Source organism: Salipiger sp. IMCC34102 (genome assembly GCF_004145405.1).
Lineage (GTDB): Bacteria > Pseudomonadota > Alphaproteobacteria > Rhodobacterales > Rhodobacteraceae > Loktanella.
The window spans coordinates 1-57,671 of record NZ_SELQ01000003.1; the positions used below are offsets into that span (position 1 = coordinate 1).

The 57,671-nt window shown below is 66.1% G+C and carries 49 protein-coding genes, 1 pseudogene and 1 riboswitch; of the genes and pseudogenes, 23 read left to right on the plus strand and 27 right to left on the minus strand.

The annotated features are described in order from the left end of the window. The 9 genes from EU805_RS17575 to EU805_RS07775 form a co-directional block, all read left to right on the plus strand. Positions 1-289 (plus strand): hypothetical protein (locus tag EU805_RS17575; RefSeq protein ID WP_207208087.1); only part of this gene is annotated, 289 nt, incomplete at its 5' end. 269 nt (positions 290-558) lie between these two features. Continuing rightward, complete coding sequence (locus tag EU805_RS07740) at positions 559-1,797, plus strand: ROK family protein (protein ID WP_129763405.1); 1,239 nt, start codon at positions 559-561, stop codon at positions 1,795-1,797. Positions 1,798-1,882: 85 nt separating this feature from the next. Beyond that, positions 1,883-3,442, plus strand: a complete 1,560-nt coding sequence (locus tag EU805_RS07745; RefSeq protein ID WP_165351910.1) for an ABC transporter substrate-binding protein — start codon at positions 1,883-1,885, stop codon at positions 3,440-3,442. Next, the gene (locus EU805_RS07750) at positions 3,442-4,389 is read left to right on the plus strand and encodes an ABC transporter permease (protein ID WP_129763407.1); all 948 of its coding nucleotides are present in this window, start codon (positions 3,442-3,444) and stop codon (positions 4,387-4,389) included. The genes EU805_RS07745 and EU805_RS07750 overlap by 1 nt, the downstream gene beginning before the upstream one ends. After that, positions 4,389-5,264, plus strand: coding sequence for an ABC transporter permease (locus tag EU805_RS07755; protein ID WP_129763408.1), 876 nt, complete (start codon positions 4,389-4,391; stop codon positions 5,262-5,264). Before EU805_RS07750 ends, EU805_RS07755 begins: the two co-directional genes overlap by 1 nt. Next, positions 5,264-7,333: an ABC transporter ATP-binding protein gene (locus tag EU805_RS07760; RefSeq protein ID WP_129763409.1), complete on the plus strand. Its 2,070-nt coding sequence runs from the start codon at positions 5,264-5,266 to the stop codon at positions 7,331-7,333. Before EU805_RS07755 ends, EU805_RS07760 begins: the two co-directional genes overlap by 1 nt. Next, a complete protein-coding gene (locus EU805_RS07765; protein WP_129763410.1) occupies positions 7,330-9,171 on the plus strand; it encodes a sulfatase-like hydrolase/transferase in 1,842 nt (613 codons plus the stop codon). Before EU805_RS07760 ends, EU805_RS07765 begins: the two co-directional genes overlap by 4 nt. A 47-nt stretch (positions 9,172-9,218) precedes the next feature. Then, on the plus strand, positions 9,219-10,889 hold the full coding sequence (locus tag EU805_RS07770) for a glycoside hydrolase family 3 protein (RefSeq protein ID WP_129763411.1): 1,671 nt from the start codon (positions 9,219-9,221) through the stop codon (positions 10,887-10,889). Next, positions 10,886-11,887: a formylglycine-generating enzyme family protein gene (locus tag EU805_RS07775; RefSeq protein ID WP_165351911.1), complete on the plus strand. Its 1,002-nt coding sequence runs from the start codon at positions 10,886-10,888 to the stop codon at positions 11,885-11,887. The genes EU805_RS07770 and EU805_RS07775 overlap by 4 nt, the downstream gene beginning before the upstream one ends. A gap of 35 nt (positions 11,888-11,922) precedes the next feature. Here EU805_RS07775 and EU805_RS17650 read toward each other — a convergent pair. The 5 genes and pseudogenes from EU805_RS17650 to EU805_RS07800 all read right to left on the minus strand — a co-directional run. Beyond that, positions 11,923-12,377: pseudogene (locus EU805_RS17650) on the minus strand (integrase core domain-containing protein); the annotation flags it as partial. 50 nt (positions 12,378-12,427) lie between these two features. Then, positions 12,428-13,471, minus strand: coding sequence for a TAXI family TRAP transporter solute-binding subunit (locus EU805_RS07785; RefSeq protein ID WP_242494091.1), 1,044 nt, complete (start codon positions 13,469-13,471; stop codon positions 12,428-12,430). A 22-nt stretch (positions 13,472-13,493) separates the two neighbouring features. Then, entirely contained in the window at positions 13,494-15,167 is a 1,674-nt protein-coding gene (locus EU805_RS07790) for a hypothetical protein (protein ID WP_129763413.1), read from the minus strand. 385 nt (positions 15,168-15,552) lie between these two features. After that, entirely contained in the window at positions 15,553-16,890 is a 1,338-nt protein-coding gene (locus EU805_RS07795; protein ID WP_129763414.1) for an HlyD family type I secretion periplasmic adaptor subunit, read from the minus strand. Beyond that, entirely contained in the window at positions 16,887-18,740 is a 1,854-nt protein-coding gene (locus EU805_RS07800) for a type I secretion system permease/ATPase (protein ID WP_255465879.1), read from the minus strand. The genes EU805_RS07795 and EU805_RS07800 overlap by 4 nt, the downstream gene beginning before the upstream one ends. Between EU805_RS07800 and EU805_RS17655 the strand changes: the two genes are divergently transcribed. After that, positions 18,673-18,951, plus strand: coding sequence for a hypothetical protein (locus EU805_RS17655; RefSeq protein ID WP_242494093.1), 279 nt, complete (start codon positions 18,673-18,675; stop codon positions 18,949-18,951). The two genes, EU805_RS07800 and EU805_RS17655, sit on opposite strands and share 68 nt — an antisense overlap. Before the next feature lie 404 nt (positions 18,952-19,355). On the opposite strand, the gene EU805_RS07805 is transcribed toward EU805_RS17655, so the two are convergent. Then, entirely contained in the window at positions 19,356-21,683 is a 2,328-nt protein-coding gene (locus EU805_RS07805; RefSeq protein WP_129763415.1) for a hypothetical protein, read from the minus strand. Between the two features lie 120 nt (positions 21,684-21,803). Next, positions 21,804-26,105 carry a hypothetical protein gene (locus tag EU805_RS07810; RefSeq protein ID WP_129763416.1) on the minus strand — a complete coding sequence of 1,434 codons (4,302 nt, stop codon included), beginning with the start codon at positions 26,103-26,105 and terminating at the stop codon, positions 21,804-21,806. Between the two features lie 462 nt (positions 26,106-26,567). On the opposite strand from EU805_RS07810, the gene EU805_RS17660 reads away from it, so the two are divergent. Beyond that, on the plus strand, positions 26,568-27,305 hold the full coding sequence (locus EU805_RS17660; protein WP_242494094.1) for a response regulator transcription factor: 738 nt from the start codon (positions 26,568-26,570) through the stop codon (positions 27,303-27,305). Further along, positions 27,298-27,798: a hypothetical protein gene (locus EU805_RS07820; protein ID WP_129763417.1), complete on the plus strand. Its 501-nt coding sequence runs from the start codon at positions 27,298-27,300 to the stop codon at positions 27,796-27,798. The genes EU805_RS17660 and EU805_RS07820 overlap by 8 nt, the downstream gene beginning before the upstream one ends. A gap of 458 nt (positions 27,799-28,256) precedes the next feature. On the opposite strand, the gene EU805_RS07825 is transcribed toward EU805_RS07820, so the two are convergent. The 15 genes from EU805_RS07825 to EU805_RS07895 all read right to left on the minus strand — a co-directional run bounded on the left by EU805_RS07825 (position 28,257) and on the right by EU805_RS07895 (position 40,336). Further along, complete coding sequence (locus tag EU805_RS07825) at positions 28,257-30,392, minus strand: TonB-dependent siderophore receptor (protein ID WP_129763418.1); 2,136 nt, start codon at positions 30,390-30,392, stop codon at positions 28,257-28,259. Positions 30,393-30,464: 72 nt separating this feature from the next. Further along, the gene (locus EU805_RS07830; RefSeq protein ID WP_129763419.1) at positions 30,465-31,364 is read right to left on the minus strand and encodes an AraC family transcriptional regulator; all 900 of its coding nucleotides are present in this window, start codon (positions 31,362-31,364) and stop codon (positions 30,465-30,467) included. Positions 31,365-31,371: 7 nt separating this feature from the next. Beyond that, complete coding sequence (locus tag EU805_RS07835; protein WP_129763420.1) at positions 31,372-32,418, minus strand: energy transducer TonB; 1,047 nt, start codon at positions 32,416-32,418, stop codon at positions 31,372-31,374. Next, positions 32,415-32,801, minus strand: a complete 387-nt coding sequence (locus EU805_RS07840) for a biopolymer transporter ExbD (RefSeq protein ID WP_129763421.1) — start codon at positions 32,799-32,801, stop codon at positions 32,415-32,417. The genes EU805_RS07835 and EU805_RS07840 overlap by 4 nt, the downstream gene beginning before the upstream one ends. A gap of 2 nt (positions 32,802-32,803) precedes the next feature. Beyond that, complete coding sequence (locus EU805_RS07845) at positions 32,804-33,184, minus strand: biopolymer transporter ExbD (protein WP_255465873.1); 381 nt, start codon at positions 33,182-33,184, stop codon at positions 32,804-32,806. Next, positions 33,177-33,851 carry a MotA/TolQ/ExbB proton channel family protein gene (locus tag EU805_RS07850; protein WP_129763423.1) on the minus strand — a complete coding sequence of 225 codons (675 nt, stop codon included), beginning with the start codon at positions 33,849-33,851 and terminating at the stop codon, positions 33,177-33,179. Before EU805_RS07850 ends, EU805_RS07845 begins: the two co-directional genes overlap by 8 nt. Further along, positions 33,848-34,273, minus strand: coding sequence for a hypothetical protein (locus EU805_RS07855; protein ID WP_129763424.1), 426 nt, complete (start codon positions 34,271-34,273; stop codon positions 33,848-33,850). The genes EU805_RS07850 and EU805_RS07855 overlap by 4 nt, the downstream gene beginning before the upstream one ends. Positions 34,274-34,751: 478 nt before the next feature. Then, positions 34,752-35,732, minus strand: coding sequence for a HesA/MoeB/ThiF family protein (locus EU805_RS07860; RefSeq protein ID WP_129763425.1), 981 nt, complete (start codon positions 35,730-35,732; stop codon positions 34,752-34,754). Next, positions 35,729-36,325, minus strand: coding sequence for a thiamine phosphate synthase (locus tag EU805_RS07865; RefSeq protein WP_129763426.1), 597 nt, complete (start codon positions 36,323-36,325; stop codon positions 35,729-35,731). Before EU805_RS07865 ends, EU805_RS07860 begins: the two co-directional genes overlap by 4 nt. Next, complete coding sequence (locus tag EU805_RS07870) at positions 36,322-37,092, minus strand: thiazole synthase (RefSeq protein ID WP_129763427.1); 771 nt, start codon at positions 37,090-37,092, stop codon at positions 36,322-36,324. Before EU805_RS07870 ends, EU805_RS07865 begins: the two co-directional genes overlap by 4 nt. A 1-nt stretch (position 37,093) precedes the next feature. Next, positions 37,094-37,291, minus strand: a complete 198-nt coding sequence (thiS, locus tag EU805_RS07875) for a sulfur carrier protein ThiS (RefSeq protein ID WP_129763428.1) — start codon at positions 37,289-37,291, stop codon at positions 37,094-37,096. Next, positions 37,281-38,252 (minus strand): FAD-dependent oxidoreductase, encoded by a 972-nt coding sequence (locus EU805_RS07880; RefSeq protein ID WP_129763429.1) that lies wholly within the window; start codon positions 38,250-38,252, stop codon positions 37,281-37,283. Before EU805_RS07880 ends, thiS begins: the two co-directional genes overlap by 11 nt. Next, entirely contained in the window at positions 38,249-39,052 is an 804-nt protein-coding gene (thiD, locus tag EU805_RS07885; protein ID WP_129763430.1) for a bifunctional hydroxymethylpyrimidine kinase/phosphomethylpyrimidine kinase, read from the minus strand. The genes EU805_RS07880 and thiD overlap by 4 nt, the downstream gene beginning before the upstream one ends. A 57-nt stretch (positions 39,053-39,109) precedes the next feature. Then, a riboswitch (TPP riboswitch) is annotated at positions 39,110-39,210 on the minus strand. Between the two features lie 183 nt (positions 39,211-39,393). After that, a complete protein-coding gene (locus EU805_RS07890) occupies positions 39,394-39,663 on the minus strand; it encodes a helix-turn-helix domain-containing protein (RefSeq protein WP_129763431.1) in 270 nt (89 codons plus the stop codon). A gap of 4 nt (positions 39,664-39,667) precedes the next feature. Beyond that, the gene (locus tag EU805_RS07895; RefSeq protein ID WP_370318185.1) at positions 39,668-40,336 is read right to left on the minus strand and encodes a cation transporter; all 669 of its coding nucleotides are present in this window, start codon (positions 40,334-40,336) and stop codon (positions 39,668-39,670) included. Positions 40,337-40,388: 52 nt separating this feature from the next. Between EU805_RS07895 and EU805_RS07900 the strand changes: the two genes are divergently transcribed. Continuing rightward, positions 40,389-40,811 carry a helix-turn-helix domain-containing protein gene (locus EU805_RS07900; protein WP_129763432.1) on the plus strand — a complete coding sequence of 141 codons (423 nt, stop codon included), beginning with the start codon at positions 40,389-40,391 and terminating at the stop codon, positions 40,809-40,811. A 253-nt stretch (positions 40,812-41,064) separates the two neighbouring features. On the opposite strand, the gene EU805_RS07905 is transcribed toward EU805_RS07900, so the two are convergent. The 4 genes from EU805_RS07905 to EU805_RS07920 all read right to left on the minus strand — a co-directional run bounded on the left by EU805_RS07905 (position 41,065) and on the right by EU805_RS07920 (position 45,190). Continuing rightward, the gene (locus EU805_RS07905; protein WP_242494095.1) at positions 41,065-42,102 is read right to left on the minus strand and encodes a LacI family DNA-binding transcriptional regulator; all 1,038 of its coding nucleotides are present in this window, start codon (positions 42,100-42,102) and stop codon (positions 41,065-41,067) included. A gap of 32 nt (positions 42,103-42,134) precedes the next feature. Further along, a complete protein-coding gene (locus EU805_RS07910; protein ID WP_129763433.1) occupies positions 42,135-43,640 on the minus strand; it encodes a tripartite tricarboxylate transporter permease in 1,506 nt (501 codons plus the stop codon). An 11-nt stretch (positions 43,641-43,651) separates the two neighbouring features. Next, positions 43,652-44,071, minus strand: a complete 420-nt coding sequence (locus tag EU805_RS07915) for a tripartite tricarboxylate transporter TctB family protein (RefSeq protein WP_129763434.1) — start codon at positions 44,069-44,071, stop codon at positions 43,652-43,654. A 72-nt stretch (positions 44,072-44,143) separates the two neighbouring features. Then, positions 44,144-45,190, minus strand: a complete 1,047-nt coding sequence (locus EU805_RS07920) for an ABC transporter substrate-binding protein (protein WP_129763435.1) — start codon at positions 45,188-45,190, stop codon at positions 44,144-44,146. A gap of 189 nt (positions 45,191-45,379) precedes the next feature. On the opposite strand from EU805_RS07920, the gene araD reads away from it, so the two are divergent. The 7 genes from araD to EU805_RS07955 all read left to right on the plus strand — a co-directional run bounded on the left by araD (position 45,380) and on the right by EU805_RS07955 (position 52,131). Next, complete coding sequence (gene araD / locus EU805_RS07925) at positions 45,380-47,119, plus strand: L-arabinonate dehydratase (RefSeq protein WP_129763436.1); 1,740 nt, start codon at positions 45,380-45,382, stop codon at positions 47,117-47,119. Then, on the plus strand, positions 47,119-48,018 hold the full coding sequence (locus tag EU805_RS07930) for a dihydrodipicolinate synthase family protein (RefSeq protein WP_129763437.1): 900 nt from the start codon (positions 47,119-47,121) through the stop codon (positions 48,016-48,018). The genes araD and EU805_RS07930 overlap by 1 nt, the downstream gene beginning before the upstream one ends. A gap of 1 nt (position 48,019) precedes the next feature. Further along, a complete protein-coding gene (locus EU805_RS07935; protein WP_129763438.1) occupies positions 48,020-48,409 on the plus strand; it encodes a hypothetical protein in 390 nt (129 codons plus the stop codon). 19 nt (positions 48,410-48,428) lie between these two features. Next, positions 48,429-49,946, plus strand: coding sequence for an aldehyde dehydrogenase (NADP(+)) (locus tag EU805_RS07940; protein WP_129763439.1), 1,518 nt, complete (start codon positions 48,429-48,431; stop codon positions 49,944-49,946). Between the two features lie 14 nt (positions 49,947-49,960). Further along, positions 49,961-50,671: a ribonuclease activity regulator RraA gene (locus EU805_RS07945; protein WP_129763440.1), complete on the plus strand. Its 711-nt coding sequence runs from the start codon at positions 49,961-49,963 to the stop codon at positions 50,669-50,671. A 327-nt stretch (positions 50,672-50,998) separates the two neighbouring features. Continuing rightward, positions 50,999-51,184: a hypothetical protein gene (locus EU805_RS07950; protein ID WP_207208088.1), complete on the plus strand. Its 186-nt coding sequence runs from the start codon at positions 50,999-51,001 to the stop codon at positions 51,182-51,184. Then, positions 51,181-52,131, plus strand: a complete 951-nt coding sequence (locus EU805_RS07955; protein ID WP_129763441.1) for a 2-hydroxyacid dehydrogenase — start codon at positions 51,181-51,183, stop codon at positions 52,129-52,131. The genes EU805_RS07950 and EU805_RS07955 overlap by 4 nt, the downstream gene beginning before the upstream one ends. A 109-nt stretch (positions 52,132-52,240) precedes the next feature. Here EU805_RS07955 and EU805_RS07960 read toward each other — a convergent pair whose 3' ends face one another. Beyond that, positions 52,241-52,882, minus strand: a complete 642-nt coding sequence (locus EU805_RS07960) for a TetR/AcrR family transcriptional regulator (protein ID WP_129763729.1) — start codon at positions 52,880-52,882, stop codon at positions 52,241-52,243. Between the two features lie 117 nt (positions 52,883-52,999). Here EU805_RS07960 and EU805_RS07965 point away from each other — a divergent pair, with 117 nt between their 5' ends. The 3 genes from EU805_RS07965 to EU805_RS07975 all read left to right on the plus strand — a co-directional run bounded on the left by EU805_RS07965 (position 53,000) and on the right by EU805_RS07975 (position 57,587). After that, positions 53,000-55,045, plus strand: a complete 2,046-nt coding sequence (locus tag EU805_RS07965; RefSeq protein WP_129763442.1) for an NADH:flavin oxidoreductase — start codon at positions 53,000-53,002, stop codon at positions 55,043-55,045. A 216-nt stretch (positions 55,046-55,261) separates the two neighbouring features. Next, positions 55,262-56,497, plus strand: coding sequence for an aromatic ring-hydroxylating dioxygenase subunit alpha (locus tag EU805_RS07970; protein WP_129763443.1), 1,236 nt, complete (start codon positions 55,262-55,264; stop codon positions 56,495-56,497). A gap of 4 nt (positions 56,498-56,501) precedes the next feature. Further along, positions 56,502-57,587: a hybrid-cluster NAD(P)-dependent oxidoreductase gene (locus EU805_RS07975; RefSeq protein WP_129763444.1), complete on the plus strand. Its 1,086-nt coding sequence runs from the start codon at positions 56,502-56,504 to the stop codon at positions 57,585-57,587. The last annotated feature ends 84 nt before the right edge of the window (positions 57,588-57,671 follow it).

The following is a 57,671-nucleotide window of genomic DNA, read 5'->3' on the forward strand; positions in this document are numbered from 1 at the left end:
AACCCCGTTCGGTGATCTGCGCGACCGCGTCCCGCTTGAAATCGTCACTGTAAATGTTGCTGCCCATCATGGCCTCCTTGCTTCAGATTTAGCTAAGAAGGCGTCCACGATACACGGGGCTATTCAGATAATGGAGCGATCAAGGTTCACGAAAAATCAGACTGTTGGGATACCGAAGGAACCGACAGCCGGCCTGCCGACGGCCGAAGTGTTTCGGAGGGATCAGTTCAGCAAGTCGGCGTGCTCCAACTACACGTGCGGTTTTTCGGTCGATACTGTCGGGCGATGACCGTGAACCGGATGTCGCGATCCCATGTTCGGAGAATTGGCGGCGCGCCGGGCGCAATACCTTCCCAAAAAGGGTCCGCCCAGACCGCCGCTTCCGATGTGTACGCTGGACGTGAAGTCGCGTCCTGGGGCGGGGTGGCGACAGCCTTTGATTCGCGGTACACCGTTCTTTCGAGGCGCGCTCCTGCGGCGACGAACGAGTAGAGGGTTTTGGATTGCGGCGCTTTGATAAACTATGTTGATACGCGTTCTCCACGGAAAGACGTTCATGTGAATTCGACCCTGACCCGCTTGCCGCATATCGCAGGCACGACAACCCACGACGCGCGGCACCGGAATCTGGCGGCCGTTTTCGAGGCCATACGCGATCAGGCCGGGCGGTCGCGCAAGGAAATCGGCAAGGACATGCCGTTCAGCCTGCAGACGATGACCAACATCGTGACCGAGCTGCTGGACATGGGGCTGGTGACGGAGGTGGATCGAGCGTCGGCACGCGCGCGGGGCAATCCGCATCGCGGACTGTCGATCGTCGCGGACCGCGGTTTCGCCGTGGGTGTCCAGTTTCGCTGGAACGCCTGCATCCTGTCGCTGGTAGATCTTTCGCTGACCGAGGTCGACCGAACCATCGTCCCGATCACCACGCTTGAGCGGGACGCCGACGGCTATGTCGAGAGCCTGCTTGCCGCGATCGGGGCGTTCCTGGAGAAGCACCAGGCGCGGGATATCTGGGGGATCGGGCTTTCGGGGCCGATCCCGCTGGAAGTGCCGAACATTCCGCAGCACGCGCGGTCCCTGATAGCGACCGCCGGGGGGCGGTGGTTCAATTCCTTCTTCGCGCGTCAGAGTGCCGAGGCGCTTCGGGACCGGATTGCGAGGCAATTCCGCTGTCCGGTTAGCCTGTTGAACAACCCTCAATCGGCGGGATTGGCAGAGGCAATGCGGCAGTCCACCCAAGCGCGCTTTGCCTATGTACAGCTTGGCCTCGGGCTGGGGGCCTCGGTCGTGAGCGGACGTTCGGTCAGCCAGGATATCTGGCGCCACGGGGGCGAGCTAGGCCACGTGCTCTACGATGGGCAGACGCTCAGCACGATCCTGTCCGCCTCGGGGTTGCGCGAGTCGCTGGCGCTCGACGTCGAGCAGGGCGAGCTGGAGCTTGAACTGGGTCAGCTTCTGGACCAGCAGCCGGACCGGTTCGATCCCTGGCTGGCGGAGGCTGCGCCGATCCTCAAGTTCCTGGTGAACTTCGTGGAAGCGGCGATATGGCCGGACGGTATCGCCTTGGGCGGGTTCATTCCCAAACCCCTGTTGGATCTTCTGATCGCGCGGTCGCTGCCACTGTCCGATTCCGTGGTGATGCGAGAAGGTGACCCGCGGCGGAGCATGTCGCGTCTGTTTTCTGCCGGGGACGGGGCCGACGCCATTCCCTACGGCGCCGCCGTCAGCGTCTTGAGCTACCGCGCAAACCAGGCTTTTCCCGAACTGATCGCCCGTCGCAGAAGCGCTGCCTGACGCGGGGCATAAAAATTGTTGACCAAAAATTCTCGCCTGCCTACGATCAAGAAACTTTATCACTGATCGGTGGGAGGAGACAGCCGTGACCCAGATTTGCAAGAAGGGCCCCCGGTTCGGGGTTGCCAGCAGACGTTCCATTTTGAAAAGCGGGGCCGCCATCCTGAGTGCCGCAGTTCTGGCCACGACCTCCGTGCAGGCGCAGGAGGGGACCCCCAAGGACGGCGGCACGCTTCGGATCGCCCAGACGGCGGACATCCAACCCAACAACATCCTGGCGGGCCGCGGCGGCAACAACCCCTTCCGTCACAACGTGTTCGATTCCCTGACCGTGCTCGATTCCGAGACCGGCCAGCCCCGGGGGGTCCTGGCGACGGACTGGTCCAGCAGCGACGACGGCCTGACCTTCACCGTCCAGATCCGCGACGACGTGACCTTCCACAGCGGACGTCCGATGACGGCCGAGGACGTGGTCTACACCCTCGAACAGGTCGCCGTTCCGACGAACTCGTCCCAGATGAAGCCGCTGGTCGACGAATGGATCTCGATCGAGGCGACGGGCGATTACGAGGTCACGATCACCTCGGAGACGCCGATCGCGCCGCGGGTCTTCGACGTCTTCCAGCTTGCGGTGATCGTCGACCGCGAGACCTTCGGCGGGTTGCAGGATGGCAGCGAGGTCATCGGCACCGGTCCGTTCGAATTCGACAGCTGGTCGCCCGGTGCCTCCGTCAGGATGACGCGCAACGAGGACTACTGGGACGATCCGGCCCATCTCGAGGCCGTCGAAATCAACGTCATCAACGATTCCACCGCGATGGCGAACGCCTTGCGCGGGCGCGTCGACATGGTGCTGGACCTGACCCCGCGCGATCAGGTGATGTTCCAGGGCGATCCCAACATCGAGATCTTCAACAGCCCCGGCGGCCAATTCTTCCCCCTCGGCATCGACGTCACGGCGGAGCCCTTCGACAACAAGGCGCTGCGCCAGGCGATCGGTTATGCCATCGACCGCGAGCGGATCATCGACCAGGTGATGAGCGGCGCAGGGGAGGCGGCCAGCGTCTGGTGGCGGTCGAACGAAACCGGTTCCACCGACGAGATCAACAGCTACTACAGCTACGATCCCGACCGCGCACGCGCCCTGATCGCCGAAGCCGGGGCCGAGGGGACCACGGTCCCGATCAACGTGATCGGCTACGGCTCTGTCCCCGCGATCTACGAGATCGTGCAGAACAACCTGCGCGACGTGGGTCTGGTGCCGCAGGGCCAGATCCTTGAGACGGCGGCCTTCGACCAGCGCCAGACCGCCGGCGACCTGGGGGCGAGCTTCATGCAGATCCACGGGCTTCAGGGCTTCTCGGCGGCGACGCTCGTCGATGCGCTGCCCGCGCTGCGCACCAACAACCCCTCGAAGTTCGATCCGCCCCGCTATGAAGAGCTGAAACTGGCGCTGCAATCCGCGCAAGGCGAAGAGGCCTATGCCGCGGCCCTGCAGGAGTTGGCGAACTTCATGCTGGACGAGGCCTTCAGCCACGTCCTGATCAAGGCGCAGCCGATCGGGGCCAAGCGCGTCGAAGTCCAGGACCTGGAGTTCGACAACACGGGCTTTCTGCATCTGGCCGATACCTGGCTCGACGACTGATGCTGACCTTTCTGGCAAGGCGCCTGCCGTCGGTGGCGCTTATGCTGGTCGTGACCGCGCTGATCGCCTTCCTCCTGCCCCGGCTGGGGGGAGGCGATCCGGCGCAGGTCGTGGCCGGACCCGATGCGACCCTGGCGCAGGTGGAGGCCGTGCGTGAGCAGCTGGGCCTCGACCGGCCGGTCCTCGTGCAGTTCGGCGACTGGGCCGGGCGGATCGTGACGGGGGATTTCGGTACCTCGCTGATCTCCAATCGGCCCGTCGCCCAGCTTATCGCGAGCCGGCTCAGCAGCACGATGGAACTGGCGATTGCGGCGACGCTCCTGATGATCGTGATGGGACTGGGACTCGGCATCCTCGCCGGATCGGTCCGCAAGGGCGGCAGCCGGGCCGCGATCGACGGGACGCTCAGCGTCCTGCTGGCGACACCGCCCCACGTGACGGGTCTGATCCTCATCCTGATCCTCGGCATCTCCTGGCGGCTGCTGCCGATCAGCGGCGAAGTGTCGGTGTTCGACGATCCGGTGACCGGCCTGACCTACCTGATCCTGCCGGCCTTCGCGCTGGCTCTGCCGCAGGCCGCGATGATCGCCCGCCTGATCCAGGCCCGCATGTCGCAGGTGCGCGAGGAGGATTTCGTCGATCTGGCGAAGGCGAAGGGCGTACCTCCGCGCCGGATCGCGATCAGTCACGTGCTGCGCAATTCCCTCGGCACCGCCGTGATCGTCACCGGCGTCCGCGTGGGCGAGATCCTGGCCGGTGCGGTCGTGATCGAGGCGATCTTCGCCCGGCAGGGCCTGGGGACGCTCGCCGTCAGCGCGATCCAGTCCCGCGACTACGAGGTCGTCCAGATCATTGTGCTCTTTGCCGTGGTGATCGCGGTGGTCGTCCATTTCCTGTCCGAGATCCTGCTGGCCGCCCTCGACCCACGCATCCGATTGGACAGCTGATGACGATCCAGGACACCGACATCCCCCGCCGCCGCGCATTCCTGAGCGAGGGCCTCCGCCGCTACCTCGCGGCCTTCAGGACGCCGCGCGGCCTGATCGGGGGCGGGCTGCTGGCGATCATGTGCCTCGCCGCGCTGCTGGCGCCGGTCGTGTTTCCAGGCGCGGTCGACGCGCAGTCGCGCGACAGCTTCCTCGGCCCCTCCCTGACGCATCCCTTCGGGACCGACGAGCTGGGCCGCGACATCTTCATCCGGTGCATCTACGCGTTGCGCATCTCGATCAGCCTGGTGATCGTCGCGGTGCCCATCGCCATGGTGATCGGCACGCTGATGGGGCTGGCCGGGGCGATCTCGCCCGCGCTCGGGGATGCGTTCCAGCGATTGTTCGACATCATCCTGGGCTTTCCCAGCCTGATCCTGGGGATCTGCATCGTCGTGGCGATCGGGCCGGGCTGGATCGCGCTGGCGGTGACGATCGCGATCTTCTCGTTGCCGCAGTTCGGGCGGCTGGCCCGCGGCGCGCTTCTGACCGAGGAGGGGCGCGAATACGTCCTCGCGGCCCGCGTGCTGGGAGTCGGCAAACGCAAGATCATGACGCGCCACATTCTGCCTAACGCGATGGATCCGATCCTGGTGCAGGCGTCGCTGGCGATGATCGGCGGCATCTTCGCGGAGGCGGCCCTGTCGATCGTGGGACTCGGCATCCAGCCCCCCACGCCATCGCTGGGGACCTTGCTGAACGTGGGCATTCGCTACGTCTACGTGCAGCCGATGTATACCGCGGGACCGATCATCCTGCTTTTGCTGCTGGCGCTGGCCTTCAACCTGATCTCCGACGCGCTCAACGCCGCCGTGATGAAGACGAGGAACGATTGATGACCGACGCACCCATGCTCGAGGTGAACGATCTCGCCGTCCAGTTCGATTTCGGCGGCGTGGCGATCCAGGCGCTGCACGACGTCTCCTTCAGCGTCGGCAAGGGGCGCATCCTGGGGATCGTGGGCGAATCCGGGTCGGGCAAGTCCCTGACGGCGAAATCCATCATGGGGATGCTGCCCGAGGCGGGACGGGTCTCGAACGGATCGATCCGGCTGGACGGGCGCGACCTGGTCGAGGTGCCCGAGACGGAGCTGCGGCAGATGCGCGGTCGCGATCTGGCCATGGTGTTCCAGGATCCGCAGGCAGCGCTGAACCCGGTCAAGACCATCGGCTGGCAGATCGTCGAGGCGCTGGTCGTCCACGGCATGCCGAAGGCCAAGGCCCGCGCCCGCGCGCTGGAGCTGTTGCGCCAAGTCGGCATCCCGGACCCCGAAACGCGCATCGACGAGTTTCCGCACCAGTTCTCGGGCGGGATGCGGCAGCGGGCGGTGATCGCCATCGCGATCGCCAATTCCTCGCCGCTGATCATCGCGGACGAGCCGACAACGGCGCTCGACGTGACGATCCAGGCGCAGGTTTTGCGGCTTCTGGCGAAACTGCGGGCGGACCTGGGCGTCACCGTGATCTTGATCACCCACGACATGGGCGTGGTCGCCGAACTCTGCGACGACGTGGTCGTCATGTACGGGGGGCGCGTGGTGGAGCGCGGCACGGTCGAGGCGATCTTCGACGCGCCGCAGCACCCTTATACGCGCGCGCTTTTGGCCTCGATGCCGCGGATCGAGGGGGCGCGCGGGCGCGAGCTGGCGGCGATCCCGGGGTCGACGCCGGATCTGTCGCGACTGCCGTCGGGCTGCGCCTACCACCCGCGCTGCGCGCTGGCCGAGGACATGTGCGCGCGCAAGGTGCCTCCGCTGGAGCCGATCCCCGAGCGCCCCGAGAACACCTCCGCCTGCCTGGTGGCGCAGCGTGACGGACGTTTGCCGCCGGAGGGGGAGGGGGCCTCCGCGGCCTCTGCCCGGCCAGACCGGCCGGAGACCGAGGCCGCCCCGATCTTGCAGGTCGAGGACCTGCGGGTGGATTTCGGCTCGAAACGCCGGTTCTTCAGCAGAACCGCGCCGTTCTACGCCGTGGACGGGGTCAGCCTGACCGTCCGTCCTGGCGAAACCGTGGGTTTGGTCGGTGAATCGGGCTGCGGCAAGACCACGGTGTCGCGCGCCATCGTCGGGGTGAACCCGATCGCTTCGGGGCGGGTGTCGGTCGACGGTCGGGACGTGACCTCTTTCGACGGGCCGGCCACGGCGCTGGTGCGCGACCAGGTGCAATACGTCTTCCAGGATCCCTATGCCTCTCTCAATCCGCGGCTGACGATCCGCCAGATCCTCAACGAGGCGTTGGAACGCCGCCGCCTGTCCGCGGAGGCGCGCGAAGAGGAATGCGCGCGGTTGATGAAACTCGTGGGACTCGATCGCCATTACCTCGACCGTTATCCCAAGGCGTTCTCGGGTGGGCAGCGCCAGCGTATCGGGATCGCCCGCGCGCTGGCGGTGCAGCCGAAGGTGCTGATCTGCGACGAGCCGGTCTCGGCGCTGGACGTGTCGATCCAGGCGCAGGTCATCAACATCTTGGCGGACCTGCGCGACCGGCTGGGGCTTGCGGTCCTGTTCATCGCGCACGACCTTGCGGTGGTCCGGCACCTGTCGGACCGGGTCGCGGTGATGTACCTGGGTCGGATCGTCGAGGAAGGTCCCGCCGAAGAGATCTACGCGGCGCCCCGGCATCCCTATACCGCGGTCTTGATGGCCTCGACCCCGAAGCCCGTTCCGCAGCCGGGTGCGATGGCCTCCAAGACGATCCTGGAGGGCGATCCGCCCGATCCGCGCAATCCGCCCTCGGGCTGCCGGTTCAGGACCCGATGCCCGATCGGACCCCTGGTGCATCCCGACCGCACCATCTGCGAACGCGAGGATCCGGCGCTGTCGGGAGACAGATCGCACAAGGCCGCCTGTCACTTCCCGCAGGACACCACGCAGACGACCGAAATGCGCGAAAGGATGCCGTCATGAGCCGCACCCTCCCCAACATCCTGTGCCTCGTCAGCGAGGATTGCCCGCCCTGGTCGGGACCCTACGGCGATCCGCTGGCCCGCACGCCGCACCTCGACCGGCTGGCGGCCGAGGGGGTGACCTATGAGGCCGCGTGCTGCACCTCTCCGGTCTGCGCGCCCTCGCGGTTCGCGATCCTGACGGGCCGTCACGCGGAAAGCGCGCCGCCCGCGCAGCAGATGACCGGCTTCGGGCCGACACCGCCGGGCATTCACACGACGCCGCAGGTGTTGCGCGACGCGGGGTACTACTGCACCAACTCTGAGAAGACGCATTACAACTGCGATCTGGACCCCGAGACCCTGTGGGACGAGACCAGCGCAACCGCCCATTGGCGCAACCGGCCCGAGGGCGCGCCCTTCTACGCGATCTTCAACACCATGGTGACCCACGAATCCTGCGTCTTCGAGCCCAAGCCCGGCCCCGTCGGCCCCGGTGACGTGACCGTTCCGCCCTATCTGCCCGACACCCAAGGCATCCGTCAGGCAAAGGCCAGCTACTACAACGAGATGGAACGGATGGACGCCTTCATGGGCGCGCGGTTGGCGGAGCTGGAGGAGGACGGCCTCTCCGACGACACGATCGTGTTATATTACTCGGACCACGGGTCGCCTTTGCCGCGCTCGAAGCGGTTCTGCTACGACGAAGGCCTGCGGGTGCCGCTGATCGTGCGGGTCCCGCCGAAGTGGCGGCATCTGTTGCCGCTGGACCCCGGCAGCCGGCAGGCGGGGCCGGTGTCCCTCGTGGATCTGTTCCCGAGCCTGGCCGCCGTCGCGGGGGGCGCGGCGCCGGAGGGGTTGCACGGCGTCCCGTTCCTTGGCCCGGACCGCAGGGGGCGGGATTTCGCCTTCTCGGGGCGGGACCGGATGGACGAGCATTACGACATGACCCGCACCCTGCGCGGGCCGCGCTTCCGCTATATCCGCAACTACGCGCCCCACCGGATCTGGGGGCAGCACTACGCCTTCGCCTGGCTGGGGCAGGCCTATCAGGACGCGGAGCGCGCGCACCTGGAAGGGCGGCTCGATCCCGTTCAGGACCGGTTCTGGCAGCGCAAGCCCGCCGAAGAGCTTTACGACATGGCAGAGGATCCCGATGCGATCCACAACCTCGCGGACGATCCCGCCCATGCCGACACCCTGCGAAAGATGCGCGCCGCCCTCGATGCGCAAATGGTGGCGATCCACGATTGCGGGTTCATCCCCGAAGGCAGCGCGGCGCAGGACTGGACGCCCAGCCGCGACGCGAAGGTCTATCCGCTGACGGAGGTCATGGCGCTTGCAGCCCGCGCGATCAGGCGCGATCCGGCCGAGGCCGAAGGGTTCATGGCGGCCCTGGATCACGCGTCCCCGGTGATGCGGTTCTGGGCAGCGCAGGGGCTTTTGATGCTGGCGGTCGAGGGGCACGCGCTGCCCCGTGGGCTGGCCGATCGCATGGCGCGGGAGGCCGATCCTTGCGTCCGCGTGCCCTTGGCCGAGGCGCTGGGACATGCCGGCGACGCCCCGGCCCAGGTGACGTATCTGACGAAGCTCGCGGGCGGGGAGGGCCACCCGCGTCTGCGGTTGCAGGCGCTCGACGCCCTGCACTGGCTGCCCCTGATGCCCGAGGTATCGCTGCCGGTCGTGGCCGGACTGGCCGAGGATACGGACGAATACCTGCGCGGTTCCGCGGGCTACTTGAAACTGCGGCTGGAAGGGACCTACGATCCGTCGTCCACCGTGTTCCGCTTCGATCTGTTCAAGCCCACGGGCCATGCCGGAACCAAGGGGCCGGCCGACAGCGATGCCGCAACGGGCTGATGACCGGCCACGTGCACCACCCTGCGGCTACGAAAGGACGCAATTTCATGCAGATCGATGACCTCAGAGCCGCGCCCTTCGGGTTGGACGACGTGGCCATCGCTTGGGTGCTTGACACCGCCGCCGCGCTGGAGCCCGCCGCGCGGATCGCGCAGCTGTTCAACATCGGCCTGCACGGCCCGGCCGAGGGGCTGGCCCACCGGATCGGGGCCTTGCAGCCCGGCGGCATCACGCGCTTCTTCTCGGAGGACGGCGCGGCGGAGGCGGGCCTTCTGGACGATCTGCAGGAGCGGTCCGCGGTGCCGTTGCTGGTGTCCGCCGACCTCGAAGGATCGCGGATGAGCCTGGCTTTCGGGACCGGCGTGCCGAACCCGTTGGCGCTGGCGGCGGGCGACGATCCGGACACGACCCGCAAGATCAGCCGGATCATGGCCGACGAGGCCACGGCCATCGGCGTGAACTGGTCCTTCACGCCCGTGCTCGACATCAACGCGGCCTTCCGTTCGCCCATCGTGGCGACGCGCGGCTACGGCTCGGACCCTGCGACGATCCGCCGGCACGCGCTGGCGCAGCTCGAGGTGTTCCAGGCCAACGGCATTGCCGCCTGCGTCAAGCACTGGCCCGGCGAAGGCTACGACGACCGCGACCAGCACCTCGTCACCACGATCAACCCGCTGGACATGGAAGCCTGGGAGGCTAGCTTCGGGGTGCTCTACCGCGCGGCCATCGACGCAGGTGTCCTCAGCGTGATGTCCGCGCATATCGCGCTGCCCGCCTTCGTGCGCGAACTGGACCCCGATGCCGGGATCGAGGCGGCGCGGCCTGCCTCGCTGTCGCGCGTGTTGAACGAGGGTCTGCTGCGCGACCGGCTGGGATTCAACGGGCTGATCGTCTCCGACGCCTCGGAGATGGCGGGGGTGACCTCCTGGATGGAGGCCGCCGCCGCCAAGGTCGAGATCCTGCGCGCGGGCTGCGACATGGTGCTCTTCACCGATGATCTGGCGCGCGACGTGGCCAACGTGCAGGCGGCGGTGGCGGATGGGACGCTGTCGCAGGCGCGGCTGGAAGCGGCGCTGCTGCGCGTGCTGGGCCTGAAGGCCGCGCTGGGGCTGCACCGTCGCACAAAGGCGGCCCCGATCGCGGACAGGCTGGCACGATTGAACGCGCCGGAGGCGTGCGAGACGGCGCAGGCCGCCTATGCCGCGGCGCCGACGCTGGTGAAGGATGTGAACGGTCTGTTCCCGATCACGCCCGAGCGGCAGCGGCGCGTGCTTTTCGCCTCGACCGGGATCGTCTCGCCGCTTCACGGGGCGCCGACGCCCTTCGCGCTTCCGGACATGATGCGCGCGCGCGGATTCGAGGTGACCGAGTTCGCAGCCGGCACGCCCTTCGATCCCACTGGCTTTGACCTGGTGCTCTACGCTTTCGGGGAGGAGACGCTGCTGACACGCGGCCGCATCTTCCTTGACTGGTTGGGGCTGACCGGCGATTTCCGCTACGCGATGAAACGCCCGTGGCACCAGGTGCCGACGGCGATGGTGTCCTTCGGCTATCCCTACTACCTTTACGACGCGCCGCGCGTGCCGGCGTATGTCAACGCCTACGCCACCACCGAGGAGATGCAGGCCGCGACGCTCGACTGCATGACGGGGGCCGCACCATTCCGGGGCAGATCGCCCGTCGATCCGTTCTGCGGGCTGGAGGATGCACGATTTTGACCGACGGGCGCGATGGGAAAGGCCCCTCCGGCGCGACCTGTTGCGCGCCCGGCAAGACGGGCAAACCCGGTCCCGACGCCTTCGACGCGACGCGTCTGGCGGCGGCCCGTGGGGTGGACCCCGCACCGGTGGAGGTTCGGGCGGAGCTGCTGGCGCAGCTGCGGGACATCCCGGGGGGATTTTTCGACATGGGCGCGCGCCAGTCAAGCTTTCCCGGCGATCACTGCGCGCCGCGGCGCAAGGTCCAGGTCTCGCCCTTCCGGATCGCGCCCTGTGCCGTGACGAATACCGAATTCGCGCGCTTCGTGGCGGCCACGGGCTACCGCACGGTGGCAGAGGTCGAAGGCTGGTCCTACGTCTTCCACCTGCTGTTGGACCAGCCCGACGCCTGGCCGGTCTCACCGCCCGGGCTGCCCTGGTGGCGCATGGTCGAAGGCGCCTACTGGGCCGCTCCGGAAGGGCAGGGGTCGGACTGGCGGGACCGCGCGGCGCATCCGGCGGTCCATATCGCTTGGTACGATGCGCTGGCCTATTGCACCTGGGCGGGTCTGCGCCTGCCGCACGAGGCGGAGTGGGAACGCGCCGCCCGCGGGGGTCACGCGCGGCGGAAGTTTCCCTGGGGCAACGCGCTGAACCCCGGTGGCGCCTTCGCGATGAACACTTGGCAAGGCCGTTTCCCCGATCAGAACACCGCCGAGGATGGCTACGTCTCGACCGCCCCCGTCACGGCCTTTGCGCCCAACGATTACGGGCTCTTCAACATGACCGGGAACGTCTGGGAATGGGTCGGCGATCGTTTCGGCCCCCGCCCGGCCCCCGGCAAACGGCCCGAGCGCGATCCCCGGGGCCCGGCCGAGGGCCATGCCCGGATCCAGCGTGGCGGGTCCTACCTGTGCCACGAAAGCTACTGCGACCGCTATCACGTCCACTCGCGCACCCGAAACGATCCCGATAGCTCTACCGGAAACTGCGGTTTCCGCGTCTCTGCCGACGCCTGATCGCCGGAGCGTTTCCGTGTGGCATCCAAGTGTCGTCAGGCGGCAATCGCTTGGTGATCCTGACCTGCTCCCCTGAGAGGCCGCATTTGGGTCAGCTCCGTTAGGGTTTGGTCCTCCGCTGACCGTTGGTGAGACTCCCACGGGGCGAGCCCGTCGAGGCGCGCGTGGGGGCGGTGATGGTTGCAGTCGCGGCGCCAAGCCTCGATCAGATGTCGAGCGTGGGGCAACTTGGCAATCAGGTGCTCGTTGAGGTACTCGTTGCTCAGGCTGCCGTCGAGCTTTCGACGAAGCCGTTCTGCATCGGTTTTCCCGGCGCAATCTAGTGCCATTCGACCTCGTGCTCTTCCTGCCATGTCAGGATCGCATTCGAGGTCAGCTCCGTCCCATTGTCTGACACCACCATGCAGGGTTGACCCTGCAACTTCGCAATCCGGTCCAATTCCCCGGCGACAGGGATGCCTGACAAAGCCGTGTCGACCACCGGGGCCAGGCGCCATCGTCTCTCGGACCAATGGTAGGCAGGCGCGGTACTAGACCGCATCAACACCCAATCACGGCGCAGATTCTTTGGCGGTAGATCGCGTTGGTGCCGTTCTCGGTGGGGCTAGGGTTCGACGTGCAGGTGGGCACGTAGTCGGGGGCAAGGCCCGCGTTGACGCATTGGCCGATGTCCCAGCCGGGAGGAATGTCGTTCAGGTCGACCTTGCTCCATTTCGGATGGCCGCCGTCCTGCAGCGTTTCGAATCCGGCCACCACCAGGTTCGAAACGTCCGACACCGCCCGGCAGCTTTCGGCGTGATAGGCATTGCGGGCGGGGTTGTATTCGTAGGTCATCAGCACCGCCTTGACGGCGACCACGTCGACCGGCTCCGCCTGGAAGGGATAGGTCTCCGCCGGGAGAGTGGTCGGCGTATATACCGACTGAAGAACCGGGTCATCGATCTCGACGAAATGGAATGCCTCGGCGTCGATCTGCGCCCCGGAGAAGAGCGCAGTGGGAGCGCCCGCCACGTAGAAGAATGCATCGATGTCGCCGCTTTGCAGGGCCGCAAGCGCCGCGTCGGGGCCGATGGTGACACGTTCGGCGGGCTCTGCGCCGACGAGATCTAGCAAGAGTGAGGCTGTCAAGAATGTCCCGCTGTCTTCGACCCCGATCGCCACCCGGGCCCCATCGAGATCCCCGACGGTTTCGATCTGCCGAGATGCAAGGATATGGACCTCTTCGTTGTAGAGCGGGAAGGCGATCCGGACACCACGCACGGCTTCCTGGATCGCGGGATCCTGTGCGGAATAGGTCCGCAGATATTCCAGCACGTCGCTTTGAACGATGCCGAACTGGGTGGCCGGCCGCTGACGCACGCCGAGGAAGTTTTCCAGCGATCCGGCACTTTCCCGGACGGTCAGCGTCTGACCGCAGGCGCCGACGAGATCCGCGATGTCCCGACCGATCTGGATGTAAGTTCCCGTCGGCCCCCCGGTAAGTATGTTCTTGGCGAACTCATGCTGCTCCGCGCTGGCCGCGGTGCTCAGGCAGAGCAAGGCGGTCGCAAGGCTCGGCATCGGATTAAAAAATGGTTTCATCATGAAAGGACCTCATCGTTATCGATCAACACCGGCCAAGGCTTCGAATGAGGGAAACGAGCGTCTGACGGTTCACCTCTCCAAAAACTCGCGTTAGCGCATCGACAGGACAGATCTGATCGCTCAACGCATCATTTAGTCTTCGCCGTTGGATCGCGGTGGCGGTTTCCAGCCCCGGTGCCAGAGCGAGGGCGCCGGACACCTGTGCTACAGTCACCGGCTCGGCGCGTCGGCGCAGATCCTCGGCCAGCGAAGCCTGTGCCGCCGGTTCGACCGTGGTCACGGTAATGCGGGCCGTCGGTGCCAGGCCAACCACCGCCGTGGCGGGCGTCTGAGCATCCAGGGGAAGAAGGGTGGGGGCGGCAAGGGCTTGCCGGGCGCTGTCAAGTTCCGCGCGAAGGGCCGTCAACTCGCCGTTCAGGCGGTCCCGTTCGGCTTGCGCCCTGGTGCTTTGATCGACCGCGGTCCTCTCGACATCCTGGGCCGCCGCGATCCGTTCGAGAACCTGGTCCAGTTCCGCCTCCTCGGCCGCGCGTTGCGCGGCGAGCTCGTCGAGTGCAGCGCGGGCCTGTGAGGTTTCCTCCCGCGCGGCGTTCAGACCGGCCTGTATTCTGCTCTCGGCCTCTTCTGCTGCGTCGCGAGCGTTTTGCGATGTTGCGAGGCTTTCGGCCAGCGCGTTCTTGCGCCCGCGGAGCTCTTCGACCTCCGTGGCGAGCCGGTCGCGGGTCACGGTCGCGTCGCGCATCTGGGCGAGCACCGCATCTCGTTGCTCGGCGATCGTCTGCCGGTCAGCGGCCAACCGCTCGGACTCCAGTCGCATGGTCAGGCGATCGCGCCCGGCGGCTTCAAGATCCGTGGCGGCGCGCCGAGACTGCGCGGCAAGCGAGGCCAACTGGTCCTGCGCGGTTGCGATACTCGTCTCGACGGACGTCAAGCGTTCCTCTGCGATCTTCATGTCGGCTTGCGTTTCTGCCGACAGGGTCTCGCGCTGCGTTTCGAGGACCGCCAATTCCGCGCGGAGCGTCTCGAGAGCGGTTTGCGCGGTCTGCAGGTCCGCCTGCGCTTCAGTCCGCGCCATGGAAGCTTCCCGCGCTTCGACGCGGGCCATCTCCGCCGCCTCCGCCAGGGAATCGCGTTCGGATTTCAGGGCGCGCGCCTCTGCGGCCAGGTCTTCATGGGCGTCCCTGAGCTCTTCGTGTTCTCGTCGCGCCGCCGCCAGCGATCTGCTTGCTTCTGCAAGATCGCTGCGCGCGGCCTCCGCCTCCGCCTGCGCGCCGTTGCGGGCAAGCACGAGGTCTTCAAGGGCCGTCTGCGTTTCGGCAAGAGTGTCTTGCGTTTGCTCCAGTTCGGCGCGTGTGGCTTCCGTGTCCGAGCGCAGAGCGTTGCGGTCCGCAGTGACGGCCCGCATCTCCTCGGTCATCTGATCGCGGATGTTCTCGGCCCGTGCAGTTTCGAGGGTCAAGGACGCAAGCTCCGACTGCGCCTCCGCGAGGTCGTCGCGCACGCGTTCGAAGGCCGCGCGCAACTGCTCTATCCCCGTCGTCAGGGCTTCGGTTTCGGCACCGCCGCGGGCCGATGCCAGTGCGGTTCCAGCCGCGGTCGCCTCGTCGAGCCGCGCGCGGGTCTGGTCGAGTTCATCACGAAGGTCCTGCAGGGCCGTCTCGGCGTTGGCCTTTTCGGATTCCAGCGAAGACAGCACGCGCCGGTATGCCTGCATCTGCTGCGACAGCCGGTCAACGGTTTCGCATTGTTCGCCTTCGCAAACGGTTTGAGCCATCGCGGGCAAGGCGGGGGACAGAAGGCCCAGGCATATTCCGATGACGGCCAAGGCGAACGCCGGTCTCGAGCGGAGCGCCGCGCGTGCATTGCGGGGTGTCGGACAGGTCCGAGATACCATTGCAGCCGTTTCGGACAGGACGCTGACAGGACAATCCGGCGGCCCACCGATCCAAGAAGCGGCAGACACCCGAACGGACGATCCGGGCCCTGCGATCGTGAGGCCGAAACCGAAGCGCAGTTGGGATTGGCGGCGTTTCTGCGAGGTCGGGCCCGGGCGAAGCGGCGTCATTGGTCCGGTTCCCCCCTCATTGCTCTCGAAACGCCCGCGACATGCTGTCGACGATGGGCCGTGCAAGGTATTGCGCGAAGGTCCGCTCGGCGGTCTGGATCATGATCTCCGCGGGCATGCCCGGGGTCGGGGTGAATTCCGGAACCCGCAGGATCTCTTCCGGCGCGATGGAGATCCTTGCAACATAGACTTCCGTCGAGATTCCGGCGGAGGAATCCGTCACCGAGTCCGCCGAGACGTAGAACACCTCGCCGTCGAGTATCGGCGTCGTGCGCTGGTTCAGCGCCGTGAGCCGCACCTTGGCGGTCTGGCCACGCCGGACGCTGTCGATGTCAACGCGCGGTACCTGGACCTCGATGATGAGGGGTTCGTCGTCAGGAAGCACCTCCAGGATCGGACGCCCGCTTTCGATGACCCCACCGGGAGTATGATAGTAAAGTCGGACGATCGTGCCGGACACGGGTGCCGTGATCGTCGATCGTTCTCTTATGTCCGCTGCCGTGCGGGACTGTTCCTTTACCGAGTCGAGCTCAGCCTGGATCGGTTGCAGGCTATCGAGCGCGTTCTCGGCATAGCGGTCGTTGGCTTGTTCGATCTGCTGCTCGTATTTTTGCCGGACCTGCGCACTCTCCTCGATTTCCGCGCGAAGCCGCGAGATCTGGCCCTCGGCCTCGAGCACGAGGCGTTCGGCGGCGTTGACTTCAAAGCGGCGGATGAGACCGCGCTCCAGAAGCTGCGTCTTGACCTCCAAATCCTCCTGCAGGAGAGCCTGTTGACCTTCGTGGGAGGCCAGTTGGATCTCGTAGCCGGCGACCCGCACCGCCAGCGCGTCAAGATTTCGTTCGAGGAGCGCGATATCCGTCTGCAGCGTGGTCTCGGCGACCTGAAATGCAAGCCGCTGGCCATCGAGAATGGCCGCGACCTCCGGATCGTCGCGCAGCGTCGCCAGATGCTCGGGAAAGACGAGGTCCGATAGGTGTTCGTTCTGAGCCTTCAGTCGCGCTTCGGTCGCCTCCAGCCGGACCTGCCGCAGGTTCAGCTCTCGTTCGTTGGCCTTTGCGACGGTCGGATCGAGCAGGATCATTGCCTCGCCTTGCGTGACCTTGTCCCCTTCGCGCACGTTGATCTGCTCGATGATGCCGCCTTCCAGGTGCTGAATGATCTTGTTCTGGCCGGTGGCCACGAAACTGCCTTGCGCGATGACCGCTGCGGCCAAGGGCGCGCGGAACGCCCAGACGCCAAAGCCGCCGAAGGTGAACGTCATCAACAAGATGCCGAAGATCACGTGCTTTTTGATCGAACGGGGCACTTCGGCGTACCATTCGGCCCCTGGAGTTGCGGTGATGTCGCTCATTTCGTCACCTGCTGTGCTTTGCGGCCGGCCAGCTTTTCCAGCACGGCCTGTCGTTCTCCGAACATCTGAATGGTGCCGTCCGCCAGCAGCATGACCTTGTCGACCGAGCTGAGAAGCGACGGCTTCTGCGTTATGACCACGACGGTGATCTTGTTGGCTTGAGCGTGCTTGATCGCGCGGGCCAGCGCCTTGTCGCCGCTGGTATCGAGGTTGGAGTTCGGCTCGTCCAGGACGACGAAACGCGGCCCGCCGAAGAACGCCCGCGCCAGTGCGATGCGCTGCTTCTGCCCGCCCGAAAGGGGCGATCCATCGGCGGCGACCACCGTCTCGTAGCCCTGCGGCAGGATTGCGATCATCTCATGCACGTCCGCCAGCCGCGCAGCCTCGAAGATTTCCTCGTCCGTCGCCTCGTCGCGCATGCGTGCAATGTTGGCCTTGATGGTGCCGGGAAACAGCTGCACGTCTTGCGGCAGGTAACCGATGTTCTCGCCGAACTGGCGCGGATCCCAGTTGCGCAGGTCCATCAGATCCAGCCGCACGTTGCCGGAGGTCGGCAGGATCGATCCCACCAGCATCTTGCCCAGCGTCGTCTTGCCGGCCCCCGAGTTTCCGATGACCGCCAGCGTCTCGCCCGCGTTGAGTGAGAAGCTGATCCCGTTGAGAATGACCTGCTTCGTGCCGCCCGGGACGTAGAGCAGGCGCTCGACGTCCAGCCGGCCCTGCGGTTTCGGCAGCCAGAGTTTCTCGAATTGGTGCTTCGGCCCCGACAGCAGGGCCTTGATCCGCCCGAAGGCCATCCGGGACAGCGAAAAGCCATTCCAGCCTTCGATGGCCCCTTCGATGGGCGCCAGCGCGCGGCCCGCGATGATCGAAGCCGCGATGACCATGCCGCCGGTGATCTCTCCGAGAATGGCCAGGTAAGCGCCCCAGCCCAGCATTCCGACCTGCGTCAGCATCCGCACGATCCGAGACACCGCGGCAGAGGTGATGTTGCGGTCCTGCGCATGGACTTGCGCGGTCAGGGACGCGGCGGTGTCGCGGCCCCAGATCGTCACGGCTTCGGGGATCATCGCCAGCGCGTTGATGATCTGTGAATTGCGCGACATGGAATCGAGGTGCAGGTTCGCCCGCGACTGAGCCGCGTTGGCGGTCATGAAAGGCTTTGCCGTGATCTTCTGGTTGATCAGCGCGACCCCCAACAGCAGCAGCGAGCTGACCACGACGATCGATCCCAGATGCGGGTGCACCAGATAGATCGCCAGCACGAAGATCGGCGCGAAGGGCACATCGAGAAACGAGATCAGCGTGCCGGAGACGAGAAAGCCCCGTAGCGTCTGCAAGTCGCCCAGTGTCTGGTATTCGCGCCCGTTGCTGTGCAGCGACGAATGAGCCGCCGCGCTGAGGATCGGTGCGCCCAGCTGGGCCGCCAGTTCGACCGCCGTACGCATCAGAACGTAGCGCCGGACCGCATCGAAGATGGCCTGCAGGATCACCGCGCCCACGATGATGACCGTCAGCATCACCAAGGTGTCGACCGAGCGGCTTGTCAGGACCCGGTCGGAAATCTGGAACAGGTAAATCGGAATGGCGAGGATCAGGATGTTCGTCGCACAGGTCAGCAACAAGACGAACAGCATGTTCTTCTTGACCGCCGCCACTCCGATCCGAAGGGCCGCGTTGAAATCCTCGGACCCCAGTCGCTTGTGAAATTTCGGAGGTTTGTCCTGACCGCCGCCCGCGCCGCCGACGGCACCGCCGCCATCGCCCTTGGAGATCGGGCCGGTGCTGCCATCGATCGTGGCTTTGACCTTGGCATCCGTGTCGGTGGCACGGGCCTGCGTCGGAGCGATCGGGCCTTTCGGCTTGGCCGGTTCGGACGCGGCCGGCGTAGCGGACCTGACCGGTTCGGATGGCGCCGGCGTGGCGGACCTGACCGGTTCAAACGAGGCCGACGTAGCGGACCTGACCGGTTGGGATGAGGCGGACGTCGCGGACCTGGCCGGTTTGGACTGGGCCGAGACTTCGGGTTTCGGGGCGGACGCCGCTGCCGACGGTGCCTGAGTGTCTGCACGCGACGGCACGGGCTCTGCCACCGCAGCCTTGGCCATGTTTTCGGTCACGGATCGGGGGGGGCTTTCAGCCTTTGCCTGCACGGAGGGCATGCCGCGCCCGGTCTTCAGGCCGACATTTGCGCTGGCGGTGCGCAGTTTGCTCGGCAGCACGAAGGTATCTTCGGGTCCACATGTGGCGGCACAGGGAACCGGCGGAAACCAGCTTTGCCTCGCTTCGGCACGGCCACGCGTCTCTCCGCCAGCCCTGTTGATCCGGCTGTCGGCGCTCAGGAACATGGGCAGATCTCGGTTTCCGGCAGGCCGGCCCGGGCGTGGGGAGGATTTCACCTTGCCGTCAGGATGATCTTTCACGGTTTCTCCAGTTCTCGAAGGTCGGCGGTCGGGTGTTCCTGGTCATGCCAGTACCGACTGCATGATATCCGCGGACCCCGGCATGTCGGCCATGTGGCCCTCGGTGGGTAGCGAAAGAGTGTCTGCAAGCTCTTCGCCCAGAAGATCGTCGGCAAGGAAGGCCACGGCCTCGTTCGCGAGTTGCGAGATCTTCGCCCCCGACGGGACCGCTTCGGTGTCGAGAAGCTCGGCCTGGTGGATCAACGCATCGGAGTAGGTCTCTCCCTGGGCCATGATCGTGCTGTCGACCCCGATATCGCGGATCGCAGCCACGTTCGCGAGCATGTTCGACCCGGTGACGATCTCGGCCTGCGCCTGCAGGGCATCGGCGAATTCGTCGCGCGCCAGATGGACCTGATCGGCGTCACCCAGGATATTGACCTGGTCCACGACGTTGACGGTCGTGAAGTCACCATCGATATAAAGCACCCGCAAAAGCTCTGTCCCGTGAAAGAGCTCGTCCTGCGCGATCGCATCGGACATGGCCGCGTCCGCTTCTGCGAGACCGGCCAGCGCGTCCCGAAACGCCTGGGTCATCTCGGCGTCGGTGACGGCTCCGATGCGTTCGATAATGGCCTCGTTGTAGAGCAGGTTGTCCGAGGTCGAGAATGCCGGTGTCGCGGCATCCGTCTCAGCAATGTTCGCCGCCTCGGCGGGGTGATCATCAGGTGAGGCAGGTGCGGAGGTTTCGATGCCGGAAAGGCCCTCCCTGACGGTCGCCGTGCCCTCGGTCGCGATGGCCCGGTCCGATACCACCGGGGCAGTCGCCTCCTGTGCGGGGACAGTTGCAACCTGGTTCGCAGGCCCCGGCGCAGCACCTGCGTCGTGGTCGTTCGAAACGGGCTCTGTCTGCAACGCGACACCGGAAAATTCGTCTTGTCCAAGGACGATATCGCTGTCGAACAGAACGTTGGTCTGGGAGATCAGGTTCACGTCGATCAGGTCGCCGTTCGCGACGATCAGGTCGTACTGAAATCCCAGTTCGAAGGCTTCGAAACTATTGGAAAGGCCGTTTTCCCCCATGCCGAGAAACAGCCCGGATCCCCCCAGCGTAATGCTCGCTTGATCGAAGTCGGTGGTGAAATTGTGCTGCTGGACCCAGTTCAGCTGCGTCACGGGTCCGTCGAGCCGCGCGATCACCCAGTTGGAGGGAAGAGTGCTCGCGACATCGCTTCCTTCCGGGCTCGGCAAATTTGCCGAGCGTCCTGCTATTCCGATCGTTGCGACGTTCAGATCGTCCGAGTCCCCAACTGTCTCGGTCGGCGATCGAAGCGTCGACGATACTTGATCGTGTTCGACCAGAAGATTGACCTGGCTGATCCCGTCGAAACGGATCACGTCGCCCGCGACCACGATTGCGGGGGCGTCCAGCCAGTTCGATGTCACGCTTGCGGTGTTGATGAGGGTGTTCGCCCCCGTGACGATCAGGTTGCCATCCTCGGCCCGGCTGTCGTCATTGTCCGGCGCGGTGGCCGGTCCGAAATCGGAACGGGCCTTTGCAACCTCCGTCTCGGCCTTACGATCCTGCAGGTAACGCGGTAGCAAGGCGTCGAAATCGGGCTTCTCGGTAACGAGGTCTCCGTTTGCAAGCAGGACGTTCTTTGCCTGCGCGCCCGACATGACGGTCTCGGAGAGCGTGTGGCCGACATCCTCTTGCACCTGTTCGGCAGCCTGCACGATCCGGGGCAGGACCTGCATCCAGTCGGCCGTGGCGGGATCCAGGTCCGCCGGAATCGGGGAAAGCGTCGTCGCCGTTTCGGCGAGGCCATCCAGCGCGGCGTGCAGCGCCGCGACAGATTGCATGTCGGCGAACGCGGGAGAGCCGAAGACATCGTCGTCGTTAAACGTATTGTACTGCACGGTGAGCGTCGCCAAGCTCGATGCGGCGGGAAGAGAATGGACCACGCTCGGAGGGGCGGGATTCGGCACCACGGGATCCGGTACCGCGGGATCCGGTACCGCGGGATCCTTGGTCGGATCGAGTGGGGGGGCCACGGATACCGGCTCGATGCGCGCTTCGACCGGCTCTGAAACCGTCAGTTCGGACAAGTTCGCCGATCCGAAAATCGGATCGAATGCAATCGAATGATCGACTTCGACCGGCATCAGGCTGACCGGGAAGACGATATAGTCGAGTTCGGCGTCGAACCCGTCCAGCTTGTAGTCGTGCTTGTGGAAAATTCCCGGGGTCTCGAGCAGTTGCATCTCGCGTTCCGCGATCTGAGCAGCCCGGAAAGTGTCGTAATCGAGGCGCGCCCTGATCTGGTCCGTCAGCAATTCGAAGGAGCCGATGAAATGCGCGATCTTTTCTGAAAGGGCGTCGAGGGGCATCTGAAGCGACCGTTCGGGAAAAGAAAAAACATCTAGTTCAAGGGGTCGGCCGGTGCCGGATGGGCAGAGGCCGGGTATCCAGGGCCGGACGGACCGGCCCCGGATGTTGGTGCTTACGCTTTAGGTGTCGCTGTCGTCGCCGACGTAGTTGGAGCTGAACGAGCCCCCGACGACATTCATGTCGACGGTGTTGCCCAGTACGTTGGCACCCATGATGATGTCCTGGTTGAAAGCAGAGACATCGACGGCTGCCGCGGCGGAGGCGTAGGATTCGCCGGTCACGTAACCGTCGTCTCCGTTGCCCGAGCCCCAGGATCCGGCATTCCCGCCGGCCCCGCCGTCGCCGCCGCTGGCCGTGCCGCCATTGGCACCGTCGACGGCACCGCCATTGGCGTCACCGCCCATGGAAGCCCCGCCGGCGGCGGCCCCGGACGCACCGGAGATCGCGCTGGCCATGCCGCTTCCGCCACCCATGGCGTCCACGGTCACGTCACCCGAAGCGCCGGCCTCGGCCATCGCATCCGCCGAAGAGCCTGCCTCGCCGCCGGCACCGGTCGAGATATCGGTGTCGTTGTCGGTCATGCTCTCGTTCAGCGCTTCGGCTGCAAGATCCGACAAGCCGCCGAAGCCGCCCATCCCATCTGCCGAGCCGTCGGCGTCGCCGTCGCTGTTCGACGCGTTGGACGATCCGGTGTCGCCACCGGAGCCGCCTGTGGCGTCGGCATCGGCGGAGCCGTCCGAACCGGTGTCCGAGGTCGTCGAGGCCTCGTTGCCGTTGGCACTGCCCTCGGTCATCGAGGACGCTTCGCCGCTGGCATCGGCATCCTGCTCCGCGGTGGCCATGGAAGCCCCCCCGTCGCCGGTGTCGACATCCGAGCTGGCGCTGCCCGTGCCCGACGCATCGTCATCGGACATGGCACCGCCCGCGCCGCCGGCGCCGGTCGCGCCGCTGTTGCTGGCCGCGCCGTCGGCATCGTTGTCCACGGCACCGGACATCGCGGTTCCGCCGGCCCCGTCACCGCTGTCGGTATCGGCGTCCATGTCGACGTCGGAAGACGCATCGTCGTCCGTTGCGCCGTCTCCGCCATCACCGCTGGTCGACGCGGTGGAGCCGTCGGCATCGGCACGGGCGTCGTCGTCGGACGCCGCGGTTCCGTCTCCGCTGGAACCGGACATGCCGGCCGCATCGGTACGGGCCACGTTGTCTTGGCGTGCATCCCCGGCAATGCCGTTGGACGTGCCACCGTCGCCACCGTCGTTCTCTGCCACAGCCATGCCTTGCGACACCGCGTCGTTGTCGGCATCGGCAGACCCGCCGTCACCGGACGCGCTGTCCGTCTGGGCCGTCGCATCGTTGTTGGCGTCGTTGTCCGAGCTCGCGTCGCCGTCGCCGCCGTCGCCGCTCATCGCATCGGTGCCGGAATTGGCATCGATATCGTTGTACGACTGACCGGCATCGCCGTTGGTATCCCCACCCGCGCCGCTGTCGTTGTCAGCATCGGACGATCCGTCGACGCTCGCGTCATTATCGGACGCGCCGGCACCGCCGTCACCGCCGTTCGAGTCGGTCGACCCACCGGCTTGGACATTGGCATCGTCGTCGGCGACACCCTGTCCGCCGTTCCCCGAGCCGGCCGCACCGCCACTGGTCACGTCGCTGTCGCCATCGGTCCCGATACCGCCTCCGGAGGCGCTGGCATCGCCTGCATCACCGGCATCACCATCCGCGTCGGCGTAGCCGATACCGACACCGTACCCGGCCATCGCTCCGGCATCACCGGCATCGCCGCCGTCACCGGCCTCGCTGCCCGCGCCGGCATCGTCGTCGCCGACCTGGCTCTTGCTAACGAAGGAAGAGCTGCCGTCGTGATCGTCGTCGTCGCCAGCGGATCCGCCGTCGCCGCCGTCACCGCTTTGCGCCGAGGCACCCGAAGCACCCAGGCCATATCCACCGGCGCCGGCGTTGTTGTCGCCGCCGCTGCCGGAGTCGCTGTCGACATCGGTTTCGGCGTCGGTGCGCACGGTGCTATCGACGCGGCTGTCGGCGTCGCCACCGGTACCGTCTCCACCGCTGCTGTCGCTGGAGGTCGAGGACGATCCGCCGCTGGAGTCGACGTCACCGTCCGTGTCGCCGCTGGCTCCGCCGGTCGCCGCACCTTCCGCGTCGGACCAACCGACGTTGGCGGCGTTGCCGTCCGTATCGCCGCTGTCCCCAGCCGTTCCGTCGGCTTCGCTCGCGCTTTCGCCGTCGGCATCGTTGCGGGCGACCTGGTCCTGCGATCCACTGTCGCCGCCTTCCGCCTCGCTGGATCCGCCGGTGTCGCCGTCGGACATGGCATCGACGTCGCCATCGATATCACCGCCATTGCCACCGTCGGCATCGCCGTCGGAGGAGGCTTCACCGTCACGGCTTGCATCGCCCGAACCAGAACCTGCGTCGCCGGCCGCGCTGTCGGAGTCTGCCGACGAGGTGGCGTCATTCCCGGCCAAGCCCAGTGCAAGGGCATCGCCGGACTCACCACCCGCGCCGCTCGAATCGCTGTCGGTGCTCGCGTCGGAGGCGAGATCCACGTCGCCGTCGATCGCGCCGCCGTCACCGCCTGCGGCATCGCTGTCGGTTCCGGTGGTGGTGTCGGACCCCATGCCGCTGTCGACGTCGCCGCTGTCGCCACCCTCGGCCAGGGCGCCCGTCAGCGTCAGGTTCACTGCGGTGGTGTCGGACGTCTGCGACTGCGCGCCACCGTCACCCCCGTCCGCATCGCTGTCACTGTCGGTCGATGCATCGGTGTCGTTGTCGGTGTCGGCCTGGGCCATGCCGGACGCACCGCCGTCGGAGTGGACATCGGCGCCCGCCGCGGAATCACCGCCGCCCTGGGCGGCACCGCCCGTGGTGTCACCGCCGTCCGCGTCACCGGTCACGCTGCGCGCGACACTGTCGGCGTTCGAGGTGTTCTCGGTCGTTCCGGTCGACGTGTCGCCGTTCGAACCGCCGTCATCGTCGGAGCTGACATCGCCGCCCCCGTTGGAGGTCGAGCTGTCGTTATCGGCATCGACGGATCCGCCGTCGCCCGCTGCTCCGTCCGCTTCGACATCGGCGGACCCATCGGCATCCCCACCGTTCTCGGAGCTGCTGTCGCCGCCGTCGCCGCCTTCGGCCCCCGCGGCGCCGCCGACCAGGCCATTGAACGCCGCGTTACCGCTGGCATCCGCCGCGCCGGTCGCGCCGCCGTCACCGGATGCGCCGTCCGCGTCGCCCGTGTCGCCGGATGCACCACCATCGGAATCCGTGCTTCCGCTCTCGGTCTCGCCGCCGGTCGCGGCGCCACCGTCGGCATACGTATCGCCGGAGCTTTCCGCACCGTTGGAATCGACCGCGATTCCTTCGGACGCGGTGGCCGTGCCGCCCTCCGCACCGCCGTTGTTTTCGAACGTGCCCGTATTGCTGACGGTCGCTTCCTCGACGATGTCCTGATCGTCCAGCACGTTGTTCTGGTTGTTCACGACACCGGCGTCATTGCCTTCGCCGTTGAGAGAGTTGTCCAGAAAATCGCTGGCGTGGAAATCGTCCCCGAACCCGGAGTCGATGTCACCTTCCGCGACGAAGATGTGGCCAGTGGTCGAATTGGTCAGATCGAAATCGGCGAAGTCGTCGTCGTTGGGCTGATATCCGTCCATATCCATGGACATGTCGGCGCTGACATCGACGGTGACGGTCGTGTCGCTCTCGGATGATACGTCGCTCGTGATGTCGGCGTCGACACTGGTGTCAGACATCGACGAGGAATCGCTGTCGGCATCGGACTCAGCATCGCTGTCGGCGTCACTGTCTGCACCGCTGTCGGACATGCTGTCCGCATCGCTGTCGGCGTCGCTTTCGGCATCCGAGTCCGCATCGCTATCGGATGCGCTGCCCGCGTTGCTGTCGGAGCCGCCGGTGGCGTTCGCCGACCCGTCCGCGGTGGCGGCTCCGTTCCCCGTGCCGGTGCCGTCGCCGGAGCCGCTCCCGTCACTGCCGGACCCGGCATGCGAGCCGGAATTGGAACCACTCGTCGCGTCGCTGTCGGAGGAGGTCTCGTTCTCGTTGGAATTGTCGTTGTCGTTGTCGTTGTGGCTTGACGTATCGGTGACGGTTTCCGTGGAAGTGGCGGTGCTGCTTTCGAAATCGTCGTGATCGTCGGACTCGTAACCGGATCCGCCGAAAATGATGCTGTTTCTATCTTTCATGACTAATGCTTTCGTTTCAATGCCATAGCGCACCGCCAGTTCATTCAAAGCGGTCACCGATACGGCTTCTTGGATTAGATGTTCGAATCCGAAACCGGCGCGATCGCTACCGGTCGGCGGACAGATCGTCTTGCGCTGTCTGTGTGTAAGCAGCCCTCCCCCAAAGGTCCCCCAGGTTGCACACACATCGCGGCTCATTTCGCGGTTGTGACAAGATGTGTCTCAGCAGCGAAACAAGTCTTGCCGGCAGGGCGATGGTGCGACGTGGTGCACGAATATTAAGCCGCCAAGAGGCTTTGTTTCGAACCTAGCAAATGGGTTAGAGGGCGCGCCGAATCAGGCAAATAATTGCTATGCAAAAGAAACTTCCACGGTCGGTCGCCCGGGAATCAACTTCTAATTGTAATTCGGTTCTCACTCACACTAGGGGCGCAAAACTAGTAAATGTCTGATCGAAAACCAAAAACCTCCGACCCGCGACGGAGGCTGCCCGATTTCTTGACGAATGAACGAATTAACTATTTGATCGTTCGCAAGGGCACCATGAATAGACCGAATGATTAGTAACAATTCGATTGATCTTCAGATCATGTCTATAGGTCGCCCTTGAACAGACCTGCGAAGAGCCGACAATTTTCGGAGTCAGTTAGGTAAGAGAGTATGAGTTTATTTGATGACCAAGCCCATTCCGATCTCGCCGCGAAAGTTACATTCATCGGGTCGATGGCCCGGTTTTCGGACAGGATGTTATCTATCTTCCGCGAGGAATTCACCACGCACCGCTTCGAGCGGTTCAACACAGTCTCCGATTTCGAGGCGGCCGATGATCAGGCTGAGCCCGTCGAGGTGCTCATCCTCGACGATTCTCATATTGCTTCGGTCGTCAATGACCCGTCTGCCTACCTGAGCCTCGTCGAAGGCGCGCAATTGGCCATCGCCTTTCATCAGACCGCTAAAGCGATGCATTTTCTGGAGTGCCGAGGGCGTGACGCGTCTCTCAGCTCCGTCGGATTGCTGCCCTTGAACACGCAGATCGAGGTCTGGATTTCGATCATGCGGCTCTTGATGTGCCGTCAGATCTTTCTTCCTCAAGCCATCGTCCTCGGACTCGACAGCAAGGAATGCGGTACGAACGACACTGCGACGCGCGCGATGATCCTGGCGGAGCAGTCGGACTGCAACCTGACGGTGCGCGAGTGGGAAGTATTGGAGCTCGTCGCCTCCGGCCTTCAGAACAAGATGATCGCCGCCAGCTTGAAGCTGTCCGAACATACAGTGAAGCTGCATATCCACAAGGTGTTGAGGAAGTTGGGTGTCTCGAACCGGACCTTGGCGACACGCTGGTTTCACCAGGTCGCAAACGGGCCGAAGTCGATTGACGGACAGCCCCATGCCTGACGGAGCATCCGGGCCAACGCTCGACCGGGTTCTGCTGCTGATCGGGCGGATCAACTATACCTGGACGAATACAGAGAGTCTCTTGATCCACTTGATCGCGGGCCTCGCACGAACCGACAAGGAAAGCGCGGTCGTGATATATCTCTCGCTCAATACCGCGAAAGCGCGCATCGATCTGGTCGAACGTTTGTCCAAGCTGGACCGGGTGGCCAAGGAAGAACGCAGGGAGATCCTCGACCTTACCTCGCGCATGGCGCGTATCGGCGCACTCCGCAACAGGTTGAATCACAGCATCTACGCGTTCGACCCCGAGAGCGGACAGGCAAAGACGATACTGATGCGCATCTCCGACCGGCGCACCGAGGTGAAGATGGGACGCAACGACCTGATGGATGACCGTGCGATCGAAGAGATCGAGAGCAGCATCAGACGCCTGGAATCGGTCAATCGTGCAATCTGGTCATTCATCCGGACCTACGGCTATCCCGCCTGAACGCTGTTGGGTCCAGAACACGGGTGGTCTTAGCGAATTCCAAGGCCCTAGCCAGGCTATCGCATGGACTGCGGTAGGGTCGCTGACCTGCTTCCTCAGGTCCTTCATTCGAAATCAGCATCGAAACGTTGGTGCGCTGCTCCCCAACCTTGGACCGCCGGAAGCAGGATTTTTTTCCCGGCTGTCTCACGATGACGTGCTGATGATGACCTTGATCCAAGGGACGACAGGTCAAGGCAAGGGTGCGGCCGTTCGATCAAGGCGTGGCGTGTCGCAGTTTTTGACCGGTCGCGCTGGGGCCTTTCGCGCGGCGGGGCGCGCTTGTGCTCTGGCAACGCCTCGGGGCCGCCGATGCAACGGCGACCCCGGTTTGCCCACGTTCCGGAAGGTCTGCCGAGGGTGCAGGCCGCCGCCGGGGCTGGGGAGACTGGCGCGGCATGGGGCCGCGCCAGCCGTGCTCAGAACGACCGGGTCACGGCCAGGGTTGCGACACGGCCTTCGCCCTGCCAGCACGAGGACGTGCCGAAAGAGGTCTGGCAGCTGGCGGTGTAGCGTTCGTCGGCGAGGTTGGTGACGTTGAGGTCCGCCGTCCAGTCCGTGGCGAAGTCGTAGGTGACACCTGCGTCGAAAAGCGTCGCGTCGCCGATCTCCAGATCGTTGGCGTTGTCGGCGAAACTGTCGCCCAGGTACCGCGCACCGGCCCGGATCTCGAGCCCTGGCACCGAAAGCGGGCTGTAGGTCATCTGCAGCGAGCCGAAGGTCCCGATCACCGATTGCGGGATGTTGCCCTCGAAGCTCGGATCGTCCTCGAAATCCGTGATCTCCACGTCCATCGCCGTCAGCGCCGCGCGCAGACCGAACTCCTCCGAGAGATCCAGATCGGCCTCCATCTCGATCCCGCGCGAGCGAACCTCGCCCAGGGTGCGGGCATCGAAGGCACCGCCGTTGACGAAGGATTGCGAGACGTCCTCGCGCTGGATGTCGAACGCCGAGACGGTAACCAGCGAATACGCGTTGGGCTGCCACTTCACCCCGACCTCGACCTGGCGCCCGGTCTCGGGCTCGGCCTCGCGCGTCGTGGTGTCGAGCGCCTGCGGGTTGAAGTAGGTCCCGGCGGTCACATAGGGCGTGACGTTGCCCAGGTCGTAGGCCAGTGCGACACGGCCCGTGAAGGCCTCGTCGTCGCGTTCCAGATCGTCACCGATGCGGTTGTCGAACTCAGACTTCACGAAGTCGTAGCGGGCGTTGAGCGTGGCGATCCATTGACCGAAACGCAACTGGTCCTGGGCGTAGACCCCGACCTGTTCCTGGGTCCGCACGCCGTCGATGTAGGGATCTCCCAGCGCCGGCTGATCGGCGGAGTAATCGGGATTCCGCGGGTCGAGCGCCGTGCCGAAGGCGAAAGCCTGGGCCTCGTCCAGGCGGTAGCGACGCAGGTCGAGCCCGAAGAGCAGATCATGCGTGACCGCGCCGGTGACGAGCTCTCGCGTCGCGCGAAGGTCGTTCTGGGCGATCACGGCTTCGCTCTCGTGGCCGAAGACGAACCGGTTCACCCCGGCGCCCGGCTCGGGCACCTGACCAGAGGTGAAACCATTCGCGTAGAGGTAGGCTTCCGAGATGTCGGCCCGGCCCAGCCGTGCCGTGTCGGTGATGTCCCAGCCGCCCAGGGTCGTGCGATAGATGCCCGTCGCGATGGTCTGGCTGCGGTCATAGTCGTCGGTGTCCGGATCGCCCGCGTTGTAGTACTGGTCGAAGTAGCCGAAGGGCGCTTCGTATTCCGTGCCGAAGATCGGCAGGAACTGTCCGCCGACGTGGTCTTCGTCCATTTCGGTATGCGACAGATGGAAGGTCAGCCGGCTGCCGTCGGCGAAGGCCTTGGTCGCACCGCCGAACAGGACTCCTTCGAAGCCGTCGTCGAACATGCCATGTCCGTCCTGCCGGGTGAGCTTTGCGCCGAAACGGTAGGACAGGTCATCCCCGACGAGGCCGGACGCCTCGCCCGAGAGCCAGGTCCGCCCTTCGCTGTCCGTCCCCGCCGTCACCGCGCGGCCTTCCGACCCATCGGGCAGGCGCGACACGGAATTGACGATGCCGCCCGGGGAGGACGCCCCGTAGAGCATCGAGGCGGGGCCCTTCAGAACCTCGACCCGTTCAAGCAGGAAGGGATCGATGTAGAAGGTGCCGAACCCGTAGGAGAAGAGCGACAGCCCGTCGAGGAATGCGCCGGTATCGAAAGAGTTGAAGCCGCGGATGTAATACCAGTTCGTGTCGCTGTCGTAGCCGTAAAGCTGCGACTGCACCCCCGCCACGTCGCGCAGGACCTCGTCCACCTTGGCCGGATGGGTGTCCTCGAAGGTTTCGCGGCCCACGACGCTGACCGATTGCGGCACTTGCGTGATCGGTGTCGCGGTCTTGATCCCGGACAGGGTGAAGGGGGCCGCTTCCTCGCCGACCGGATCGGCGCCCCGCACCTCGAAGACGATTTCGCCCAGGTTGTATCCGGTGCCGACGGGGGCAGTCTCCTGCGCGGCCAACGGCGTGGCGAGTGCGGTCGTTCCGGCCAGCCAGGCGGCGAGCGATGCGGTTCTTGTCATTCCATACTCCTAGATAGCAGCCCGGCACGCGAACCGCCGGGGCTTGGGGCCGTTTTGTCGAGGGTGTGCGTGCTAGTCTTGACAAAAACAGTCGGGTTTTGTCGAATCCTGCTGAAAAGTGGATTTCCTCCACGCGCCGGGTGCCTGCCCGGTGGCGCTGCGAAAGGCGCGGGAGAAATGCGCCTGATCGGCAAAGCCCAGCATTCCCGCGATCTGTGCCAGGGGCAGGTCTCGATGCGCCAGGAGCGCCATGGCGGACTTGGCGCGAAGGCGCTGCAGGGTGCGGTGCGGTGTCTCGCCCCGGGTCAGGCGGTAGACGTGAGCGAACCAGCTTTCGGAAAGGCCGACCACCTCCGCCATTTCGGCGACCTTGATGGAGCGTCCGAGTTCGGCTTCGAGGAACCGGTCGAGGGCAGAAAGCTGGCGGGTCGTGAGGCCACCCGGTCGACTTGGCGATACCTCGGTGCCATCGAACATCTTGCCGACCAGGGCAAACGCCAGGGAATCGAGCGTCAGCACGTCGCGCGTGCCGCCCGCCACCTCGGCGGCGAGGAGCGACGCGATGGACCGTGCGGCGGCGTCCTCCTGCAAGCGGATCAGCCGGTCCATCGCACCGGTTCGCCCCGCGTCGGACAGTTTCGTCCCCAGCGTGAGGGGGTCGAAATACAGGTCGAGATGCCTCAAAGGTCCGGCGCCAGAGAAACGGGTCGAGACCGAAAGCTCCGCCGGGATGTAGGCGAGGCGGACGTCCTCGGCCCGGTCGGAGGGACCGGTCGACAGGTGCATCCGTGCCGGCGTGTCGTCGAGCACCACGACGATGCGCGGCAGTTGCGACATGTAGCGACCGTGCCCGCCGGGGGCGATCTCGGCCTTCCACAGGTTGGCCAGGACGCCCGGCCATTCACAGGCGACGAGCGGTGCCACCGGTCGGATGCCGTCGAGGAATACCGTCATGTTCGGGCGCAGGGTCATGGTGTCGTCAGCGCCCCGCGATGTTGATCGAGAACGTGCGCTGGGCACCGGCCGGAGGGGGCGGAAACGGCGCGGCGCGCTGGACCAGCTGAACGGCCGCTTGGTCAAGCTCTCTCGAGCCGGAGGAGCGGGCGAGGCCGACGGAGGCGAGCGCGCCCGTTGCTGCCACGGTGAAGAAAAGCACCGCCGTGCCCCGCGCCCGCACCGATGGGCGGCCGATCCGCGCGATTTGGGTCATGACCTGGCCGGGGTAGTTCGCCGCCGCGGCATTGCCGGCCTGCGAGGATTGTCGGCTCTGTCCCTGATTTCCCGACGATTGCGCCGACCGGGATCCTTGCTGGGACCCGGCCTGGGCGTTCGCGTTCGAATTGCCTCGGGCCTGCGGGGCAGGGTCCGGGGCAGGCGCCTGCGTCGTCCGGGTCGAAGGTGGGGCAGCGGCGGGCTGGCTGTGGCGACGCTCGAACTCGGCCGTGCGGGAAGGGGGGCGCTGAGTGCGCGTGACCGCGCCTGCGGCGAGTTCGGTCCCGGTGATCGTTTCCGGCTCGGGTCGCTGAACCGGCGCGGGTTCGGGCGCGATCGGAAGCGGCGTCGCGGGCGCACTGGCCTGCGGGGCAGGGGACGAGGCGACTTGTGTCGTCGGCGCGTCGGAGGCGCTGGGCACCGGGGTCGGCGCCTGCGCAGGCTGCGCGGGTTCGGACAGGACAGTGTCCGGCACCACGCGTTCGACCGTTGTCGGCGCGGGCGCCGCGCGGGCGGGCACCGGGGGATCGGCGCGCGACATCGCGGTGGGCGTGGCCGGTTCGGCCATCGAGACGGCTACCGCCCGATCCTGCGCGGCGACGGGCGTGGCGGGCGCCACGCTCTCGGCCGGTTCGGCGGTCATCACCCCTTGGGTCAAGTCGGCGAAACTGGTGCCCAGCCGGGCCTCGATGGGCGTGCCGCCGCCCTCGATCTCGACCGGCTCGGACCTGACGCCATAGGCAAGCGCGATACCGATCACCGTCGCCGAGGCGGCGCTCGCCAGTAATTTTGCAATCGTCGACGACGGGATCATTGAAGGTCCCTTTCGGTCACGACGAGCACGCGGTCCGCCCCCGCGCCGCGCAGTTCGGTCGCGATCCGGACGAGATCGACCGCCGGCAGGTCGCGGTCCGGCACGACGCGGATCGCCGCGCGCGCTCTCTCGGGCAGGCCGTCGGCGAAATCGGAGGCCGAGGCGACGGCGTCGCCGCGAAACCGCAATGTTCCGTCGGCGCGGATCACCAGCGTATCGGGCGGCGCACGGCCGTCCAGAGCGTCGGTTCGCACCAGCGTCAGCGCGGAATCGAGCGTCGGGGCGATCTGCCCGGTCACCATGAAGAAGACCAGCATCAGGAACACCACGTTGATCAAGGCGATCGTCGGCTCTCTCGTCGTGGTCTTGCGGCGGCGCAGCATCGTTATGAGCCCAGCACCGTCGGCGCAATTCCCGGAACGCCGCGCAGGACGCCCAGCAGGTCGGTCAGCCGCTGGGACGTCACACCCGCGGCCATCGAGACGAGCACGACCAGCGGCGCTTCCGCCTCGACGTCGGGGAAAGCGCCCGCCAGCGCATCGAGCGCCACCAGCTCACCATTGAGGCTCAGCGTGTCGGGGGCAAGCCGCAGGAACAAGGGCGCGGCGTCGGCTGTCCCGCCGTCGCCCGCCGCGCCGACCGTCAGCTCGACCTCCGCGAAGCGCGAGAAGGTCGAGCTCAGCATGAAGAACAGCAAGAGCAGGAAGATCACGTCGATCAGCGAGGTCAGCGAGAGGGCCCGTCTTCGCGCTTTCCGCCTAGACACGGGCCGTGCTTCCGTCGGGAACGAAAGCCGTGCGGGTGTCGGGGAGGGCCGCCTCACCGGTCGGAACGCGCGCGGTGGAGATTGCCCGTTCGGCGAACACACGCTCGGCATCCATCCGGCTTTCGAGCCAGGATAGAACCGCCGCCGTCGGCATGGCCACCGCAAGCCCGACCGCCGTGGTCAGCAACGCAACCCAGATCCCGCCCGCGAGGATCGAGGGGTCGACCTGTGCCCCGGCGTCCTGCAGCGACTGGAACGCTCCGATCATGCCCAGAACCGTGCCGAAGAGACCGAGGAGCGGGGCCAGTTGCGCGACGGAATCGAGCAACCTCAGCCCGCGTTCGAGCCCGGCGAAGCGCGTCTCGGCCTCGGCCATCAGCCGCGTCGTGGCTTCCGGGCCGTCGGGGGACGCGAAGGCCATTTCGACCACCGGGGCGAGGTAGGAGCGCGACCGATCCAGCGCCCGGTGCGCCTCGACCCGGTCGCCCCGGTCCCAGGCCGCGATCGATGCGCCGAGTTCCCGGTGCCGACCGACCCCGGCTTCCGCGAACTGCCAGAGCTTGTAGAGCGTGACCGCGAGGGTCACGATCGCGATGACGATCAGCAGCAGGACGACCGGGCCGCCAAGCTCCGCGATCCGCGCCAGCGCGTCCGTAAGGCCGGTCATCCGATCACCTCGATCTCGGTGCGCGTGGCAAGCTCGAGTCCGGCATCACAGGCGTCCGGGCCCGCATCGGCACTTTCGCAGGTATTGGCGCCGTTGAAGAGGATACGGCCGATCCCGTCGCAGGAGGTGCCCGGCATGGAGAACTGGCGCACACGGGGCCGCCCTTGCGGCAATGTGCCGAAATCGAACAGGGTCAGCCGGTCCACCTGCCCGGACGCGTCGAAAAGCACCGTCTCGAACACGGCGCTGTCGATGTCGGAGGGCAGGCGGTTCTCGATGATGAAACTCAACGTGCAATCCCCGCCCGTGCTTTCGCTCGCGGCATTGAGCTCGATCCGAAGGCCTTGCAACGGCGGTTCCTGCACAAGGGCGGGCGCGGCGCCAAGCAGCGTGGCGGCGGCGAAAGCGAGGGGTCGGATCATGTCAGTGCCTTTGCGCTGATGAAGGGTGATGTTTGAGTTCGACCCACCTTTCATCAACTTCTGCGATAATCAACTGAATTGGTCAGGATTGCGGTCCGGTGTTGCAAAAGCCCTGTGGGCCGGCGGCACGGAACACAACGCCTTGTCCGGGAAGGCGGCGGCGCGATCCTGGGGGACGAGCTGGGCCAGAATTTCAAGGATGAGGGCCTTGATACGGTAGATTGCGAGGTGCCCCTGACGATACGCGTCTCCGTCAACGCGCCGTCATTGCCCGCGGCAAACCATTCCCTGCGATCGGAAGGTATCGTCAGGCTCGTAGAGAGGACTGTCCGGCCGCCGAGGCGCGCACCGAATCTCTTCCACACGCACCATCGCGGTCAGGTATTCTGGAGGCGGCAGACCGAAGACCGCGACCGTCACCCGGCTAGCGCGGGGGTAGCGTGCAGGTCAACGCGGCAAGTGCGGGCGGAGGCCCTCTTTACCGCGCTGCGGTCGGCTCGCCCATGGCGACGAGGTGGATCTCTCCGTCCCATACCGAGGCCAGCCGCTCTGCCGCGGCCCAGGAGCGCAGTCCGGACCGGCAGCAGAATACGGCCCGCTGGCCGGGCGCGGGGCGTGGGCCGTTCGGCCCGAAGGCCGTCACGGGAAGTCGGCGGGCGGTGGGACGCGCCAGCGGCGCTTCGGTCTCGAGGCGCAGGTCGACGACGAAATCGGTCTCGGCGATATCGGACGGCGCAAGGAAGCGCGGCTGGCGTTCGGGCTCTGCCGCGCCACCGAAGCGGACCTGTCCAAAGCGGAAGGTCCGCGCGTCGAAGGTGAGGAGCCTGCCAAGTGGCGCGGGTGCGATGCCCGCCAGCAACGCCACCGCGATCTGCGCCTGTAGCGCGCCGATCACCCCCACGACCGGACCCAGCACGCCGTCCTCGGCGCAGGACCCCGCGCGCTGCGGCAGCTCCGGGAACACGGCCCGCAGGCTCGGCCCGCCGCCGCAGAAGGCCCCGGCATAACCGTCCAGACCGATCACCGAAGCGGTGACCAGCACCTGCCCGGACGCGTGGCAGGTATCCGACAGGATGTAGCTGGCCGCGAAGCTGTCGGCGCAGTCGAGCACAAGGTCCACACCGTCGCAGAACGCAGCCGCATTGGCCGGATCAAGCGCGGCAGGGAGCGCCTCGACCCGGCATTCGGGGTTCAGGGCGATGACATGTGCGGCGGCGGCCTGCGCCTTCGGCCGGCCGATGTCGGTCGCGCGGAACAGCGTCTGGCGGTGCAGGTTCGTGACCTCCACGCGGTCGGGATCGACCAGCCGGATCCGCCCGACGCCCGCACCGCCGAGATATTGCAGCACCGGCGCGGCAAGCCCGCCCGCGCCGACGACCAGCACATGCGCATCGCGCAGGCGGTCCTGTCCTTCCGCGCCGAACTCTGGCACGGCGAGCTGGCGGGCGTAGCGGGTCATCGCGTGGCCTCGATCCACTGGCGCAGGCGCGCCTCGGGGGCGTCGTGCAGGGTGATGTCGGTGACGGCCGAGACGATGTCCGCCCCGGCCCGAAAGGCGCCCGCCGCGCGCTCGAGGCTCATCCCGCCGATGGCGACAAGGGGCAGATCGCCGATCAGCCGTTTCCATTCGGTCACGCGCTCGAGACCCTGTCGGTGCCACTTCATCTTCTTGAGGATCGTCGGATAGACCGGCCCGAGCGCCACGTAGTCGGGTGACAGCGAGAGCGCCCGGTCCAATTCCGCATGATCGTGCGTGCTGATGCCCAGTTTCAGACCGGCACGGCGAAGCGCAGGCCTGTCGGCCGTGTCCAGATCCTCCTGTCCCAGGTGAACCCAGTCGCAACCAAGGTCGATGGCCATCCGCCAGTGATCGTTGACCACCAGCACCGCGCCGTGACGGCGGCACAGCGCCAGCGCCCGCGCCACGATGGGTTGCAGTTCCGCTTTTGAGACGTCCTTGATGCGAAGCTGCACCAGCCGCACGCCGAGGGGCAGGGCGCGTTCCAGCCATGCGGGACTGTCGAAGATCGGATAGAAGCGGTCGAGCTTCATGACAGTAACGCCCTGCCGATCACCGGCGTCGAGGGGGCCGCCATGTCGCGCGGCGCCATCGGGTCGGCCTGATGCGCCAGCCGCCCGGCCTCCACCGCCCGGGCGAACGCCTGTGCCATCGCCGCCGGATCGCCCGCCTTCGCGACGGCGGTGTTCAAAAGAACCGCGTCGAAGCCCATCTCCATCGCCATGGCCGCCTGGCTGGGCAGGCCGAGCCCCGCGTCGACGACCAGGGGCACCTTTGGAAACTGCGCGCGCAGCGTGCGCAGCCCGTAGATATTGGTCAGCCCCAGCCCGGTGCCGATGGGGGCGCCCCACGGCATCAGCACCTCGCAACCGACGTCGATCAGGCGGTCGGCCAGCACCACGTCCTCGGTCGTATAGGGAAAGACCTTGAAGCCGTCCTCGGTCAGGATGCGCGCCGCCTCGACCAGACCGAACGGGTCGGGCTGAAGGGTGTCGGCATGGCCAATCACCTCGAGCTTGATCCAGGACGTATCGAAAAGCTCGCGGGCCATCTGAGCGGTCGTGACCGCCTCGCGCACCGAATGGCAGCCCGCGGTATTGGGCAAAAGAGTCACGTCGAGGCGGCGCACCAGGTCCCAGAACGCCGCGCCGGCCCGCTCGCCCCCCGCTTCGCGACGGACGGAGACGGTGGCAATGCCCGCGCCGGATCGGCGAAACGCCTCGGCCAGCACGGTCGGCGAGGGATATTGTGCCGTGCCGAGCATCAGACGCGAGTCGATGTGCGTGCCGTAAAGCTGCATGTCAGCCGCCCTGCCTTGGTGCTACGATCTCGACCCGGTCGCCGGGGGCCAGGGCCGTCTGCCTGCGCGCCGCCACGGGCACGAAGGTTTCGTTGACGGCCGTCGCCACCTTGTCGTCGCCGTGGCCGAGCTCGTCCAGAACCGCGTCCAGCGTGTCCGCGCGCACTTCGGTCAGGGTGCCGTTGATCTCAATCTTCATGCCAGAACTCCGGTCTTGTGCGGTCCAAGCCGGCTTCGACCGCCATCCGTGCCAGCGCGGGCGCCAGTAGGAAGCCGTGACGGAAGAGGCCGTTGACGTGGATCGTGTCGCCCTGCCGGCTGAGACGGGGCAGGTTGTCGGGAAAGGCGGGGCGGGCGTCGGCGCCGATCTCGACCAGCTCCGCCTCTCCAAAGGCCGGGTGCAGGGCATAGGCGGCCGACAGCAGTTCGAGGACGGAGCGGACGCTGCGCTTGCGGTCGCAGCTTTCGATCTGGGTCGCGCCCAGCATGAACAGCCCGTCCGCGCGCGGCACCACGTAAAGCGGATAGCGCGGGCGCAGCAGCCGGATCGTATGGGTCAGGCGCAGGTCGGAACTGCGCAGTACCGCCATCTCTCCCTTTACCCCGCGCAGGTCCGGCAGGCGGTCGCGCGCTGCCAGTCCCCGGCAATCGAAGGTCAGGCCTTCTGGCCGGCCCTTCTCGGCGACGAAAGCGACGCCCGCGCTTTCCAGCCGGCTGCGCAAGTGGACCAAGGCGGCGCGCGGATCGAGATGCGCCTCTCCGGGGATGTGCAGCGCGCGGTCGAACCGGCCATCGAGGTCCGGTTCCAAAGCGGCGAGCGTCTCGTCGTCGAGCAACTGGTGGCCCGCCACCCGCCGCCCGAAGCGGTCCAGCTCGTGCCTGTCGCGGCCCAGCGTCAGCACAAGGGTTCCCTGACGGGTCACGGCCACGCCCTGACGCTCCCACCAGCCGGCCGCGTCCTGGCCAAGCCGGACGACGGGTTCCTCGGCGGTCTCGCCTTCGCAGAACGGGGCCAGCATCCCGCCGGCCCACCAGGAACAGCCGTGCGGCCCCGGCCGGGGTGCGGGGTCGAAAACCGTGACATCGCACCCTCGTCCCGCCAGTTCCGACGCCACGCAAAGCCCGGCGACGCCGGCGCCCAGAACGCGGGCTATCGTCATGACCAGACCTCGTGGAAATGATGCACGGGTCCCTGACCGCCGCCGATGCCCAGCCCGTCCGCCGCACGGATCGCGCCGTGCAGCCAGGCCTGCGCCCGCCGCACCGCCTGTTCGACTCCGGCCCCTTTGGCCAGTTCGGCGGCGATGGCGGAAGACAGGCTGCATCCCGTCCCGTGGGTGTTTCGGGTGGTGATCCGCGGTTGCTCGAACGCGGTGACGCCCGATGCCGTGACCAGCCGGTCGATGCAGTCGGGCCCCTCCGCGTGGCCGCCTTTCATCACCACGGCCCGCGCGCCGAGTTCGAGCAGGGCCCGGCCCTGGGCCTCGGTGTCCTGCGCGTCGTGTGCCGGGTTGCGGCGCAGCAGGCGCGCGGCTTCGGGCAGGTTCGGCGTCAGCACGTCGGCACGGGGCAGCAACCGTTCGATCAAGGCAGCCTCGGCGTCTCGCTCCAGCAAGACGTCCCCCGATTTCGCGACCATCACCGGGTCGAGCACGACCGGTCCGTCGTAGTCCTCGATCGCCTCGGCGACGGCGACGACGATCTCTGAGCAAGCCAGCATGCCGATCTTGATGGCCCGTGGCGGAATATCGTCCAGAACGGCGGCGATCTGCGCCTTGATGACCGCTGTCGAGACGCTCTCGACGGCGAATACGCCGCGTGTGTTCTGTGCGGTGATCGCGGTGATCGCGCTTGTTCCGTAGACACCAAGCGCCGAGAAGGTCTTGAGATCGGCCTGAATGCCCGCGCCGCCCCCACTGTCGGAGCCTGCGATCGTCAGTGCGGTTGCGTGTCTCGTCATCGCTTTCCTCCAACCGACGACGGAATGGAGGACGACAAGGCGCGAGCCTTTGGCCCCGCCTGGTCATGCTCCGTTCCCTACGCCGGTATGAGCCGGATCAGGTTCGATGGGTCGGCTCGCGCCTCTCAGCCCCGGACAGGGCACCCCAACGGATTCATGCTTGACGTTAGCAGCGGGCGAGGGGGGCTACAACTCCGTTCCTTGCCCCGCGGTATCGCGGCGCCCGAAGCGATGCCGCGGCGCGGGAGTCACGTCCCTGATCGCCTACCCGTGCGGGGAAGGGGCCGTGCGACCGCCGCCCACGCGCGAAGCGTCTTTGCCTTTCGGCGCCGGAAGGACGCTCAACAGCAACCGCAGCCTCGGGACGGCCGCGCGAGCGGGATATCTTCGGTCGTCAGCGGTTCCGAGCCGGTCAGTGTGTCCGGTTGAACCTGAAGGGCGGATGCCAGTCGGACAAGGACGTCTTCCGTGCATCCATCATTCGATGAAATCGCGCCTTCGAGGCGGGCGATCTGCCGTTCCGTCAGACCGGAAAGCTTTGCGAGGCGAGGGCGACCGAGGCCGCGGGCCCGGCGTATCTGATTGAGCCGCTTCGGTTCAATGGAGATCATGGGGTCATTCCTTGTTCGGTTGACGACGTATCGTCGGGGGCATCACGCGCACGCCGCGCCATTCTTCTGTCGCGTCACGCAGGATTTGAGCGGCGCCGTGAAGGGCAAGCCCCGCCATCAGGGCGGCCACCGTGAAGTCGGGCCATCCGGTTCCCGTGCCAAAAACACCGAGTGCGGCCAGCAATACGGCGACGTTGGCGATCACGTCGTTGCGGGAGCATATCCAGACGGAGCGCATGTTGGCGTCTCCGTCCCGGAAGGCTGTCAGCAGGACAAGACAGATCAGGTTCATGACCAGGGCCAGAGCGCCGACCGCTCCCATGGTGGGCGCATGCGGCACGGACCCGTTGACCGTATGCCAGACCGCCGTCCCCATTACCCACAGGCCGAACACGACCATGGACGCCCCCTTTAGCCAGGCCGCGCCTGCGCGCCAGCGAAGGGTCATGCCCAGCACGGCCAGACTGATGGCGTAATTTGCCGCATCCGCAAAGAAGTCGAGTGCGTCGGCCTGCAGGGCCGCCGAGCCGGCCAGCATCCCGGCCACGATTTCGGCGATGAACATGCCGGCGTTGATCGCCAGGGCGATCCACAGGACACGGCGGAAACGACGTGAGGTTCCAGCCGAGGAAGCGCAGGCATCGGAGGAGCAACAGGGCATATCGACTCGCATTTGGTCCGGTTGCCGCAGTATCTAGGGCCTATAGCAACTATAGGGTCAAGCCATGTCCGACAGTCTTCGTATCGGCGATCTCGCGCGTCTCACCGAAACCAAGGTCGTGACGGTCCGTTACTATGAAAGCATCGGCCTGATGCCCAAGCCGGACCGCAGTCCAGCGAACTACCGCGTCTACGGGAAGGCGCACCTCGCCCGGCTTCGCTTCATCCGGCGCTGTCGCGATCTGGGCTTTTCTCTGGAGCAAATCGCGGAACTCGCGGCGCTTTCCTCCGACACCCGACGTGCGTGTGGGGAGGTCGATGCACTGACGAAAGCGCACCTGGCGGAAGTGGAGGAGAAGATCGCCGACCTGACTGCGCTGGCGGAGGAACTGCGCCGGATCAATGCGCGGTGTCACGGGAGCACGACGATTTCGAATTGCCGGATCATCGACGCTCTCGATCGCAGCTCAACCTCTGCCGAAGGCTGAAGCCGCCGGGACGTGATGCTTCGATCTGACCGTGGACAGAACCTGCTTTCCGCTTTTCCAACCTGCGCCTCGACGCCCTTGCCGCGGTGGCCGGTCCCGTTTTCCGGTCTCGATGCCATAGCTTTCGCCACGATCCAAGGTGGGGGGCGAGGCGCGCGGCGTTCGGCCTGTCCGATTTATCGCGACCCTGGCACGGCAACCTCTGTGACATCTCGCAGGCGGCACTCTGCCGGGCGTCCGACAGCGGATGGTGTCAGGCCAGTTGGACGGTGTCCCGAAGCGCGATTTCGAAGCTGATCCGCGTCACGTCCGTGATGGGGTGGCCGTCGATCCGGGCGATGAGCGCGTCGGCGGCACGATGCCCCAACAACTCACGGTCGACACGAAGCGATGTCAGGGGCGGTTCGAGTGCTGCCGCGAAGTCCTGATCGCCGAAACCCATGACCGCCAGCTCCCGAGGGACAGCGATCCCGCGCTTGGCAGCCTCGATCAAGGCACCGTGTGCCAGAAGGTCGGAACTGCAGAAAACGAAGGGTCGGGTACTTTTCATATCGGGTGATGCAAGGATCTGCGTCAGAGCCGTGCGTCCCGACGCGATGCTGGCCGGCCCACCGATGTCGACATCCACGACAGGAGCACCGCCCGCGGCTTCGAAATGCTGCGCGAAGGACTCCTGGCGTTGGCGTGCGCGGGAATCGGCTGCGGTGATCGTTGCCGCGGACCGGTATCCGTTGTCATGGGCGAACTCGGCAACCGTCCGTGCGGCCGCAGCATGATCAAAGCCCACGCAAGTGTCTATCGGGGTGTCGGAGATGTCCCAGACCTCGACGACCGGAATACCGGAGGCCAGCAGCATTCGCCGGGTTTCGCGGCTGTGGTGAATGCCCGTCAGGAGGATCGCGTCGGGCTGGCGTGACAGGTGGGCCAACACGGTGGCTTCCTCGTCGTGGTGATCGAACCCGGTCTCGGACAGCAGGATCTGGTAGCCGTTCGCGCGGATCCTTTCGGAGAAGGCCTGGATGAACGACGAGTAGACGATGTTCGTGATCGACGGGACCAGCGCGCTGATCAGCCTGGACCGGCGCGAGGCCAGTGCCCCGGCGGCGGCATTGGGCACGAAACCCGTCGCCTTGATCGCGGCCCTGACCCGGTCCAGCGTCGCTTTCGACACTTTCGACGGATCGCTCAGCGCGCGGCTGACCGTCACCTGGCTGACGCCAGCGATCTTGCCGACGTCTTCCATCGTCACGCGGCGGCGCGGCGGGTCGGTGTTTCGAGGGTCCAGCGTCATTCTCTGACTTGTTGCCGTGTCGGCCTTCGGGATCAAGTGGGCATCGCGCCGTCGCCCTGGTTCCGTCGCGACAGGATGACCGACATCACGATCGAGGCGACGATCAGGATCCACAGGACCGCGGCAATCCAGCTCTTGGTGAAGAAGATGAAGGGATCTCCGAAGCTTTCCAGCGACTTGACGAAATAGATCTCCGCCGATGGGCCAAGGATGAACCCGATGATGAAGGGCGCGACCTCGAGCCGGAGCTTGACCATGAGCCAGCCGAAGACCCCGAAGATCAGCAGCGTCCAGACGTCGAAGATGATGCCGTAGTTGATCGTGTAAGCGCCGATCACGCACATCATCAGGATGAAGGGGTAGAGGATCTGCTTGGGCACCGCGATCACCATCGCGAACCAGCGGATCGCGAAATACATCGTGACCAGCATCACGAGGTTCGAGATCACCATCGCCGTGATCATCGCGTTCCATGTGTCGAGGTTCTGGCTGATGAAGAGGGGCCCGACCTGTATGCCCTGCAGCGCGAAGGCCCCGATCAGAAGCGCGGTCGTTGAATCCCCCGGAATGCCGAGCGACAGCAGCGGCACCAGCGCGCCACCGGTCAGACCGTTGTTGCCTGCCTCCGACGCGATGACACCGGCGGGTTCGCCCTTGCCGAAGCGTTCGGGATGGCGCGACGTGGTCTTGGCGGCGGTGTAGGACAGGATCGACGCGGCGGACCCGCCGACGCCGGGCAGGATGCCGACGAAGGTGCCGATGCCGCCCGAGCGCAAGAGGTTCGTGGTCTGCCCCCTGAAGATCGAAAACGAGAACCGCGAATGGGGCCCGACCTCGATATCCTTGAGCGATTGGCCCCGCGGCATGCCCTTCTCGGCCTCTTCCAGGATGACGGTGACGCCGAAGATGCCGATCAGCACCGGCAGGAGGGCAAAACCGCCGTCCAGCCAGTAATCCATGCCCGGCGGGATGAGCCGCGTGTGCCCGTTGCCGCCGTTGGTGATGTCATAGGTGCCGATGAGCGACAAAAAGATGCCGAGGACGCCCGAGAAGATGCCCAGCAGCATGTCCTTGGACAGGGCCGCCATGACCGTCAGCGCGAAGAAGATGATCAGGAACTTCTCGACGTAGGAGAACTTGATCGCGAATTTCGCCAGCACCGGCGCGAAGAAATAGAGTGCGACGAGCGACACGAGGCCCCCCACGACGGAGGCGATGATGGCGATCTTCAGCGCTTTCTCTCCCTCGCCGCGTTGGGCCATGGGAAAGCCGTCGAAGGTGGTCGTGATCGACGAGGGCGTTCCGGGAATGCCTAGCAGGATCGCGGGGACAAGACCGCCGGTGATGCCGCCGACGTAGAGGCTGAGCAGCAGGGCAAGACCGTTGACGAGCCCCAGCGAGAAGGTCAGCGGCAGGCAGACGGCCACGGCCATGGTCGCGGTCATGCCGGGGATCGCGCCGAAGACGATCCCCATGAGCGTACCGCCACAGATCAGGCCGATGAACCACGGATCGAGCAGGTGGGCGAGAAGGTCCATGGTGCAAGCCTCTATGGCAGGGTGAGAAAGAAGATTTCAGAAAAAAGCCACCAGACGAGCGGTGGCGCGAGGATCGCGACCGCCAGCATGGATCCGACAGCGAGCGACGAGCGCCGGTGCATGAAGAGCAGACCCAGCGCGATCATGTAGGGGACGGAACAGATCAGGAAGCCGTAGCCCGAATTGGGCCAGATGTTCCCGACGGGGACCATCGCCAGGAAATAGACGATCGTCAGGCCAAGCGCGCCCAGGAAGCGCGGCTTGTCCATGTCGCGAAAGGTGGTGGCCCACATCTGCGGTGACGCAGCGATTGCTCTTCGGTCGCGTATCAGGATCGCCAGCCCCAGAAGCGCCAGAACGATTCCGATGATCGTGGGGAAGATCAGGTGCGACGTGTCGAAGTCGATCGTCACGCGTGTCAGGTTGTCCATCCGCGTCCCTCTCCGAAAGCGGGGTCTGGGAAAGGTCCGGCCGCGGGGTGGGGCGGCCGGACCGTGGGAAGCTTACTCGGGCTTCAGGTCGGAGATGATGGTCTCGTAATCGTCATTCTTCGACTGCAGGTGCTCCTGCGCCTCTGCCATGGGGCGGTAATCGGGCGTGAAGAAGGAGGACAGGAACCGGTCCTGGATCTCGCCTTCGGCGTAGATTTCCTCCATCGCCGTGTCGATGGTCTCGATGATCGCCGGATCGGTATCCGGGTTGAACATCAGGAAGAACTCCTTGTCGAAGGTGAAATCTTCCTCATCCGTCATCGGGACCGACACCGCGGGGGCGGCAAAGGTCAGCATGTCCTCGCGCGTGGTCTCGCCCAGCCCCTCTTCCGGTGCCTGGTTCAGCGTCTCGGGGGTGGCGGTGATCCAGATGAAGCGCATCGCGGTCGGATCGTCAGGGGGCATTTGCGTGAACTGCTCGTTCGCCTGGATCGAGCCGTTGATCACGTCGGCCAGATCGTCCCACATCGCCTGGTTCTTGTCGGCCTGGTCGCCGGTGTTCACGGCGACGATGTTCTCTTCCGACCCCGGCGCGCGCATCCGGGCCGCGTTGCGCATGGCGGTGAAGCCGATCTCGGACACGCCGCCCGGCTGGATCGCCACGCGGACGCGCTCGCCGGCTTCGGCGGCGGCGAGGATATCCTCCATGCTTTCGTAGGGGCTGTCGGCGGGCACGAGATAGGCGTTGCCCGGATTGACCGAGATCGTGGGGCCGACGATGGTTTCGGCGAAGATATCGGGCGAGCCTTCGACGCCGTAAAGCTCCTGCAGGTAGGATTGGTCATGGTGCATCATGATCGTGGTCCCGCGGCTGTCGCGGGCGAGGGCCTTGAACGCCTCGGAGGCGCCGACCGGATCCACCCGGATGTTGACGCCCAGATGATCGCTTAGCGCGTCGGCCAGGATGGAGGCGTTCTGGTAGGTGTCGCCACCGGTCGAGCTGGACCCGATCACCATGCGCACGTTGCGTGGCAGGTCCTGTGCTGCGGCGGCCATGGGCTGTGCCAGAAGCGCTACGGTCGAAGCCGCGGTCAGAAGTGTTCTGCGTGAAATGTTCATTCGATCCTCCCTGTGCCGCGGAACTGCGGCGGATACGTGACGCGCTATGAAAGCGCATACATTGTTTTCCAGCACGGCATCCATGGACCTGTCAAGATATTTTTATCGACCTGGCAATGGGGTTCGAAGTGTCTTGACGCACATTTATGAATGCGCATACATATACGCAAGTCACGAAGAGGATCGCAGATGACACACGCACGCAAGACGCCTGACACGCTTCGGTCATCTCGCTGGTTCGGACCGGATGATCTGCGCAGCTTCGGCCATCGGTCTCGGATGATGCAGATGGGCTATGCGGAGGAGGAGTTTCGCGGCAAGCCGGTCATCGGCATCCTGAACACCTGGTCCGAGATCAACTCCTGCCACGGCCACTTCCGCGAACGGGCGCAGGACGTGAAACGCGGCGTCTTCCAGAACGGCGGCTTCGGGGTGGAGATGCCCTCGCTGTCCGTCGACGAAAGCTTCACCAAGCCGACCTCGATGCTCTACCGCAACATGCTCGCGATGGAGGCGGAAGAGATGATCCGCTCGCACCCCTTCGACGGCGTCGTGCTGATGGGGGGCTGCGACAAGACCACGCCTGGCTTGGTGATGGGGGCGATCACGGCCGGCATTCCGTTCATCTACTTGCCCGCCGGTCCGATGCTGCGCGGACACTACGCGGGCAAGATCCTGGGGTCCGGGTCCGACGCGTGGAAATACTGGGACGAGCGCCGGGCGGGCAACATCACCGACGAGGAATGGCTGGGCGTGCAGGGCGGCATCGCGCGGTCGGTCGGGACCTGCATGACGATGGGCACGGCCTCCACCATGACCGCGATCACCGACGCGATGGGTTTGACCTTGCCGGGCGCCTCCTCGATCCCCGCCGCCGACGCAGGCCACCAGCGCATGGGGTCCGACTGCGGGCGGCGCATCGTCGACATGGTGTGGGAGGATCTGACCCCCGACCGGATCATCACCGACGCCGCCGTGCGCAATGCCGCGATCGTCGCGATGGCGACGGGATGCTCGACCAATGCCGTCGTGCACCTGATCGCCATGGCGCGGCGCGCGGGCGTGAACCTGACGCTGGACGACCTCGACGCGCTGGGGCGAGAGACGCCGCTCATCGCCAACGTCCGGCCGTCCGGGAAGGACTACCTGATGGAGGATTTCTTCATGGCGGGCGGGTTGCGCGCGCTGATGAAGCAGATCGAGGACCGGCTGGATACGAGTTGCATCACCGTCACGGGCAAGACCATGGGCGAGAACCTCGAAGGGGCGCAGGTCTACAACGACGACGTGATCCGCCCCCTGTCGAACCCGGTCTATCACGAAGGGTCGCTGGCGCTCTTGCGTGGCAACCTATGCCCCGATGGCGCGGTGATAAAGCCTGCCGCCTGCGATCCGAAATACTACGTGCACGAAGGCCCCGCGCTGGTCTTCGACAGCTACCCCGAGATGAAGAAGGCGGTGGACGACGAGAACCTTGAGGTGACGCCGGATCACGTGATGGTCCTGCGAAACGCAGGACCCCTTGGCGGTCCCGGCATGCCGGAATGGGGCATGCTGCCGATCCCTAAGGCGCTCATCAAGCAAGGTCACCGCGACATGCTGCGGATTTCGGACGCGCGGATGTCGGGCACCTCCTACGGGGCCTGCGTGCTGCACGTGGCCCCCGAGAGTTTCGCGGGCGGCCCATTGGCGCTGCTGAAGACCGGGGACATCGTACGGATGGACCTGCCCAATCGCAGGCTCGACATGCTGGTGGACGAAGACGAGATCGCCCGCCGTCGCGCCGCCTGGTCCCCGCCGGAACCGCGGTTCCAGCGCGGATGGGGCTACATGTTCTCCAAGCACGTGGGGCAGGCCGACACGGGCTGCGACTTCGACTTCCTTGAAAAATCCTTCGGTCCCGCCGCGGGTGAACCGGATATCTTCTGATGGCACATGATCTCGACACCGCCCTGCGGGGCATTTCCGGCATCCTCGTGACGCCCTACGACGCCGCGGGCGATATCGCGCCGGGCAAGCTCGCGCCGATCATCGACCGCGCCTTGGGGGCAGGGGTCCACATGCCGGTCGTCAACGGCAATACCGGCGAATTCTATGCCCTCACGACGGAGGAGGCCTGCACCATGGTGCGCGAGGCCGCCGCCATGATCGACGAGCGCGCGCCGCTGCTGGCCGGGATCGGGCGCGGCATCCGCGATGCCTGTCGGCTAGCCGAGGAAAGCGCCGCCGCCGGGGCCGCGGCCCTGATGATCCACCAGCCGCCCGATCCCTTCGTGGCGCCGCGCGGCATCGTCGACTACGTGGCGCAGGTCCGCGACGCCTCCGGCGGGCTCCCGGTCATGCTCTATCTGCGCAACGACGGCATCGGCACGGACGGGATCAAGGCGCTGTGCGACCTGGAGGGGGTCAAGGGCGTGAAGTGGGCCACACCCAACCCGCTGAAGCTGGCGGCGGCGCGCGCGGCTTGCGCAGGCGACATCGTCTGGGTCTGCGGTCTGGCCGAGGTCTGGGCACCGCCGCTCTACGCCGTCGGCGCACGGGGTTTCACCAGCGGATTGATCAACGTCTGGCCGGAACGGTCCATGGCGATCCACGCAGCCCTCGACGAAGGCGACTACGACGCGGCGAACCGCCTGATCGAGACCATGCGTCCTTTCGAGGATATCCGGGCCGAGGAGATGAACGGCACCAACGTGACCGGCGTGAAAGCCGCCTTGCAGGCGCTTGGCCAGGATTGCGGCGGCACGCGCCCGCCCGCTGCCTGGCCGCTGACGGAGGCGCAGGCGCAGACGATGCGGGCGTTCCTCAGCGACAACGGATTGCTCTAGCGTGTCACGCAGCATCATCATCACCGGTGCGTCTGGCGGGATCGGCCGCGTCACGGCGCGCCGATTTCTTGCAGCCGGATGGCGCGTCGGTCCGATCGCCTACACGGCCTTCGAGCACGCGATCACCGGGTTGACGCGCAGCCTGTCGCTGGACGGGCGGGTGCCCGACATCGCCTGCGGCCAGATCCACCTCGGCAACGCGCTTACGAAGATGGCTGCCACCCGGATGACAGGCGTGCGCCACGCGGACGGATCGGTCCGGGCGGAACCCATGATGGCGGCGAACCAGGTCGCGGCGGCGGTGCTGCACATGGCGAACCTGCCAGCGAAAACGAACATCCAGTTCATGACGATCATGGCCAGGGCGATGCCCGTCATCGGCTGCGGCTGACCACGCGCAAGGAGACGACATGTCAGACTTCACCCCTCACGGAAAACACCTGATCGCGGGGGATTGGGTCGCGGGCGACACGACGTTCCGATCAGAACCCGCTCACGGCGAGGCGCACGACTATTCCGTCGGCACGCCGGAACTGGTGGATCGCGCCTGCAGCGCCGCCGAAGAGGCGTTCGAGACCTTCGGCTACACCAGACGCGAGGACCGGGCCGCGTTCCTGGACGCGATCGCCGACGAGATCGAGGCCCGCGCCGCGCAGATTACCGCGATCGGCACCTCGGAGACCGGGCTGCCGGAGGCGCGCCTGCAAGGCGAGCGGGGCCGGACCGTCGGACAGTTGCGCCTGTTCGCCGATCACATCCGCGACGGCGCATATCTCGACCGGCGGCATGACGCGGCCTTGCCGGACCGTGCGCCGCTGCCGCGCCCGGAGCTGCGCATGATGCAACGCCCCATCGGTCCGGTGGCCGTCTTCGGGGCGTCGAACTTTCCGCTCGCGTTCTCCACCGCGGGGGGCGACACGGCCGCGGCGCTTGCCGCCGGCTGCCCGGTCGTGGTGAAGGGGCACTCGGCCCACCCGGGCACCGGGGAAATCGTGGCCGAGGCGATCCTCGCCGCGATCGAGACGACGGGCATGCCCAAGGGCGTGTTCAGCCTGATCCAGGGCGGCAAGCGCGATGTCGGCACGGCGCTGGTCCAGCATCCGCTGATCAAGGCGGTGGGCTTCACCGGATCGCTGTCGGGGGGGCGCGCGCTTTTCGATTTGTGCGCGCAGCGCGACGAGCCGATTCCGTTCTTCGGAGAGCTGGGCAGCGTGAACCCGATGTTCTGTCTGCCTGCCGCCATGGGCGCGCGCGCGCAGGAACTTGGCACGGGCTGGGCCGGATCGCTCACCATGGGTGCCGGCCAGTTCTGCACCAATCCCGGCATCGCCGTCGTCCTCGACGGTGGGGACGCGGATGCCTTCCGCGACGCCGCCAAGGCCGCGCTGCAGGACATGGCTCCGCAGACCATGCTGACCGACGGCATCGCCGCAGCCTACAAGGGTGGCGCGCAGGCGATGGCGGACAGCGCCGGGGTGATTTCTGTCGTGGTGTCCGAACCGGTTGACCGCAGTGCCACGCCGTTCCTGTTCGAAACCGACGCCGACACGTGGCTGGGCAACGATCACCTCTCGGAAGAGGTCTTCGGCCCCGTCGGGCTGATCGTCCGGTGCAAGGATGCGGAGCAGGTCGAACGGATCGCCCGGTCGCTGAAGGGCCAGCTGACCGTCACGCTTCACATGGAGGACGCGGATGCCGATGCCGCGAGCGGCCTGCTGCCGATCCTCGAGCGCAAGGCGGGGCGCATCCTGGCCAACGGCTTCCCCACGGGGGTCGAGGTCGCCGACGCCATGGTGCACGGCGGGCCATACCCTGCGTCCACCAACTTCGGCGCGACCAGCGTCGGCACCTTGTCGATCCGCCGGTTCCTGCGACCGGTCTGCTACCAGAACCTGCCCGGCGCCGTGCTGCCGGACGATTTGAAGTGAAAGAGAGACCTGCGATGAACGAAGAAACACGTCAGAAGCTGAAAGGCGTCTCGGTCGCCACGCTGGCCACGGCGCTCTACAAGCGCGGGCTGCGCAGCCAGGTGATCCAGGGGGTCAATCCCCTTGGCTGGAAGGGCGAGAACATGGTCGGCCCGGCCTATACCCTGCGCTACATGCCCGCGCGCGAGGATCGCAACCAGCTCGTCGAGTTCCGCAATCCCCGGCATCCCCAGCGCGTCGCCATCGAGGAATGTCCCGCGGGCCATGTCCTCGTCATGGACAGCCGCAAGAGCGCCACGGCGGCCTCCGCGGGCGATATCCTGATCACGCGCCTGATGATGCGCGGCGGGGCGGGCGTGGTGACCGACGGGGGCTTTCGTGATGCGGCCACGATCGCCGACCTAGACATCCCGGCCTATCATACCCGGCCCTCCAGCCCGACGAACCTGACCACGAACGAGGCGATCGGCCTGAACGAACCCATCGGCTGCGGCGACGCGCCCGTCTTTCCCGGCGACATCATCGTGGGCGACGCCGATTGCGTCATCGTCATCCCGCAGGACATCGCCGACGAGGTCGCGGACGAGGCGGTCGAGATGACGGTCTACGAAGATTTCGTCGTGGAGCAGGTCAAGGCCGGCGTCAGCATTATCGGCCTCTATCCCCGGACGATGGAAGAACACGCCAGCACCTTCGAAGAGTGGCGCAAGGCGCAGGGCCGGTGATCCGCGGCGCTTTCGGCCGGTCCGGACCGAAGGTCTCCGCCCTCGGGATCGGGGCCATGTTGGTCACGGAGTTCTACGGACCCGCGACGGAGGCCGGAAGCGTCGCTATCTTCGATGCCGCGTGCAGGCGGCATCGACCAACTGCACACCGCGAGCGTCTCCGGCGCCGGGCTGTCGGAGGAAATCGTTCGACGCTGGAGCGCAGACCGGGGGCAGGGTGGGCTGACCCTTCGACCGGGGCGAATGTCTCGCGATCCTTGGCGGATCCGGGTCCGGCAAGTTCGTCTCTGCCTCGGCTATATTTTCACTGCGCATGACTTGCGCTTGGTGCGCGATTTCGCCCACCGTGTCATCGTGATGAAGGACGGTCAGATCGTCGAGCAAGGTCCGGTGCGCCAGATCTTCGAGGCCCCGCGCGGGGCCTATACCCGCAACCTGCTGGCCGCGCGCCTGCATCCAGACCCGCAGGTGCAGGCCCTACGCCGCGCCGCACGACAAGAGGTGACCGCATGAGCAAGCCCGACATCCTGGTGATGTATCCCACCCGGCCGCATGCCATGGCAAAGCTGCAGGACGCCTACACGCTGCATCGCTACGACGAGGCGAGGGACCGCGAGGCCTTCCTTGCGGAACACGGGCCGAAATGCAGGGGCGTCGTCACCAACGGCCATGCGGCGCTCACGCGGGACATGCTGGATCATCTGCCGAACTGCGAGATCGTGGCCTGCGCCTCCGCCGGGTTCGAATCCATCGACGTGGCCGCCTTGGCGGATCACGGCATCGCCTTCACCAATACCTCTGCAGCGCTTTACGACGACGTCGCCGATGCGGCCCTGATGCTGACGCTGGCCGCGCGGCGCGAGCTGGTGCAGGCCCATGCCTACGTCCAGACCGGTGCCTGGGGCGAGAAGGGGCCATACCCGCTGCTGTCGTCTCTCGCCGGAAAGCGCGCGGGTATTCTCGGCTTCGGGACCATCGGTGCCGCCATCGCCGAACGCTTCGCGCCGCTGAAGCTGACGATCGGCTATACCGCCCGCAGCAAGAAAGACGTGGCGCACCGCTACTTCGCCGACCCGATGGACCTGGCCGATTGGGCCGATATCCTCGTGGTGATCGTCCCCGGCGGAGCAGAGACCGATGGCATGGTCGATGCCGCGATGCTTGCCGCACTCGGCCCGACCGGCACGCTCGTCAACGTGGCGCGGGGATCCGTCGTCGACGAAGCCGCCCTGATCGACGCCCTCGAGGCGGGCAAACTGGGCAGCGCGGGGCTCGACGTCTACCGGGACGAACCGCAGCCCGATCCCCGCCTGACGGGTTTGCCGAACGTGACGCTCTATCCGCACCACGCCAGCGGAACGGTGGAAACCCGGGACGCGATGGCGCAGCTCGTCGTCGAGAATTTGGCTGCCCATTTCGAAGGGCGCAGCCTGCTGACCCCTGTCTCGGCCCCGGCATGAAGGGGCCGCGGGCCGATCGGGCCTAGGCGCAGTTCCCACGCCCCGGCATCTGCGCCGGGGCAGGCCGATGCCGGCTTGCGGGGCGATCGAACGTCGACATTGCCGGTCTCTATCGCGCGGGTCTGTCGAAGCCCGCCATGAACCGGTCGATCTCTCGCTGTGCCGGAATCTGACCCGTGAAGGTCGTGACGTAATTCGGAACGCGCGAAAGGCGCTCTTGCGTCGGTTCCTGCACCTGCATCGAGATGTAGCCGATCTGGGTGAGGTAGAGGGTGCGTGCCCGCACGTCGGCCTCGTCCGGCACGTAGCCGAAGCGGAGGAACATCGCGCGGATCGCGTCGAGCCGTTGGCGATCCGCCACGTTGACGCGGGCGGCGACATCGTCGGACTGGTGCGCCCAACCGCGCACCGCAAGGTCGAGCCGCGCTTCGAAGCTTCCGCCGGGGAAGAAGACGGCAATCAGGTTCAGGACGGCTTCCGTGATCGTCTCGGAATAGGCTTGGGTGACCGCTTGGATGCTGCCGGTATTCGCCTCTTCCCAGTCGGTCAGGAGGGCGTCCAGAAGCGCGGCCCGGTCCTTGAAGAACCAGTAGAAGCTCGTCCGTGACAGGCCCAACTGTTGCGCCAGCGGCTGGATCTTCACCGCATCCAGGCCCGAGGTCACGAAAGCCTCGCGCGCGGCCGCCAGCCAGCCTTCGCGAGAGCCGCGCCATCCGCTGGTCTTCTCGGTGGTGTCGGATCGGATCGTCATCCCATGCAGATAGACCTGCCAGGCGCCGGTCGCAAGAAAATGGTCAGCGATGAACATAAAATTGACATCGGTGAACATTCTGCTTTAGATCGGCCTCAGCTACCCGGAGTTTCCGCCATGTCAAACGATCCCCTGCTGCAGCCCTACCAGCTCAAGCACCTCACGCTGCGCAACCGCATCATGACCACCAGCCACGAGCCCGCCTATCCCGAGGACGGGATGCCGAAAGAGCGTTACGCGGCCTATCACGCCGAACGCGCGAAGGCGGGTGTGGCGCTTGCGATGACGGCAGGATCGGCGGCGGTCTCGAAGGACAGTCCGCCCGTGTTCAACAACATCCTGGCCTACCGCGACGAGGTCGTGCCGTGGATCAGGAACCTGACCGACACCTGCCACGACCACGGCTGTGCCGTGATGATCCAGCTGACGCACCTTGGCCGCCGGACCGCGTGGAACAAGGGCGACTGGCTGCCCTCGGTGTCGTCTTCCAAGCACCGCGAGCCCGCCCACCGCGCCTTCCCGAAGCTGGCCGAGGACTGGGACATCGAGCGCATCATCACCGACTTCGCCGACGCGACCGAGCGGATGAAGGCAGGCGGCATGGACGGGATCGAGCTGCAGGTCTACGGCCACCTGCTCGATCAGTTCTGGTCGCCGCTGACCAACGATCTGGACGGGCCCTACGGCGGCGCGACGCTGGGCAGCCGGATGAAGCTGGTGACGGACGTGCTGACCGGCATCCGCAAGCGCGTCGGCGACGACTTCATCGTGGGCCTGCGCTACACCGCCGACGAGGCGGAGGCCGGTGGCCTGACCGAAGAGGACGGTCTGGAGATCTCCAGGCGTCTGGCGCAGTCGGGCATGGTCGACTTCCTGAACGTGGTGCGCGGGCGGATCCACACCGATCCCGCGATGACCGACCTCATTCCGATCCAGGGCATGAAGACCGCGCCGCACCTCGATTTCGCGGGCCGGGTGAAGGAAGCGACCGATCTGCCGGTGTTCCACGCAGCCAGGATCCCCGACGTGGCGACCGCCCGGCATGCGGTCGCGGTCGGCAAGCTCGACATGGTCGGAATGACCCGCGCGCACATGGCCGATCCGCATGTGGTCAAGAAGATCATGGAAGGCCGCGAGGACGACATCCGGCCCTGCGTGGGGGCGACCTACTGCCTCGACCGGATCTACCAGGCGGGCGACGCGCTGTGCATCCACAACGCGGCCACCGGGCGCGAGCTGACCATGCCGCACGCGATCGAGCCCGCGCCCACGCGCAAAAGGATCGTCGTCGTCGGCGCCGGTCCCGCGGGGCTGGAGGCCGCGCGCGTCGCCGCAGAGCGTGGACACGCCGTCACCGTGCTGGAAGCCCAGTCTGAGCCCGGCGGCCAGATCCGCCTGACCGCGCAGAACCCGCGTCGGCGCGAGATGATCGGCATCGTCGACTGGCGCATGGCGCAATGCGCCGCCCGCGACGTGGAATTCCGCTTCAACACCTGGGCAGAGGCCAGCGACGTCACCGCTCTGACCCCCGACGTGGTCATCGTCGCGACGGGCGGCCTGCCCAACACCGAACTCTTCGAATCCGGCAAGGAGCAGGATCTGGTCGTCACCGCCTGGGACATGATCGCGGGTGACATGAAACCGGGGCAAAACGTGCTGATCTACGACGAAAGCGGCGACCACCCCGGTCTGATGGCCGCAGAGGTCGCCGCCAACGCCGGCGCCACGGTCGAGATCATGACCCCCGACCGGACCTTCGCGCCGGACATCATGGCGATGAACCTGGTGCCCTACATGCGCGCGCTGCAGGACAAGGACGTGACTTTCACCGTCACCCGGCGGCTTGTGGACGTGCAGCGCGACGGCAACCGGCTGAAGGCCGTGATCGGCACCGACTACAGCGACCTGAAGACCGAGAAGACCTACGACCAGATCGTCGTGAACTACGGCACGCTGCCGATGGACGAGTTGTACTTCGACCTCAAACCGCTGTCCTCGAACGGCGGCGCGGTGGACTACGACGCCCTGATCAACGGGCGCGAACAGGACATGCAGCGCGGGCCGCAGGACGGCTTCCAGCTGTTCCGGATCGGCGACGCGGTCAGTGCCCGCAACACCCACGCGGCGATCTACGACGCGTTGCGGCTCGTGAAGGATATCTGAAGCCGCGACCGGCCGGTGTGATACCGCTCCATCGCGTTTCTCCGCCAACGGGCGCGAAGTCGTAAATTCGATGCCCTCAGTCGTAAAATAGTGGGAGCCGGGTCCATCGACCGTGTGATGAGTGAACCATCGACCGGAGCGAAGTTTCGCGCAAAGGTCGAAGGACAAACGGCCCATTCGCCTCCGCAGGGCTGCGGACAACCAAACAGGTGACAGATGCTACGCGATTCCGATGTCTTGTCCACGTTGATGCAACGCAAGCCGGCTTATTCCCTCGCCCAGGATCTTTATTGCGATCCCGGCGTCTTCAAGGCGGATATGAACCACATCTGGTACAAGGAATGGGTCTTCGCGATCGCGTCCTGCGAGATCCCCAAGACCGGCAACTACGTCGTGCACGACATCGGTGCCTATTCGGTCGTGATCGTGCGCGGCTCTGATGGAGAGATCCGGGCGTTCCACAATTCCTGCCGCCACCGCGGGTCGGTCCTGTGCAAGGCCAAGAAGGGCACCGGGCCGAAACTCGTCTGCCCTTACCACCAGTGGACCTACGAACTCGACGGCCGCCTTCTGTGGGCGCGCGACATGGGGCCTGACTTCGACGCCTCACAGCACGGGCTGAGCCGGGTGCACTGCCGCAACCTGTCGGGCATGGTCTACATCTGCCTCGCCGAGGAGGCGCCCGAGATCGACGCCTTCGCCGAACGGACCGCGGCTTATCTCGCGCCGCACGACCTGGAGAATTCCAAGGTTGCCTACGAGAGCACCATCGTCGAGCAGGGCAACTGGAAGCTGGTGTGGGAGAACAACCGCGAATGCTACCACTGCGCGGGCAACCACCCCTCACTCTGCCGCACCTTCCCCGAGGATCCGCGCTACATCGGCAGCGACGGTGAACTCAACGACCTGCAACAGCAGCACACGGCCCGCTGCGAGGCGGTCGGCGCGCCCTCGGCCTTCCTCGAATCCGGCCCCGGCGACTGGCGCTACGTGCGCACGCCGCTGCTCGACGGGGCGGAGAGCTACACGCTCGACGGCAAGGTCGCATCGACAAGGCCGAACTCCACGCTGCCGTTCCGCGATGCAGGTGCGCTGCTGAAGTACAAGTATCCGGGCTGCTGGAACCACTTCCTGTCGGATCACGTGATCCTGTTCCGCGTGACCCCCATCAGCCCGATGGAGACGGAAGTCTGCACCAAGTGGCTGGTCCACAAGGACGCGGTCGAGGGCCAGGACTACGACCTTCAGCGCCTGACGGAGGTCTGGGTCGCGACCAATAGCGAGGACCGCGAGGTGGTCGAGAACAACCAGCGCGGCATCCTGTCGCCCGCCTACCGGCCCGGCCCCTATTCGCCGTTGCACGAGGGCGGCCTGATCCAGTTCACCGACTGGTATGCCAGCACCATGATCGCGGCGATGACCGGCAGATCCGCCGCGATCGCGGCGGAGTAGCGCCATGGCCTTCGAGGTGGACCTGTCGATCTCGGGCAAGGACGGGATCTGGACCGACGACGAACCGCTGCTCTGCTGTGCTGTGGTGCCGGAGACGCCCAATACCGCGACCTTCAGCTTCGTGTCGCCTTCGGGGCGGCAGTTCAGCTATGAACCGGGGCAGTTCCTGACACTGGAGCTGCCGGTGCCGGGCGGAACCGTGTGGAAGACCTACACGATCTCGTCCTCGCCCTCGCGGCCCCTGTTGATCTCCGTCACCGTGAAGGCGCAGGCGAACAGCATCGGCACGCGCTGGATGCTCGATCACCTGCAGCCTGGCATGAAGATTAAGGCCTCGGGTCCGGCGGGTCTGTTTACCCTGCCGCGTAACGAGCAGAAGAAATACCTCTTCATCTCGGCGGGGTCGGGGATCACGCCGTCGCTGTCGATGACGACCTACCTCTACGACCGTGGCACCAATGTGGACGTGACCTTCGTACATTGCGCGCGGCGTCCGCAGGACATCATCGAACGCCAGCGGCTGGAGCAGATGGCCTCTCGCGTGCCGTCGATCAAGCTCTTCTTCATCGTCGGAGAGGACGACCCCTACCGCGTCTGGACCGGCCTGCGCGGGCGACTGAACCAGCTGATGATCGGTCTGATCGCGGGCGACTACCTGGAACGCGAGGTCTATTGCTGCGGGCCGGAGCCCTTCATGGACGCGGTGCGCGAGATGCTCATCGGTCTGGGCTACGACATGGACCGCTACCACCAGGAAAGCTTCGCCGCCCCCGCCGAGACCGAGCAGGAGGTGCCGGAGCACGACGATCTGGTGCCCGATACGCAAAGCCGCGCAAAGGTAGCCTTCACGCGGTCCGACGTCACCGCCGACTGCCACGAGACCGACACGCTGCTGGGCGTGGCCCGTGCTGCGGGCATCGTGATCCCCTCGGGCTGCACCTTCGGGGTCTGTGGCACCTGCAAGGTCCGCAAGGCCTCCGGCGAGGTGCTGATGGTCCACAACGGCGGCATCTCCGAAGAGGACATCGAGGAAGGCTACATCCTCGCCTGCTGCTCGAAACCCATCGGCACGGTCGAGATCGACGCCTGATCCGGCGCGGTTCACCGTGCTGGCACGGTCGAATTAGGCGCGGTCGATGCCGCCGTCCTCGACTGCCGCGCCGGTGAAAGCGTT

Excerpts from the sequence above, each read along its gene's own strand:
- EU805_RS07750 (WP_129763407.1), top strand. The coding sequence starts at position 3,442 with ATGCTGACCTTTCTGGCAAGGCGCCTGCCGTCGGTGGCGCTTATGCTG.
- EU805_RS07755 (WP_129763408.1), top strand. The coding sequence starts at position 4,389 with ATGACGATCCAGGACACCGACATCCCCCGCCGCCGCGCATTCCTGAGC.
- EU805_RS07760 (WP_129763409.1), top strand. The coding sequence starts at position 5,264 with ATGACCGACGCACCCATGCTCGAGGTGAACGATCTCGCCGTCCAGTTC.
- EU805_RS07765 (WP_129763410.1), top strand. The coding sequence starts at position 7,330 with ATGAGCCGCACCCTCCCCAACATCCTGTGCCTCGTCAGCGAGGATTGC.
- EU805_RS07770 (WP_129763411.1), top strand. The coding sequence starts at position 9,219 with ATGCAGATCGATGACCTCAGAGCCGCGCCCTTCGGGTTGGACGACGTG.
- EU805_RS07785 (WP_242494091.1), bottom strand. The coding sequence starts at position 13,471 with ATGATGAAACCATTTTTTAATCCGATGCCGAGCCTTGCGACCGCCTTG.
- EU805_RS07795 (WP_129763414.1), bottom strand. The coding sequence starts at position 16,890 with ATGAGCGACATCACCGCAACTCCAGGGGCCGAATGGTACGCCGAAGTG.
- EU805_RS07805 (WP_129763415.1), bottom strand. The coding sequence starts at position 21,683 with ATGCCCCTCGACGCCCTTTCAGAAAAGATCGCGCATTTCATCGGCTCC.
- EU805_RS07810 (WP_129763416.1), bottom strand. The coding sequence starts at position 26,105 with ATGAGCCGCGATGTGTGTGCAACCTGGGGGACCTTTGGGGGAGGGCTG.
- EU805_RS17660 (WP_242494094.1), top strand. The coding sequence starts at position 26,568 with ATGAGTTTATTTGATGACCAAGCCCATTCCGATCTCGCCGCGAAAGTT.
- EU805_RS07820 (WP_129763417.1), top strand. The coding sequence starts at position 27,298 with ATGCCTGACGGAGCATCCGGGCCAACGCTCGACCGGGTTCTGCTGCTG.
- EU805_RS07825 (WP_129763418.1), bottom strand. The coding sequence starts at position 30,392 with ATGACAAGAACCGCATCGCTCGCCGCCTGGCTGGCCGGAACGACCGCA.
- EU805_RS07830 (WP_129763419.1), bottom strand. The coding sequence starts at position 31,364 with ATGACCCTGCGCCCGAACATGACGGTATTCCTCGACGGCATCCGACCG.
- EU805_RS07835 (WP_129763420.1), bottom strand. The coding sequence starts at position 32,418 with ATGATCCCGTCGTCGACGATTGCAAAATTACTGGCGAGCGCCGCCTCG.
- EU805_RS07840 (WP_129763421.1), bottom strand. The coding sequence starts at position 32,801 with ATGCTGCGCCGCCGCAAGACCACGACGAGAGAGCCGACGATCGCCTTG.
- EU805_RS07850 (WP_129763423.1), bottom strand. The coding sequence starts at position 33,851 with ATGACCGGCCTTACGGACGCGCTGGCGCGGATCGCGGAGCTTGGCGGC.
- EU805_RS07855 (WP_129763424.1), bottom strand. The coding sequence starts at position 34,273 with ATGATCCGACCCCTCGCTTTCGCCGCCGCCACGCTGCTTGGCGCCGCG.
- EU805_RS07860 (WP_129763425.1), bottom strand. The coding sequence starts at position 35,732 with ATGACCCGCTACGCCCGCCAGCTCGCCGTGCCAGAGTTCGGCGCGGAA.
- EU805_RS07865 (WP_129763426.1), bottom strand. The coding sequence starts at position 36,325 with ATGAAGCTCGACCGCTTCTATCCGATCTTCGACAGTCCCGCATGGCTG.
- EU805_RS07870 (WP_129763427.1), bottom strand. The coding sequence starts at position 37,092 with ATGCAGCTTTACGGCACGCACATCGACTCGCGTCTGATGCTCGGCACG.
- thiS (WP_129763428.1), bottom strand. The coding sequence starts at position 37,291 with ATGAAGATTGAGATCAACGGCACCCTGACCGAAGTGCGCGCGGACACG.
- EU805_RS07880 (WP_129763429.1), bottom strand. The coding sequence starts at position 38,252 with ATGACGATAGCCCGCGTTCTGGGCGCCGGCGTCGCCGGGCTTTGCGTG.
- thiD (WP_129763430.1), bottom strand. The coding sequence starts at position 39,052 with ATGACGAGACACGCAACCGCACTGACGATCGCAGGCTCCGACAGTGGG.
- EU805_RS07890 (WP_129763431.1), bottom strand. The coding sequence starts at position 39,663 with ATGATCTCCATTGAACCGAAGCGGCTCAATCAGATACGCCGGGCCCGC.
- EU805_RS07895 (WP_370318185.1), bottom strand. The coding sequence starts at position 40,336 with ATGCGAGTCGATATGCCCTGTTGCTCCTCCGATGCCTGCGCTTCCTCG.
- EU805_RS07900 (WP_129763432.1), top strand. The coding sequence starts at position 40,389 with ATGTCCGACAGTCTTCGTATCGGCGATCTCGCGCGTCTCACCGAAACC.
- EU805_RS07905 (WP_242494095.1), bottom strand. The coding sequence starts at position 42,102 with ATGACGCTGGACCCTCGAAACACCGACCCGCCGCGCCGCCGCGTGACG.
- EU805_RS07910 (WP_129763433.1), bottom strand. The coding sequence starts at position 43,640 with ATGGACCTTCTCGCCCACCTGCTCGATCCGTGGTTCATCGGCCTGATC.
- EU805_RS07915 (WP_129763434.1), bottom strand. The coding sequence starts at position 44,071 with ATGGACAACCTGACACGCGTGACGATCGACTTCGACACGTCGCACCTG.
- EU805_RS07920 (WP_129763435.1), bottom strand. The coding sequence starts at position 45,190 with ATGAACATTTCACGCAGAACACTTCTGACCGCGGCTTCGACCGTAGCG.
- araD (WP_129763436.1), top strand. The coding sequence starts at position 45,380 with ATGACACACGCACGCAAGACGCCTGACACGCTTCGGTCATCTCGCTGG.
- EU805_RS07930 (WP_129763437.1), top strand. The coding sequence starts at position 47,119 with ATGGCACATGATCTCGACACCGCCCTGCGGGGCATTTCCGGCATCCTC.
- EU805_RS07940 (WP_129763439.1), top strand. The coding sequence starts at position 48,429 with ATGTCAGACTTCACCCCTCACGGAAAACACCTGATCGCGGGGGATTGG.
- EU805_RS07945 (WP_129763440.1), top strand. The coding sequence starts at position 49,961 with ATGAACGAAGAAACACGTCAGAAGCTGAAAGGCGTCTCGGTCGCCACG.
- EU805_RS07955 (WP_129763441.1), top strand. The coding sequence starts at position 51,181 with ATGAGCAAGCCCGACATCCTGGTGATGTATCCCACCCGGCCGCATGCC.
- EU805_RS07960 (WP_129763729.1), bottom strand. The coding sequence starts at position 52,882 with ATGACGATCCGATCCGACACCACCGAGAAGACCAGCGGATGGCGCGGC.
- EU805_RS07965 (WP_129763442.1), top strand. The coding sequence starts at position 53,000 with ATGTCAAACGATCCCCTGCTGCAGCCCTACCAGCTCAAGCACCTCACG.
- EU805_RS07970 (WP_129763443.1), top strand. The coding sequence starts at position 55,262 with ATGCTACGCGATTCCGATGTCTTGTCCACGTTGATGCAACGCAAGCCG.
- EU805_RS07975 (WP_129763444.1), top strand. The coding sequence starts at position 56,502 with ATGGCCTTCGAGGTGGACCTGTCGATCTCGGGCAAGGACGGGATCTGG.